Genomic DNA, 55,751 nt, shown 5'->3' on the forward strand with positions numbered 1-55,751 from the left:
GCCAACATCGCCGGCACCGCCACCGACACCGACGGCGGCGTCCACTCCTTCGAGGGCGGCCACTACATCAGCGTCGTCGGCTACCGCGACAACGGTGACACGGTGAAGATCGCCGACTCCGCCAACCCGGCCCAGGCCTCCTACTGGATCACCACCGAGGCCCTCGCCGACTGGATCGCCACCCGCGGCTACGCCGCCTGATCCACACACCACCAACGACAAGGGCCGGCCCCGAACGGGGCCGGCCCTTTCGTCATGCCGGGAGGCGCACGACGGGGACCGGTGGGCCGTCGCCGACGAGGCGGAACGACGACTCGCCCACCGGCTCCACGAGGCCGTCCCGCACCAGCCCGGTGAGCGCGCGGGCCCGCTGCACGTCGTCGGCCCACACCTGGTCGAGACGCTGGTGCGGCACCGGGCCGGTCGCCTCCCGGAGCACGCCGAGCAGCAGCCCGCGCACCTGGCGGTCCGTGCCGGCGTACCGCTGGGGGCGTCGGCTCGGGCCGGCGGGGGCCTCCTGGCCGGACGCCCGCCAGGCGCAGACCGCCTCGACGGGGCAGCTTCCGCAGCGGGGCGAGCGGGCGGTGCAGATCACCGCGCCCAGCTCCATGAAGGCCGCGCTGGCCAGCGCGGCGGCGGCGGGCTCGACGGGAAGCAGTTCCTCGGTGGCCACCAGATCGGCCGGGCGGGTGGCCGGGCCGGCGTCCGGCTCGCCGGCGATCGCCCGGCAGACCACCCGCCGTACGTTGGTGTCGACCACCGGGTGCCGCTGACCGTACGCGAACGCGGCCACCGCCCGGGCCGTGTACGTCCCGACGCCCGGCAGGGCCAGCAACTGGTCCAGCCGGTCCGGGACCTGACCGCCGTGCCGCTCGACGATCGCGACGGCGCACTCCCGCAGCCGTACCGCCCGGCGGGGGTAGCCGAGCCGTCCCCACATCCGGATCGCCTCCGCCGGGCTGTCCGCCGCGAGCGCGGCCGGGTCGGGCCAGCGGTCCAGCCACGCCGCCCAGGCGGGCAGCACCCGCACGACGGGCGTCTGCTGGAGCATGACCTCGCTGACCAGGATCGCCCACGGGGTGACGTCGGGCTTCCGCCACGGCAGGTCGCGGGCGTTCTCCTCGTACCACCGGCTGACCAGGGTGGCGAAAGTGGGCTCAGACATCGCGCCGCCGATGATGTCACGCGGCGCGCCCCCGACGCGGCGCGGGCGGCGGGGCTCGCGGCTCGGCCGTGCCGTCCCGCTGGCTGGGCGACCTGGGCGGGGCGCTGCGGCGGCGCCCGGCGGATCGGGCAGAATGCCCGGATGAACGAGCTCGCGATCACCGTCATCGGCCGGGACCGGCCGGGCATCGTGGCCGACGTCGCCGAGGTGCTTGCCCGGCTCGGCGCGAACCTCACCGACAGCACGATGACCCGGCTGCGGGGGCACTTCGCGATGACCCTGGTCTGCGTGGGCCCGGCCGCCGCCGACGTCGAGGCCGCGCTCGCGCCGCTCTCCGCCGACGGCCAGCTGCTGGCGACCGTACGCGAGGTCACCCCCGACGGCGAGACGGCTCCGGCCGGCGAGCCGTACGTGATGGCGGTGCACGGCGCGGACCGGATGGGCATCGTCGCGGCGATGACCCGTGTGCTCGCCGACGCCGGCGGCAACGTCACCGACCTGAGCACCCGGCTGACCGGGTCGCTCTACGTGGTGGTCGCCGAGGTGGACCTGCCGCCCGGCACGGCCGACGAGGTGGCCGGCCGGCTCGCGTCGACCGCCGCCGACCTGGGTGTCGGGGTGACCCTCCGCCCGGCCGACCCGGATCTGCTGTGACCGGCGACGAGCGCGCCCCGGAGAGCGAGGCGTACGCCGGCCTCGGCGACTGGACCCCGGAGTCCCTGGACGCGCCGGGGGAGGTGCGGCCGGTGGTGTCCGCCCCCGACCAGGTGCTCAGCCGGCATGGCGGCGAGGTCGACCCGACGGCCGAGGAGACCGTACGCCTGGCGGCCGACCTGGTGGCCACGATGCGGGTGTCGCCGGGCTGTGTCGGGCTGGCCGCCCCGCAGATCGGCGTGGGCGCGCAGGTCTTCGCGGTCGACGTGACCGGCCATCCGAAGGCGGTCACCGTGCACGGCACCTTCGTGCTGTGCAACGCCCGGGTCGTCGAGGCGAGCCGGTGGAAGGTGGCCCGGGAGGGGTGCATGTCGGTGCCCGACCTCACCGGCGACGTCAAGCGGGCCAGCCGGCTGGTGGTGGAGGGCGTGCTGCCCGGCAGCGGCAGGTCCGTACGGCTGGTGACCGACGGGTTCGAGGCGCGGGCCCTGCAGCACGAGATCGACCACTGCGCGGGGCTGCTCTTCCTGGACCGGGTCGCCGGCGCCCACGCCATCTACCAGCGCAAGGTGTATCTCTGACCCGCGACCCTGTGTCGCCGGCGGAACACCGTCGGCAGACATGATCGTCGCATGTGGAGGGTGGGAACGGTGAGCTGCGGACACCTCGGCGCGTCGCGCCGGACTGCCGAGCCCCGCGCCGCTACGGTGGGGGCATCATGCGTCTGACGGTCGGCCCCCTGCCACCCGCCGTTTACTGGCGGCGTCGCGCCGTCGTGCTCGGAGCGGGGCTTCTCTTCCTGATTGTCCTGCTCTATTCGTGCACCGGTTCGGACCGGAAGGCCGACGACAGCGGCGACGCGCGGCCCGCGTCGGGCACGACGTCGCCCGGTTCGACACCGGGACCCACCGGCCCGGTGCTGAGCCCGCAGACCGGCGGGCCCTCGCCGGGCGCGTCGGGCGACCCGGGCGCCGCCGACCCGTCGGGCGGCCCGACCACCACCGACACGCCGCCGGTGGCGCCGGTCGTGCCGGCCGCCGACGACGGTGTCTGCACGGACGCCGAGATCACCGTGACGCCGGTGGCCCTGCCCGCGTCGGTGGTCCGCGGGGCCGTGGTGGACCTCCAGCTGAAGGTGAAGAACCGGTCCGAGCGGACGTGCAGCCGCGACGTCGGCGCCGACGAGCAGGAGTTGTTCATCAAGTCGGGGGCCGAGAAGATCTGGTCGTCCGACACCTGCGGCACCGGCAAGGGCTCCGACCCGCAGTCCTTCACGCCGGGCTTCGAGCGCTCCTACCAGGTGGGCTGGAACGGCCGCGACAGCAGCAAGTGCGCCAACGGGGTGGCGGCGGGCCCGCACCCGCCGGCCGGGACGTACCAGGTCTTCGCCCGGGTGGGCACCAAGCTCAGCGAGCCGGTGAAGCTCACCGTCACCGACGGCTGAGCGGACCCGAGCCGGCCCGGATCAGACGTAGCGCTCCAGGATGGACGCCTCGGCGAGCCGGGACAGCCCCTCCCGGACGCCGCGGGCGCGGGCATCGCCGACCCCCTCCACGGCCTGGAGATCCTCCACCGTGGCGCCGAGCAGGCGCTGGAGGCTGCCGAAGTGCACGACGAGGCGGTCGACCACGGCCACCGGCAGCCGGGGCACCTTGGCGAGCAGCCGGAAGCCGCGCGGGCTGACCGCCGCGTCCAGCGCGTCGGAGGCGGCCGGGTAGCCGATCGCCTTGGCGACGGAGACCAGGTCGATCAGCTCGGTCGCGCCGAGCAGGTCCAGCTCGACCAGCGCCTCGTCGAGGGTGCGGGACTTCCGGCCGGCCGGGAGGTAGTCCCGGATGACCAGGGTGCGGTCGGCGTCGACGCCGGCCATCAGCTCGTCGAGTTGGAGGGCCAGCAGGCGGCCGTCGGTGCCCAGCTCCACCACGTAGCCCGCGATCTCGTCGGCGATCCGGCGGACCATCTCCAGCCGCTGCACCACCGCGACCGCGTCCCGTACGGTGACCAGGTCCTCGATCTCCAGCGCGGAGAGGGTGCCGGAGACCTCGTCCAGCCGGAGCTTGTAGCGCTCCAGCGTGGCGAGCGCCTGGTTGGCGCGGGACAGGATCGCCGCCGAGTCGTCCAGCACGTGCCGCTGGCCGTTCACGTAGAGGCTGATGATCCGCATGGACTGGCTCACCGAGATCACCGGGTAGCCGGTCTGCCGGGCGACCCGCTCGGCGGTGCGGTGCCGGGTGCCGGACTCCTCGGTGGGGATGCTCGGGTCGGGCATCAGATGCACGGCCGCCCGGACGATGCGGGTGCCGTCGCTGGAGAGCACGACCGCGCCGTCCATCTTGCACAGCTCGCGGACGCGGGTGGCGGAGAACTCGACGTCGAGCGGAAACCCGCCGGTGCAGAGCCCCTCGACGACCTTGTCGTAGCCGAGGACGATCAGCGCGCCCGTGCGGCCGCGCAGGATCCGCTCGAGGCCGTCGCGCAGCGCGGTGCCCGGGGCCATCAGTGCCAGGTTGGCCCGCAGCGGGTCGCCGGCACCCCCGGCGCCGCCGGTCACGCTCACGCTGATCGGGCGGGCGGGCGAGCCCACGGCGCCGGTGCGGGCGTGGGGCGTCGCGCCGGCAGGCTTGGTGGTATCGCGGTCGATCGGCACGGGCACAGTCTACGGACTGCCCTGCGGTGGGTGCTGTCGTGGTTACTGTGATGTGTCGCGATGCCCCACGTCGCGCGGGCCGGGAGCCGCCGGCCCGGCTGTCCGGTATCGCCCCGGCGGTCCCGTCGCCCGGCCATCGCCGCTCACTCCGCCGACGCGCGGGCGACGGCCTGGAGCGCCGAGCGCACGTCGGTGACCTCGATCACGCGCATGCCCCCGGGGGTCACGCCGGTGCTCTCGGGCCCGCACCCGGTCGGCACCAGCGCGAGCCGGAACCCGAGCCGCGCCGCCTCGGCCAGCCGGCGCGGCACCGCGCCGACCCGGCGCACCTCGCCGGTCAGCCCGACCTCGCCGATCGCCACCAGGTGGGGCGCGATGGCGAGGTTGAGCCCGCCCGAGGCGACGGCCAGGGCGACCGCCAGGTCGGCCGCCGGCTCCACCACCCGGATGCCGCCGACGGTGGCCGCGAAGACCTCCCGGTCGTGCAGGGTCAGCCGCTCGGTGCGGCGCTGGAGCACGGCCAGCACCATCGCGAGCCGGGCCGAGTCGAGCCCGGAGACGGTGCGCCGGGGCGACCCGGCCACCGTCGCGCCGATCAGGGCCTGCACCTCGGTGACCAGCGCCCGGCGGCCCTCCATCGCCACCGTGACGCAGGTGCCCGGGACCGGCTCCGCGTAGCGGGTCAGGAACAGCCCGGACGGGTCGGCCAGGCTGCTGATGCCGCCCTCGTGCATCTCGAAGCAGCCCACCTCGTCGGCGGCGCCGAAGCGGTTCTTCACGCCGCGCACCATGCGCAGGGAGGAGTGCTTGTCGCCCTCGAAGTGCAGCACCACGTCGACCAGGTGCTCCAGCACCCGGGGGCCGGCGACCTGGCCGTCCTTGGTGACGTGGCCGACCAGCACGGTGGCGATGCCGCGCTCCTTGGCGACCGCGACCAGCGCGGCGGTGACCGCCCGCACCTGGGTCACCCCGCCCGACACCCCCTCGGCGCCGGTGGTGGAGATGGTCTGCACCGAGTCGAGCACCAGCAGGCCCGGCTTGACCGCGTCGAGGTGGCCGAGCACCGCGGCGAGGTCGCTCTCGGCGGCGAGGTAGAGCTGGTCGTGCAGGGTGCCCATCCGCTCGGCGCGCAGCCGGACCTGGCTGACCGACTCCTCGCCGCTGACCACCAGCGACGGGCTGCCGGCCCCGGCGGCCCACTGCTGGGCCACGTCGAGCAGCAGGGTGGACTTGCCGACGCCCGGCTCGCCGGCGAGCAGCACCACCGCGCCGGGGACCAGGCCGCCGCCGAGCACCCGGTCGAGCTCGCTGACCCCGGTGGGCCGGGCCCGCGCCGGGGCGGCGCTGATGGTGGCGATCGGCCGGGCCGGCTCGGCCGGCATCCGCGAGCTGACCACCTTGCCGGAGACGGTCGGGCCGGTGACGGTGCACTCGACCACCGAGCCCCACTCGCCGCACTCGGGGCAGCGCCCGACCCACTTGGGCGGCTGGTGCCCGCAGGCGTCGCACTCGTAGGCCGGTCGGGGCTCGCGGCTGGACGCCCGGCCGCGCCCGCCGGCGGCGCGCGGGGACGTCGATCGGGAGGTGGTCACATGGGGACGTTAGTCCCCAGGTACGACGAAGACACCGCCGGCGTGGCGGTCACCACGCCGACGGTGTCGTCGGAAACAGCGGGCGGAGGGTCAGTGGCCGCCGCCCTCGTTCTCGTCGTAGCCGCCCAGGCGCTCGACGATCTGCGACGGGGGCGCGGCCGGGGTGAGCGGCACGGCGACCGGCGCCGGGCCGGTGACCGTGTCGCCGTTGCCGAAGTCGAAGGTCAGGATGACGTTCTGCCCGGAGCGCAGCGCCTCGTTCAGGCCGATGAGCTGGAGGACGCGGTCGGCCTCGGTGTTGAGCTGCACGTAGCTCAGCGGCGGGATCTCGATCCGGGCCGGCTCGCCGGCGGGCGCGGCCGGACTCGCCGGGGCCGACGGGCTCTCCGGGGCGCCGGGGCTGACCGACTCCGACGGGCTCTCCGAGGCGCCCGGGCTGGCCGACTCCGACTGCGACGGGGCGGGCGACGGGGACTCGGACGGCGACGCCGACGGGCTGGCTGCGGCCCCCTTGCCGGTGATCACGACTTCGCGGGCGCTGTCGGTGGTCACGGTCACGGTGACCGGTTTCTTCGTGTCGTTGTAGATCACGGCGTTGAGGACGGCGTTGGCGCCCGCCTTGTAGCCCTCGACGCCCGGGAACTCGACCAGCAGGCCACGGACCGCGTAGGAACCTTCGCCGGCCGGCAGGGTGACATTCAGGTTGACGCCCTGGACCGACGGCTCCTTGTTGGCGGTCTCGGCGATCTGGCCGGCGCCGCAGCCGGACAGCAGCAGCCCGGTCGCCGCGGCCAGCCCGGACAGCAGCAGGGCCGCCCGCCGGGAACCCCTGATCGAGCGCGTCACGTCGGTCCTCCTCGTCACGATCCCACCCGGTGCTCACGCCGGGCACGGTGGCCATGCCCGCGCAGACCGCGCTCCAGGGTAGTTGGGCCTGATCCGCCCCCGCACGCCGACCCGGGAATGCCACTGCCCGGGGCGGGCCTCAGACCAGCCGGCCGCTCGTGACCAGCAGGACGACGTCGATGAGGGCGATCAGCATGACGGCCCGGAACGCGGCCACGGGCCGGCCTCCGGCCCGGGCGGCGCCGCGCCCGCCGTACCAGCTCAGGGGCGGCACCACGACGGCGGCGGCGACCGCGGCGACGCCGACGCCCGACGGCCGTCCGGGCGGCCCGACGACCAGGGTGGCGGTCGCCGCGAGCAGCAGGCCGGCGGCGGCGGCGCGGCTGCCCGCCGGGCCGAGCCGGTGCGGCAGCCCGCGGACCCCCGTCCGGGCGTCGTCGGCCAGGTCGGGCAGGACGTTGGCGAAGTGCGCCCCGGCGCCCAGGCAGGCCGCGGCGGCGACCAGCCAGGCCGGCGGGGCCGGCGCCCCGGGCAGCGCCAGCACGACGAAGGCGGGCAGCGACCCGAACGACACCGCGTAGGGCAGCACCGACACCGGGGTCGACTTCAGCGGCCAGTCGTAGAGCAGCGCGGAGACCAGCCCGACGGTGGCACAGAGCGCGGCGGCCGGGCCCGTGGCCAGCGCCAGCGCCGGGGTGGCGAGCGCGGCCACCGCCGCGGCCACGGCCGTGGCGCGCCGGCCCACCGCGCCGGTGGCGACCGGTTTGTCGGTACGCGCCACCGTGGCGTCCCGGTCCGCGTCGAGCGCGTCGTTGGCCCAGCCGACGGCGAGCTGGCTGGCCGCCACGGTGAGCGCCACGGCCAGTACGCCGGCGGGCCGGTGCCCGGCGCCCCAGGCGAGCAGCCCGGCCACCGTGGTGACCGCGGCGGCCGGCTCCGGGTGGCTCGCCCTGACCAGCCCTAGCACCGTTGACGACATGAGGAAAGTCTGGTCGTTACCGGGCAGTCGTGCCACGCTCGGTCCATGCGAGACGCGGGCCGCACCCTGCCGCGCAACGATCCGCGCCAGTACGACGACCTGGCCGGGGAGTGGTGGCGTCCGGACGGCGCGTTCGCGATGCTGCACTGGTTGGCCGAGGCGCGCGCCGCGCTCGTGCCGCCGGCGTCCCGCCCCGGCGCCCTCCTGGTCGACCTCGGCTGCGGCGCCGGGCTGCTCGCCCCGCACCTGGCCGGCAAGGGCTACCGGCACATCGGCGTCGACCTCACCCGGTCGGCCCTGGCGCAGGCCGCCGCGCACGGGGTGACCGCCGTCAACGGCGACGTCACCGCCGTCCCGCTGGTCGACGGCTGCGCCGACGTGGTCGCCGCGGGCGAGATCCTGGAGCACGTGCCGGACTGGCGGCGCGCGGTGGCCGAGGCGTGCCGGCTGCTCCGCCCCGGTGGCCTGCTCGTGCTGGACACGCTGAACGACACGGCGCTGAGCCGGCTGCTGGCCGTCCGGATCGCCGAGCGGCTGCCGACCGTGCCGAGGGGCATCCACGACCCACGGTTGTTCGTGGACGCCCGGGCGCTCGTCGCCGAGTGCGCCCGGCACGGCGTCCGGCTACGGCTGCGGGGGATCCGGCCGGGCGTGCCCGGGCTGCTCGGCTGGCTGGCCCGCCGGGTCCGGGCCACCGGTCGTGCCCACCGCGCCGACGCCGACCGTCCGGGCACGACCGTCGCCGACCGGCCTGCCGCCCCCGCCGCCGTCCACCCGGGCGGGACTGTGGTCGGTCGTCCGGGCGCGCCGGTTCCCGGCCGTCCGCGGCCGACGGTGGCCGGTGCGGCGCCCCGGATCGTGCCGACCTGGTCGACCGCCGTGCTCTACCAGGGGCGGGGCACGCGGAGCGGATAGCGGAACGGGTCCCTGGGTAGGACAGGGCCGAGGAGGGGGCTGTATGACGCTGCACGCGCTGGAGGCGGCTCGCCGCCTGGCACCGAGGCTGGCCGCCCGGGCGGCCGAGCACGACCGCGACGGCTCGTTCCCGGTCGAGGACTTCCGGGATCTGCGCGAGGCCGGGCTGTTCGGCCTGATGGTCCCCACCGAGCTGGGCGGGGCGGGCGCCACCTTCGCCGAGTACGCGGCGGTCGCCACCGAGCTGGCCCGGGGCAACGGGGCGACCGCCCTGGTGTTCAACATGCACGCCTCGGTCACCGGCGCCCTCGGCGCGGTGACCGAGGAACTGGCCGAGGCGCTCGGCGTGCCGGCCGAGGCGCTGGCCGCCCGGGACCGGCTCCTCACCGCCGCCGCCCAGGGCTCCTGGTACGCGGTGGCGATGAGCGAGCGCGGCGCCGGCGCGCGGCTGTCCCAGCTCAGCACCGGCTACGAGCCGGTCGACGGCGGATACCACCTCAAGGGCAGCAAGACGTTCTGCTCGGGGGCGGGGCACGCCGACGGCTACCTGGTGGCCGCCCGCAGCGCCGCCGACCAGTCGGTGGTCTCCCAGTTCCTGGTGCCGGCCGGCGACGGGCTGACCGTCGAGCCCACCTGGGACTCGCTCGGCATGCGCGCGACCTCCTCGCACGACCTGCACCTGGACGTGACCGTGCCCGCCGACCGGCTGCTCGGCGGCGTGGAGGGGCTGGCCCTGGTGGTCGCCCAGCTCATGCCCCACTGGCTGGTGGCCAGCTACGCCGCCGTCTACGTCGGGGTGGCCCGGGCGGCGGTCGACGCGGCGGCCGAGCACCTGAACGCCCGCAACCTCGCCGGCCTGCCGGCCGTCCGGTCCCGCCTCGGCCGGGCCGACGCCGCCGTGGCGGCCGCCCACCTGGTGGTCGCGGAGGCCGCCCGGCGGGTGGACGAGGCGCCGGGGGACGCGGAGACCAACCGCTGGGTGTGGCGGGCCAAGCTGCTCGCCGGCACGACCGCCGCCGACGTGGCGGCGTCGATGCTGGAGGCGGCCGGAACCTCCGCCACCCGGCGGGGGCATCCGCTGGAGCGGCTCTACCGGGATGCCCGCTGCGGCTCGTTGCACCCGGCCACCTCGGACGTCTGCGCCGACTGGCTGGGCATCGCCGCACTCGGCGGCGACCCGGACCGCGACGTATCGGTCCCTCGTTGGTGAGCGTGGGAGGTCCGTCGGGGCGGCGGACGGCACGGGGGACGGCGGCGGGGCGGGCCGCCCGGCGCGTAGGGCCGGACGAGAGGTGGGCATCGTGGCCGTACCGGTGATCGCGGGGCTGGGGACGGCACACCCGCCGTCGGCGGCGCAGGACGAGTTGTGGGACGGCTTCTTCTCGAAGCACTTCTCCGGCAGCACGCGCGCGCTGGCGCAGCGGATCTTCGCCCACTCGGGGGTCACCCGCCGCCAGGCCGCGGTCAACCCGCTGCTGGAGGACGTCTCCGACTGGCCGACGGAGCGGCGGATGCGCCGCTACCAGGTCGAGGCGCTGCCGTTGGGCAAGGAGGCGGTGGGTCGGGCGCTGACGGCCGCCGGCCTCGCCGCGGGGGACGTCGGGCTCTTCGTGGTCTGCTCGTGCACCGGGTACGCCACCCCGGGGCTGGACATCCTGCTCGCCCGGGACCTGGGCATGGCCCCGGACACGCAGCGCATGTTCGTCGGCCACATGGGCTGCTACGCGGCCCTGCCCGGGCTGGGCGCGGCGAGCGACTTCGTGACCGCCCGCGGCCGGCCGGCCCTGCTGCTCTGCGCGGAGCTGACCAGCCTGCACATCCAGCCGTCCAGCGCCCGGGTGGACACCCAGCAGATCGTCTCCCACGCGCTCTTCTCGGACGCCGCGGTCGCCACCGTGGTCGTCCCCGGCGGCCGGGGGTACGCCCTGCGCGAGGTCACCTCCGTCACGGACACCTCCACCGCCGACCACATGACCTGGGACGTCACCGACACCGGCTTCCGGATGGGGCTGTCGCCGAAGGTGCCGCAGGTGCTCTCCCGGCACGTCCGGGGCCTGGTCGACGGCCTGCTGGCCCGGCACGGCGCGACGCTGTCCGGGGTGGACGGATGGGCCGTGCACCCGGGCGGCCCGCGCATCCTCAACGTCGTCGAGCGGGAGCTGGCCCTGCCGCCGGAGGGGCTGGCGGCATCCCGGGCGACGCTGGCCGAGCACGGCAACTGCTCGTCGCCGACGGTGCTGCTGATCCTCGACCGGCTGCGCCGGGCCGCGTCGCCGCCGCGGCGGGTGGTGATGCTGGCGTTCGGGCCGGGCCTGACCCTCTACGCCGCGCTTCTCGAACGGCAGGACTGACAGCGGTGCCGCGGGCGCGCCGAGGTTACCCTCTGGTAATGGACGCGGAGGCGGCAGACCGGCCGTGGACGGAGGCGGACGGCCCGCACGCCGGGGCGGTCCGGGGACCCGTGGCGGCCGGCGGCCGGCTGCGCGCGGCGGTGCTGGCCGGGTCGGCCCTGACGGCCCTGGTCGGCGGCGGCTGGTGGTGGCAGACCAGCGCGCCGGCCACCGGCCCGGCGGCCGGCGCGCCGGCCCCGTCCGCGCAGAGCCGGTCCGGGTACGCGCCCGGCAACGGTGACGCCGTCGTCTCCTCGAGGGTGACCGTCGGCGGTGAGGGGCTCGGCTCCGTCTGGGCCCTGCCCGGCGACCGCGACGGCGGAGCCACCTTCCAGGTCGACCCGCGCACCGGTGCCGCGTTCCAGGTCGACCCGCGCACCGGTGCCGCGTTCCGGCTCGACTCCGGGAGGCGGGCCGGCGTCCGGGTCGATCCCGAGGCGCGTCGGCTCGGCCGTCTTCCGAACACGATCTGGCGGGAGCGGGCGACGCTCGGCCGGGAGAACGGCCGGATGGTCAAACAGGCGAGCGGTGAGGTCACCACCCGCTTCCTGCTCCAGTACCGCTGCACGGGGCCGGGTGAGCTGCTGGTCGTGCTCGAGCGGATCAGGGCCACCGTCCCCGTCCCGACGGTCGGGTGCGACGGGTCGGTGGTGTCGATCGAGCTGACCGCCGTGGGCGGGCCGTTCCGGGTCTCGCTGTCGACCGCCGACGCCGAACCGCTCCGCGTGGACGCGCAGCTGGTCGGCCTGCCCTGACACGCCGGTGCCCCGCGCGGGGCCGCCGGATCGCCGGGCTGCCGGGCGACGCCCGGCGCCGGGTCAGGCGGCGAGGCCGGCCAGGTCGGCGCGGTAGTCCTCGCCGGAGCGCACCTCGGGAACCACCTTGACCAGCATCCCGGCCCGGTCGACCAGCAGCGCGGCGGCGACCCCGGGGCGGGGCGGCAGGTGCAGGAACGCGCGCAGCCCGCCCGCCGGGTCGGCCAGCGGTCGTACGGTCGCCCCGGCGGGCGGCGGCGAGACGCGTACGGGCCGGTCCTCGGCGACGGTGACGACCGTGACCCCGGCGGGCGCCAGGGCGGCGGCGGTGGCCACGTCGTCCGGGCAGGCGCACCCGTCGACCAGGATGATCATCGCGGGCAGCAGCCCGCGCAACGGCACCGGTGACTGCCCCGCGTCGACCAGGTCCAGCGCCGGCAGCGGCCGTCCGGTCATCCCGGTCGGCGGGGCGTACGGCGCGGGGGTGGGCCCCGGGGCGGTCCGGCCGGAGCGGGGCCAGGTGACCGTCATCAGGCCGGCGACCGTGGCCAGCACCGCCACCAGCAGGACCAGCAGGGGCAGGGCGAGCGGGGACCGGGCGACCCGGCGGGGGCCGCCCTGACCGGCCCGCGCGCGCAGCTCGCGGCGGACCTGTTCGGCCTCGGCCGCCAGGGCGGAGGCGTCGTCCGGCACGACCACCCGGCCCCACTCCGGCGGCAGGTCGGGCAGTTCGGGGCCGTCTGCGTCGGGCTTGCCCATCGGACCCCCCAGGACGTCTCGGTGAGCGGACAGCGGCTCGACCTCCAGCGTCCCGCACGGGCCCTCGTACCGCTACACCTGGGCGCATACGCGGCCGGCGGGATACCATGGGAGGAGCGCATAGCCCTTGATCTCGACGTTCGCGTCACTCGTACCGGCCCGTCATCCACAGGTTACGGAGCGTGTTTGAATCATCGGTTTGATGGTCTGTCAAGCCGAAGAAATACCTCTCACAGGGCCCCTGAGCTGCGCCAACGGTCAGGACAGCGGTGAGACATCGGTGCCTGAGCGTGTTACCCTAGACACAGCGAAAGGGGTTTCGAACCTATGGTTTTCAGTGTCGGCGAGACCGTTGTTTACCCCCACCACGGGGCCGCACTCATCGAGGCAATCGAGACTCGGGTCATCAAGGGCGAGCCTAAGCAATACCTCGTCCTGAGGGTCGCGCAGGGTGACCTGACGGTCCGGGTGCCCGCCGAGAACGCCGAGATCGTGGGTGTGCGCGAGGTGGTCGGCGAAGAGGGCCTCGGCAAGGTCTTCGACGTGCTCCGTGCACCGCACACCGAGGAGCCGACCAACTGGTCGCGGCGTTACAAGGCGAATCTGGAGAAGCTGGCCTCGGGCAACCCGCTGAAGGTCGCCGAGGTCGTCCGCGACCTGTGGCGCCGGGAGCGGGAGCGGGGCCTTTCCGCGGGTGAGAAGCGCATGCTCGCCAAGGCCCGCGACATTCTCGTCGGCGAGGTCGCGCTGGCCGAGAAGAGCACCAAGGACGAGGCGGAGACGCTGCTCGACAAGGTGCTCACCGAGGCCTAGTCCCCACAGCATCGTCGTACCCGATTCGTAGCGAAGAAACCACCGAGGACCGCGACGTGACCGCGCAGCTCAATCCGTGCGGTGACGTCGCGGTCCTCGTGCCTGCGGCCGGTGCCGGCGTACGCCTCGGGCCCGGCCGGCCCAAAGCCCTGCGCCCGCTGGCGGGGGAGCCGCTGCTGGTGCACGCCGTCCGCCGGCTCGCCGCCGCGCCCTCGGTGCACACCATCGTCGTGGCCGCTCCGGCCGCCGAGGTGACGGCCGTCCGCGACCTGCTCGGCCCGGTCGCCCCGGTGACCGTGGTGCCCGGCGGGGCCGAGCGGCAGGCCTCCGTGGCCGCCGCCCTCGCGGCCGTGCCGGCCGGCCCGGAGATCGTCCTCGTGCACGACGCCGCCCGGGCGCTGACCCCGCCCGACCTGGTGGAGTCCGTCGCGGCGGCCGTCCGCGCCGGGCACGACGCGGTGATCCCCGTGCTCCCCGTGGTCGACACGATCAAGGAGGTCGGCGCCGGCGAGGTCGTCCTCGGCACCGTCGACCGTTCCGCCCTGCGGGCCGTGCAGACCCCGCAGGGCTTCCGCCGGGCGGTGCTGGCCGCCGCGCACGCCGCCGCCGGCGACCCGCTCACCGACGACGCCGGCCTGGTCGAGAAGCAGGGCGTCCCGGTGCTCTGCGTCCCCGGCTCGGAGTACGCGCTGAAGGTCACCCGCCCGTTCGACCTGGTGCTGGCCGAGCACCTGCTGGCCGCCGGCGCCTGACGCGTACCCTCGTCGCATGATCGTTCCCCGGGTGGCCATCGGCACCGACGTGCACGCCTTCGAGGCGGGGCGACCGTGCTGGGTGGCCGGTCTGCTCTGGCCCGACCAGGACGGCCTGGCCGGGCACTCGGACGCGGACGTGGCCGCGCACGCCGCCTGCAACGCGCTGCTCTCCGCGGCCGGCCTCGGCGACCTGGGCGCCAACTTCGGGGTGGGCCAGCCCGAGTGGGCCGGCGCGTCGGGCGTCGCGCTGCTGGCCGAGAGCGCCCGCCGGGTGCGGGCCGCCGGCTTCGCGATCGGCAACGTGTCGGTGCAGGTGATCGGCAACCGGCCCAAGATCGGTCCGCGCCGCGAGGAGGCCCAGCGGGTGCTCTCCGAGGCGGTGGGAGCGCCGGTCACCGTCTCCGCGGCCACCACCGACGGCCTCGGCTTCCCCGGGCGCGGCGAGGGCCTCACCGGCATCGCGGTGGCCCTGGTGTACGATGCCCCGGCCGCCTAGGCTCGCCGCGATGTCCAGCGACGCCACCTCCGACCGGTCCGCCGCCGACGGCTACCTCCAGCGCGCCCAACTCCTCGCCGAGCTGGGCCGCTACGACGAGGCCGCCGCCGAGGTCTCCTACGCGGTCGCCCTGGACCCGGCGAACGCCGAGGCCCTGACCATGCTGTCCCGGGTCCACCTCGCGGCCGACCGGCCCAAGGAGGCGCTGACCGCCGCCGACGCCGCAGTCGCCGCCGCCCCGGACAGCGTCCCGGCGCTGGTCGCCCGGGGACTGGCCCTCGGCGACCTGGAGGAGTACGCGGAGTCGGCCCGTACCGCCGACCGGATCCTGGCGCTGGGTCCCGACGACGCGTACGCCCAGCGCAGCGCCGCGGCGATCCTGGCCGGCTCGCGCAACGGGCAGCCGGCGCTGAACGCGGCCTGGCGCGGGGTGGAGCTGGCCCCCGAGGACCCGCAGGCGCATCTGGTGCTCGGGCTGGTGGCGGCCAACATGCAGCTGTTCGACCTGGCCGAGCGGGCCTACCGCGAGGCGCTGCGGCTGGACCCGCAGCTCGCGGAGGCCCGGCACGACATCGGGGTGCTCCGGCTGGAGCAGCGGCGCTGGAGCGAGGCGCTCGAACACCTCGCCGAGGCCGCCGCGATGAGCCCCGGCCGGGTCGACTCCGGCCGCACCATCTCGGCCGGCCTGCGTCAGCTCGTGGTCTACGGCGCGGGCTGGACGATGATCACCGCCGTGCTGATCGCGTGCATGGCACCGGGCAGCGCCGGGCTGTCCCGGTTCGCGGCGGCGTTCGCGGCGCTCGGCGGGGCCCTCGTGGTCTGGCGCTTCGCCGCCAGGCTGCCCGGCCTGACCCGGACCATCCTGCCCAGCCTGCTCCGCTCCGACCGCACGCTGGCCCTGGCCGTCTACGCGGCGGCCGCCGCGCCCACGCTGATCCTGCTCTACGCCCTGGTCGGCACCCCGTGGCCGCTGGTCCTCGCCATCGCCACGGCCACCGCCGCCGAGCTCGCCGTCCTGTCGCGTACGACGGTCTAGGGGCGGCGCGCCCAGGTCCAGGCGTAGCTGCCGTCCTCGCAGGACCCGGCGGCGTCGCACAGGTCGAGCGGGCGGAAGGTGTCGACCATGACGGCCAGCTCGTCGAAGAAGTCTGCGCCGATCGAGCGCTCGGCGGCGCCCGGCTGGGGGCCGTGGGTGAAGCCGGACGGGTGCAGCGAGATCGAGCCCTGCTCGATGCCGGAGCCGCGCCGGGCCTCGTAGTTGCCGCCGGTGTAGAAGAGCATCTCGTCGGAGTCGACGTTGTGGTGGTTGTACGGCACCGGGATGGCGTCCGGGTGGTAGTCCACCTTGCGCGGCACGAACGAGCAGATCACGAAGTTCGGGCCCTGGAACGTCTGGTGTACGGGCGGCGGCTGGTGGATCCGGCCGGTGATCGGCTCGAAGTCGTGGATGGAGAAGGCCCACGGGTACATGTGGCCGTCCCAGCCGACCACGTCGAATGGGTGGTGGGCGTAGACGTAGCGGGTCCAGCCGCGGCGGTGCCGGACCAGCACCTCCACGTCGGTCTCGTCCACCAGCAGCGGCGCGTTCGGCCCGCGTACGTCCCGCTCGCAGTACGGCGAGTGCTCCAGGAACTGGCCCCGGACGGAGAGGTAGCGCTTGGGCGGGCCGATGTGGCCGGCCGCCTCGACGGCGAGCAGCCGGACCGGCTCGTCGCCGGTGGGCACCAGCCGGTGGATGGTCGAGGTGGGGATGACCACGTAGTCGCCGGCCACCGCGTCGAGCACGCCGAACGTCGACTCGACCCGCAGGGTGCCCGACTCGACGTACAGGCAGTGGTCGCCGGTCGCGTCCCGGAACAGTGGCGACGGCCGGTCCGCCAGCACGTACGCGATCCGCACGTCGTCGTTGGCGAGCAGGTACTGCCGGCCGAGCACCGGGTCCGCGCCGGCCCCGTCGAGCTTGTGGGTGCGCAGGTGGCGGGGCTTGAGCGGCAGGTTGGGCACCCGGGTGAACGCCGGCGGGGCGAACTCCTCGGCCGCCACGATCGCGGTCGGCGCGTGCCGGTGGTAGAGCAGGGACGAGTCGGAGGAGAAGCCCTCCTGGCCCATCAGCTCCTCGGCGTAGAGGCTGCCGTCGGGCTGACGGAACTGGGTGTGGCGCTTGCGTGGCACCTCGCCGACGCTGCGGTAGTACGGCATCTCGCCTCCCGGTTCGTCCCGTTCACCGATCCAACAGCGTCCGATAATCGGACGCTGTTGTCCGTTCCTTGTAGCGTCCCGTACATTCTTGTCTCGTGTCAACGCAGGTGCCCGCGCTTCTCGACGGCCTCGTCGACGACGCCGCCGTCTTCCCGCCCGGCAGCGCGCCGCTGCCCGACGCCGTCGCCGCGCACCGGCGGCACCGCTCCTCCTGGTACGCCGACCTGGTCGGCCCGCTCCTGGTCCCCGCCTCGCGGCTGCCCGAGCTGGCCGCGCTGCTCGACGAGGGGGAGGAGATCGAGGTCGGCGTCATCGGCGACGTGCCGGTCGCCCGGCTCGACGAGGCGCGGGCCGGGGTCGACCCGCGCATCCGCGTCCGGCAGGCCGAGGCGGCGGTCGCGAAGCGCGGCGAGGACCCGCTGCCGGGCCTGACCGAGCTGGTCGGGCTGGCCCGGCGGGCGAACCGGGCCGACGGTCCCGCCGCCGGCGGGCTCGCCGTCTACGCCGAGCTGCCGCTGACGTTCGGGCTGATGGGGGCGCTGGACGCGCTCGCCGCGGCCCGCGCCGACGGGCTGCCGGTCGCGGCGAAGTTCCGCACCGGCGGGCTGGCCGCCGAACTCTTCCCGACCCCGGCCGAGCTGGCCGCGGTGATCTGCGCCTGCCGGGACCGGGGCCTGCCGTTCAAGCTGACCGCCGGGCTGCACGAGGCGGTCCGGCACCTCGACCCGGAGACCGGCTTCACCCACCACGGCTTCGCCAACGTGCTGGCCGCGACGCTGGCCGCCGCCGAGGGCGCCGGGGTGGAGCGGGTCGCCGAGCTGCTCACCGCGACCGACCCGCGCCCGCTGGTGCAACGCGTCGAGGGCGCGCTGGCCGCCGCGCGCCCGCTGTGGGTCGGCTTCGGCTCGTGCAGCATCCTGGAACCACTGACCGATCTGATCCGGCTGGGGCTGGTGAACGGGGGCTTCGAGGCATGACCTGGGTGACGGGTGCCGACGGATCGTCGTACGGGGTGGCCAACCTGCCGTACGGGGTGTTCCGTCAGGGGGAGCGCGAGCCACGCGTCGGCGTACGGATCGCCGACTTCGTGCTCGACCTGGCCGGCGCGGAGGCGGCCGGCCTGGTGCTGGCGGCCGGCACGCTGGGCCGGCCCACCCTCAACGACTTCATGGCCCTCGGTCGCCCACAGTGGACGGCCGTCCGGCAGCGGGTGACCGAGCTGCTCACCGACGCCGCCCACCGGCCGGCGGTGGAGCCGCTGCTGGTGCCGTTGGACGAGGTGCGGATGGTGTTGCCGTTCGACGTGGCCGACTATGTCGACTTCTACTCCTCCGAGCACCACGCGGGCAACGTGGGGCAGATCTTCCGCCCCGGTCAACCGCCCCTGCTGCCGAACTGGAAGCACCTGCCGATCGGCTACCACGGCCGGGCCGGCACGGTGGTCGTCTCCGGCACCCCGGTCGTGCGGCCCAGCGGGCAGCGGGCCACCGCGCAGGGCCCGGTCACCGGCCCGTCCGTACGCCTCGACATCGAGGCCGAGGTCGGCTTCGTGGTCGGCGTGCCCAGCCGGCTGGGCACGCGGGTCCCCGCCGACGACTTCGCCGACCACGTGTTCGGCGTGGTGCTGGTCAACGACTGGTCGGCCCGGGACATCCAGGCCTGGGAGTACCAGCCGCTCGGCCCGTTCCTGGGCAAGTCCTTCGCCACCTCGGTGTCCGCCTGGGTGACCCCGCTGGACGCGCTCGGCGACGCCTTCGTCCCCGCGCCCGACCAGGACCCGCCGGTCGCCGACTACCTGCGCGACGTGCCGCACCTCGGGCTGGACCTGCGCCTCTCGGTGGAGTGGAACGGTGAGCGCGTCAGCGAGCCGCCGTTCGCCACCATGTACTGGACGCCGGCGCAGCAGTTGGCCCACCTGACCGTCAACGGCGCCTCGCTGCGCACCGGCGACCTCTACGCCTCGGGCACCGTCTCCGGGCCGGAGCGGGGGCAGGTCGGCTCGTTCCTGGAGCTGACGTGGGGTGGGGCCGAGCCGGTGAAGTTCGCCGGGGGCGAGACCCGCACCTTCCTGGAGGACGGCGACACGGTGAGCATCACGGCCACCGCGCCCGGCCCGGACGGCACCACCATCGCCCTGGGCGAGGTGACCGGGACGGTCGTCGCCGCGCGCTGACCTTCCGCCGACGGGCCGGGCGGAGCCGCGCGAACGGCCGGCGTCACCTCCGCCAGCCCGTCCCCGACACCTCCGCGCACGACGGACCCCGGTCGCACAGATGGTGCGACCGGGGTCCGTCTTTCCGCCGTTGAGCGTCGCGGATTCCGTCGCCATGCCGCGCCGGGCCGGGCCGGACGCTCCCTTTCCGGCCCCGGTCCCGGTCGCCGGCGGGCGTCCCGACGACAGGAACAAGGTGACGACGATGAACGATCTCCCGGGCGCGGTCTGGCGTACCAGCAGCCGCTCGAACGACCAGGGCCTCTGCGTGGAGGTGGCGGACAACCTGGTCGACGTCCTCGGTGTGGTGGGCGTACGCGACTCCAAGGACCAGGCCGGCCCCACGCTGGCGGTCAGCCCGCCGGGGTGGACGGCCTTCGTGGGCGCGATCCGGACCGGTCAGTTCGGCCGCTGACAGGGCCCCGGCCCGGGATCGGGGCCTCCGACGGGGAAATTCCGTTCCCGGGGGCCCCGATCCGCGCTCACTCGGCGTACCGTCGACGCCACGGGAGGTGGCATGTCGACGGTGGCGGTCACGGAGTTCGTGGAGGCGCACGACGCCGACCTCTGGCGACTGCTGACCGACCTGACCACCCGCACCCGGCGCTTCACCGGCCCGGTGGAGGTGCTCACCCCCGGCGCGTTCGGCCCGGGCACCGCCTGGCGGGAGACCCGTTCCCAGCCCGACGGCACGGCGCTGGTCGAGGAGTTCGTCGTCATCGAGGCCGAGCCGCCCCGGCGGTTGGTGCTCGGCTCGCGGGGCGCCGGGGTGGACTACCGGATCACCTGGACGCTGCGCCCGGTCGAGCGGCGCCGCCGCGGCTGCACCGCCGTCACCGTCGAGCAGGAGGCGGTGCCGACCGCCCCGTACGGCCGGGTGGTCGCGCTGCTGCTCGGCGGGCTGGCCGCCCGGGCGGTCGAGCGCGCCCTGCGGCAGGATCTCGCCGACCTGGCCGCGGCGGCGGCCACCGGCACCGCCGAGGCGGCCTGACAGGGCGCGCAGCGACCTGACAGGGCCCTGACCGGCACCGCTGGGTAGGGTGCCGGGCGGAGGTGCGCATGGGGTTCCCGAAGGGCCGGCGACGGATCGTGGTGGCGGTCGCGGCGCTGCTCGCCACCGCCGCCGTCGCGGCGACGGTCCACCGGGTGCTCGCCCCCGCCGAGGTCAGCACGCCCGCCCGGGGCGCGTACCCGCCGGCCGCCGCCGCGGCCGCCGCCGCGGCCGTCGGCGTGGTCGGCCGGCTCCCGGTCGCCCCGCTGATCGTGGACGACCGGCTGAGGGTCTACGCCGCCCACCGCCAGATCTACGCCGACCGGCCGGTCGACGGCCGGCACCGGACCACCCCGTTCTGGTCGTACCGGCGTTGGCCGGCGGAGCTGGACGGGGTGGTGGCGAGCGGGACGACGGTGGTCAGCCGTTGGTCGGACGGGCGGCTCGTGGCGTTGGACGCGCGTACCGGCCGGGTGGCCTGGGAGGCGGCGGGGCCGGCGCCGGTCGGGGAGCGGACGGTTCGGCGCACCGGCGCGGCCACGGTCTGGGATCCCCGCGGTGTCTTCGTCGCCCGTGCCGCCGACGGCCGGCAGGTGGTGGTGGCGACGGGCGTGGGCGCCCGCGGCATCGACTTGGCCGACGGCCGTGAGCTCTGGCGGGCCGACGCGGACCCCGGCTGTCGGGAGGCGGTCGGCACGACGGCGTCGGGGCAGCTGATCACCGTGGACGCGTGCGCGGGTCCGGCCGTGGTGGAGTTCCGCGACGCCGCGACCGGCGTGGTCGGCGTCCGTTGGCGGCCGCCCGGGGCCGGCGACGAGCTGGTGGCGACGCCGGTGGGCTGCGGGACCGGTCGGGTCGGGTGCGCCGCCCTGCGGACCTCCGCGCCTGGGGAGGACGCGGGCCGGGGGTGGCTGGTCGGTGACGGGGAGCCGGTCCCCGCCCCCGCCCTGGACCGGCCGGACGCCGAACTCGTCGACGGGACGGCGGTGGCGGTGGTCGACGGGGTGCCGGTCGCCCGTTCGGCCCGTACCGGCGCGGAGCTGTGGCGCCGTCCCGACCTGCCGGCGGCGCGGCTGATCGCCGTCCAGCCCGGCCGGGTGCACCTGCTGACCGAGACGAACGACCTGGTGACGCTGGATCCGGTGACGGGGACACAGCGGTCCTGGTTCGCGTTGAACGCGGGCTCGGACGGGATCGGCTGGGCGCCCGGCGCGGCGTACGCGGCGGGCGGCTTCGTGGCCGTGGAGCGGCTCCGCGAGCCGGTCGACCCGACGGGGGACGACCAGCGCTACTACCTCACCTCGGAACCGGTGATCCTCGCCGCGACGTGAAGACGACACCCGCCCGGCTATTCGACAAAACGGACATAAGTTACCTATAGTCCCACCTGTGCGTCTCCTGGCCGCCCTGTTGGTCACCTCGGCGCTGGTGGTGGCGCTCTTCGCGGTCTACGCGTACCGCCGGCGGGCCCGGTTCCGGCCGCCGGTTCCGGCCGCCTGAGACGTCCGGGTCGGTCCGCGGGGGGATGGCGGACCGGCCCGGTCACCGCCGGGCGCCCGACCCGGCCGGCCGCGGGACGCCCGTCGGCCGGCCGGATCGGGGCGACCCGGCTCAGGCCAGCGCCGCCTCGGCGGCGGCGAGGAAGGCGTCGTTCTCGGCCGGGGTGCCGATGGTGACCCGGACCCCGTCGCCGGGGAACGGCCGGACGATCACGCCCCGGGCCTCGCACGCCTTGCCGAAGTCCACCGCCCGGTCGCCCAGCGGCAGCCATACGAAGTTCGCCTGGCTGCCCGGCACGTCCGGGACGAGCTTGCGCAGCGCCTCGGTCACCCGGTCGCGCTCCGCCACGACGAGGTCGCACCGCCGCTGGACCTCGTCGGCCTGGCCGAGCGCGGCGAGCGCGCCCGCCTGCGCGGCCATGCTGGTGGAGAACGGCGTGACGACCTTGCGCACGGCCGCCGCCACCGCCGGCTGGGCGACCAGGAAGCCGATCCGCAGGCCGGCCAGGCCCCAGGCCTTGGAGAGCGTCCGCAGCACGACCACGTTCGGCCGGTCGAGGTAGGTGAGACCGTCCGGCACCTCGGGGTCGGTGACGAACTCCCGGTACGCCTCGTCGATGACCACGAGCACGTCCTCGCCGACCGCGTCGAGGAACCGGTCCAGCTCGGCCCGGCGGACGGACGTCCCGGTCGGGTTGTTCGGGTTGCAGACCAGGATCATCCGGGTGCGGTCGGTCACCGCCGCCGCCATCGCGGCCAGGTCGTGCCCGTGCCCGGCGTCGTTGGGCACCCGCACGCTGGTCGCGCCGCTGGTCGCCGCGATGATCGGGTACGCCTCGAAGGAGCGCCACGAGTAGAGCAGCTCGTCCCCGGGCAGGCAGGTGGCCCGGACGAGGTGCTCGGCCAGCGCCACCGAGCCGCAGCCGGTGGCGATCCGGTCGGCGTCCACGCCGTACCGCTCGGCCAGCGCCCCGCGCAGCGCGACCACGCCCATGTCCGGGTAGCGGTGCACCCCGGCGACGGCCTCGGCGACGGCCTCCACCACGCCGGGCAGCGGCCCGTACGGGACCTCGTTGCTGGCCAGCTTGATCGCCTCGGGGAGCCCGAGCTCGCGGGCCAGGTCGGCCGGGCTGCGGCCGGGCACGTAGTTGGGCAGCGCGTCCAGGTCGGCGCGGGTCAGCCGCAGCGCCGGCTGGTGGCGTCCGGTGTCGGTCATGGGGTGTCTCCCGAGGGGTCGGTTCGGTCGTCCGGGGTGGTCCGGCGGGTGCGGGGGAGCTGGACCACCACGGTCTGCGCCCGCTTGTCGTGCAGGGCCTGGCGCAGCGGGTGGTCGAAGAGTGGGGAGATCGCGTCGACGAGCTGGAGCAGCAGGCCGAGGCCGCAGCAGTACCACAGCAGGGTGGGCAGGCCGAGGGTGTTCCACCGGCGCAGCGCCCGGCCGAAGCCGAGCGGCTCGTCGGCGGCCACCGGGAGCACCTTGATGCCCACCACCCGCTTGCCGAAGGTCTGCCCGCCGGCGGCCGTCGTCGGCACCTCGTACGCGAGCCAGAGCGCGGTGGCGATCAGCAGGATGACGACCTGGAGGCCGCCGGCCTGCTCGCTGGGCTGCGGCAGCCCCTCGGTGGAGGTGTCCCCGGCCAGCGCCCGCCGGAACACCTCCCGCCAGTACGGGGTGACCTCCTCGACCAGCCGCCACACGAACCAGCCGTTCACCACGGCGTTCAGGGCGAACACGATGGCGAAGTCGATCATCCGGGCGATCAGCCGGGCGCCGAACCCGGCCAGCGGGAGCCCGTGCGGGCGGGGCTCCGGCGGCCGTCCCGGCCAGGTCCCCGGCGACCAGCCGGGCGGCGGCCCCTGCGGGTGACCGTGGCCTCGCGGCGGCTGCCAGGGATAGGGCTGCCCGGGGTACGGCTGCCCGGGGTGGGGTCGCCGGCCCGCGGGCGCGCCCGGCGCGGAGACCGGTGCCGCGGGCGGCGTCGGGGCGGGCGCGGGCGGCGGCTCGGGCGGCGGTGGTCCCTCGGGCGGGGTGGCGTCGACGGGGATCGGCGCGCCGATCCAGCCCTCGCCGTCCCACCAGCGTCGGGTGTCCGGATCGGCCGGGTCGACGTACCAGCCCGGTTCGACGCTCACGGCCTGGCCTCGCTGCGCTCGCTCACGCAGACACCTTAACGACGACGGTGCCGGCGAACTTGTCGTGGAGGCACTGCTGCCAGGGCTTGTCCCACAGTTGCCAGAGCCCGTCGAGGTAGCTGAGGCCGGGGAGGAACATCGCGGCGACGTGCTGCACGGCGTACCGCTTGCCGGCCATCCGCCGGTCCAGCGTGGCGGCCGGGTCGAGCGGCACGACCCGCAGCTTCATCACCCGCTTGCCGAAGGTCTGCCCCGTGCGCTTCATGTACTCCACGTGGTAGAGCCAGTAGAGCCCGAGCATCAGCACCATCAGGCCCAGTTCGAGCAGGAGTATCGGCAGCATGAAGTCGGTCATGAAGGACCCGGGGTCCGGCTCGACGAGGGTGCCGTCCGGGTTCGTCCGGGTCAGCTCGGCCATCATGTTCCACCAGAGCAGCAGGAACGCCGGCAGGAAGAGGACCATCGCCACCAGCGTGCTCAGCCCGATGTCGATCAGCGCGGCCAGGAACCGGTCGCCGAAGCTGGCGAGCGGCTGGCCGCCGGGGCCGAGCGGCGGCGGCGCGGGGTGCGGGGACCAGCCGGGTGGCGGGGCCCAGCCCGGCGGGACGTGCCCGGGTGGGGCGTACTGCGGCGGCACCGCGTACGCCTGGCTGGTCGGGCCGGAGGGCGGCGCGAAGCCGCCGGCGGCGGGCGTGGGCCCACCGGCCGGCGGCGTCGGGTACGACGGAGGCTGCGTCACGCTCGACAGTGTTACAGGTTGCCGCGCTTCTCCTGCTCGCGCTCGATGGCCTCGAAGAGCGCCTTGAAGTTGCCCTTGCCGAAGCCGAGCGAGCCGTGCCGCTCGATCAGCTCGAAGAAGACGGTCGGGCGGTCCTGCACCGGCTTGGTGAAGATCTGCAGCAGGTAGCCGTCCTCGTCCCGGTCCACCAGGATCTTGCGGGCCTTCAGTTCCTCGATCGGCACCCGCACCTGGCCGATCCGGGCGCGCAGCTCCGGGTCGTCGTAGTAGGAGTCCGGGGTGTCCAGGAACTCGACGCCGGCGGCGCGCATCGCGTCGACGCTGGCCAGGATGTCGTTGGTGGCCACGGCGATGTGCTGGGCACCCGGGCCCTGGTAGAACTCCAGGTACTCGTCGATCTGCGACTTCTTGCGGGCGATCGCCGGCTCGTTGAGCGGGAACTTCACCTTGCGGGTGCCGCTGGCGACGACCTTGCTCATCAGCGCCGAGTAGTCGGTGGCGATGTCGTCGCCGACGAACTCGGCCATGTTCGAGAAGCCCATGACGCGCTTGTAGAACTCGACCCACTCGTCCATCCGGCCGAGCTCGACGTTGCCGACCACGTGGTCGACGGCCTGGAAGAAGCGCTTCGGCTGGACGCCGGCGTCGATCATCGGCTGCCGGTCCACGATCGGCTTGCGGGCCACGAAACCGGGCAGGAACGGGCCGGTGTAGCGGGACCGGTCGACCAGCGTGTGCCGGGTGTCGCCGTACGCGGCGATGGCGGCCAGCCGGACGGTGCCGTGCTCGTCGCTGACGTCGTGCGGCTCGACGAGGCCGGTCGCGCCCTGCGCGGTGGCGTGCGCGTACGCGGCGTCGACGTCCGGGACCTCCAGCGCGATGTCGGAGACGCCGTCGCTGTGCTTCGCGACGTGCTCGGCGCCCTCGGCGTCCGGGCGGACCGCGCCGGTCAGCACGAACCGGGCCGAGCCGCTGGTCAGCACGTACTGGGCGTGGTCGCGGTAGCCCTGCTCCGGCCCCCGGTACGCCACACACGTCATCCCGAACGCGGTGGAGTAGTAGTGCGCCGCCTGCTTGGCGTTGCCCACCAGGAAGTGCACGTGGTCGAGGCCCTTGACGGGGAACGGGTCGCGGCTGATGTCGTGGTCGACGGCGCCGACGAGCACGTCGATGTCGACGTCGTCGGTCCCGTGGGGTCGGTCGATCGCCTGGGTCATCGCGGTCTCCCTCAAGTACCGGTCGGCCTCGTGGCCGTCGCCGTGGTCGGTGCGGGTCGTTCTGCTGGTTCTGTGGCGAGGATCGCGGTGACCCGGCGCACTGGGCAACTGTCGGCGTGGGAGCTGGTCAGGTTGCGCATTCAGTAGGGTATTCAGCCATGAACGCTGGTCAGGCTGTACAGCTCGACGCCCTCGACGCGCGGTTGATCGAACTGCTCGCCGAGGAGCCGCGGATCGGGGTCCTGGAGTGCTCCCGGCGCCTCGGGGTCGCCCGCGGCACCGTGCAGGCCCGGCTCGACAAGCTGGTCGAGCGGGGGGTCGTCGGCGGGTTCGGTCCGGAGATCTCCCCGGCGGCGATCGGGTTCGGGGTGACCAGCTTCGTCACGCTGGAGATCAGCCAGCGGCACGGGCACGACCGGGTGGCCGCGCACCTGGCCGCGATCCCGGAGGTGCTGGAGGCGCACACCATCACCGGCTCCAGCGACCTGCTCTGCCGGATCGTGGCCCGCTCGAACACCGACCTCCAGCGGGTGATCGACCAGATCGTCTCGTACGAGGGCATCCGCCGCGCCTCGACGATCATCGCGCTGGCCGAGCAGATCCCGTACCGCACCCTCCCCCTGGTCCGCTCCGCCGCCCGGGGGTGAGGAAGGCGCCCCTCCTGTGCCCAGGAGCGACGGCAGCCGGTCCTTCCCTACCGCACCCGCGCCGAGAAAGGGCGGCGACACGGCGGCACGGGACGGCAAGAGCACGGCGGTCGTCGCTACGGTGTGCGTGTGGCGAAGGCGGGCGGCCTCGGATGGCGTGGCGGGCTGCTGCTCGCGCTGATCGTGGTCGTCGTGCTCGCCGCGACCGGAGTGTGGAACCCGTTCCCCGGCGTGTGGGACTGGGTCGACCGCAGCGAGCCGATCTCCGAGCCGGACGTGGTCTGGCAGCAGCGGGTCGGCGGCACCCCGCGCAGCGTGACCATCGCGGGCGACACCGTGGTGGTCGAGCAGCGCACCCGGGTGGAAGCGCGCAGCCTCGCCACCGGCGACCAGTTGTGGGAGCGCAAGGCCGACTGGTCCGCGGTGGCCGGCGGCGACCGGGACGCGGTCGTCGTCGTGGGCAAGCTCCTGGTCAAGGGGTACGAGGTGCTCGACCCGACCACCGGCGCCACGCGGCGGCGCGACGGCGACGCGGTGGCCGTCTGGACGTACCGCAACCTGCTGCTCGACGCCCGCTGCGTCGACGCCACCGACTGCACGATCAGCGCCTGGGAGCCGCGCGGCACCGCCCCGGTGTGGACGGCCTTCGTGCCCGGCGTGCGCAGCGGGCTGCTCGGCGACAACCCGGGGCTGCTCGGCACCCGCCGGCTCGACGCCGTCCGGATCGACGAGGAGGTGGCGGGGCCGGAGGCGGTGCCGCCGCTGCTCGGTTTCCCCATCGACGGCCGGGTGCACGTGCTCGACACCGCCACCGGGCGGGTGCTCCAGAACGTCGAGCCCGGCCGGGACGAGCGGCTGTCGGTGGTCGGCGGCCGGCTCCTGCGGATCACCGCCCGATCCCAGGACGGCACCTGCTACTTCGCCATCTCCGGCCGGGACCCGACGACGGGCCGGGAGACCTGGCAGCGGGCCGGGGTCAACCTGCGCACCGCCGACAACGCCGGCTGCGTGCAGCGGGAGGACCCACAGGGGGCGCGGAACGTGCTGATCGGCGTCGCCCCGGACGCCCGCGAGGCGGTCCTCGACGGGTACGACGGGCGGCTGCTGCTGGTGGCCGCCGCCGGGGAGCGGCTGCTCGCCGTCGACGACCGCCACGCCCTGGTCCGCCCCGCCGACAAGCGGGCGGTGGTCAGCCACGAGCTGGGCACCGGACGGGTCCGGTGGACCCGTCCCGCCGGGGCGAAGGCGGGCGCCGCGCTCACTCCGTACGCGGCGGTGCTCGCCGACGAGAAGCCGTCCCGGCTGGTGGCGCTCGACCCGCGTACCGGGCGGGAGCTGGCGAGCCTGCGGACCGCGGCGAACGCCCTCGCGGTCGGCCCGAACGGCATGGTCATCGGCGAGGGACGGGAGATCGGGTACGTCCGCTTCGGCGGCGCGGCCGGCGCCCCGGCGGGTCCCGGCGACGGCGGCGTCCCCGGTCCCGGCGGCGTCCCGGGCAGCACGGCGGGGGTTCCCGGGCCGGCGGACAGCTGCGGCCCGAAGCGGGAACTCTGCCCCGGGTGAGAGCGGCGTCCCAGGACCGACCCGGCGGGTGCAACTGATCGACCCTTCTGCCCTAGGCTTTCCGCTCATGAGCAGTGCCGCCGCGTTCTCGTACGCTCCCTTGCTGCCGACCGGTCCGGACCAGACGGAATACCGCCTGGTCACCGACGAGGGCGTCGACGTCGTCAACGGCCCGGGAGGCCGCCGGTTCCTCACCGTGGAGCCGACGGCGCTCACCGCCCTCACCGCGGAGGCGATGCACGACATCGCGCACTTCCTGCGCCCCGCGCACCTGGCCCAGCTGCGGTCGATCATCGACGACCCGGCGGCCTCGCCGAACGACCGGTTCGTCGCGCTCGACCTGCTGCGCAACGCCAACATCGCGGCCGGCGGCGTCCTGCCCATGTGCCAGGACACCGGCACCGCGATCGTGATGGGCAAGCGCGGCCGGCACGTGCTCACCGACGGCAGCGACGCCGAGGCCGTCTCGCGCGGCGTCTACCAGGCCTACACCCGGCTCAACCTGCGCTACTCGCAGCTCGCCCCGCTCACCATGTGGGAGGAGCGCAACACCGGCAGCAACCTGCCGGCGCAGGTGGAGATCTACGCCGAGGACCCGGACGGCCACCCCGACGCGTACAAGTTCCTCTTCATGGCCAAGGGCGGCGGCTCGGCCAACAAGTCGTACCTCTACCAGGAGACCAAGGCGCTGCTGAACCCGACGCGGATGATGCAGTTCCTGGAGGAGAAGCTGCGGCTGATCGGCACCTCGGCCTGCCCGCCCTACCACCTGGCCATCGTCATCGGCGGCACCTCCGCCGAGTACGCGCTGAAGACCGCCAAGTACGCCAGCGCCAAGTACCTCGACGCGCTGCCCACCTCCGGCTCGATGACCGCGCACGGCTTCCGCGACCTGGAGCTGGAGGCCGAGGTGCTGGAGCTGACCCGCAACTTCGGCATCGGGGCGCAGTTCGGCGGGCGCTACTTCTGCCACGACGTGCGGGTGGTCCGGCTGCCCCGGCACGGCGCCTCCTGCCCGGTGGCGATCGCCGTCTCCTGCTCCGCGGACCGGCAGGCGGTCGCCAAGATCACCCCGTCGGGCGTGTGGCTGGAGCGCCTCGAAACCGACCCGGCGCGCTACCTGCCCGACGTCACCGAGGCGCAGCTCGACTCCGCCGAGGTGATCCGGGTCGACCTGAACCGGCCGATGGACGAGATCCGCGCCGAGCTGTCCAAGTACCCGGTGAAGACCCGGCTGTCTCTGACCGGCCCGCTGGTCGTGGCCCGCGACATCGCGCACGCCAAGATCGCCGAACGGCTGGACGCCGGCGAGCCCATGCCGCAGTACCTGCGCGACCACGCGGTCTACTACGCCGGCCCGGCCAAGACCCCGGAGGGCTACGCGTCCGGCTCGTTCGGCCCGACCACGGCCGGCCGGATGGACGCGTACGTGGAGAAGTTCCAGGCCGCCGGCGGCTCGCAGGTGATGCTCGCCAAGGGCAACCGGTCCGCCCAGGTCACCCGCTCCTGCCAGCAGCACGGCGGCTTCTACCTCGGCTCGATCGGCGGTCCCGCCGCCCGGCTCGCCCAGGACTGCATCAAGCACGTCGAGGTCCTGGAATACCCGGAGCTGGGCATGGAAGCGGTCTGGAAGATCGAGGTGGAGGACTTCCCGGCCTTCATCGTGGTCGACGACAAGGGCAACGACTTCTTCGCCGAGGTCACCAAGCCGGTGCTGACGGTCGGCCGTCGCTGACCCCGACGTACGCGCGAGGGGCGCGGGCAGTTGCCCGGCGCCCCTCGTCGTTTCCGTACGTCAGCTCGCCCGGCTGGCGTAGAAGGTGCCGCTGAAGGTCTCCGACACGATCCCGTCGCCGGTCCGGGTGTACACGGTGATTCGGTGCAGCCCGGCGGTCGTCGGGGTGTAGCTCACCGAAGCCGACCCGTCGGCGCCCGCCGCGACCGTCTGGGCGGGGAGCCCGTCGAACGAGTAGACGAACTCCGTCACCCCGGGCATGCCGGGCTGGAAGACGAACGTCCCCGGCGTGCCGGCGACCGCACCCTGGATCTTGTTGATCGGGTACTCGACGGAGCTGACCGTCGGCTTGGTCGCGAGGTGGAAGCGGTAGGTGCCCTCGCCCGACGGCAGGTCGCCGGTCGTCCGGCTGCGGACGTACACGTCGTTGTAGCCGGGCTTGGTCGGCGTGATCGTGACCGTGGCCGTGCCGTCGGCCGTCGCGGCGATGGCCTGCTCGGGACCGTCGTTGAGCCGGTAGGTGTACTCGACCACGTCCTCCATCCCGGGGGCGAAGGTCAGGGTGCGCGGCTGGCCGTATCCGGCGGCGGGGTTGGCGTCGCTGATCGTCGGGCGGGTGTCACGGACCCGGAACTCGTAGCCCGTCACCACCGACCGGTTGCCTGCCCGGTCGACCGACTCGACGCTGAGCGTCGTCGGCCCGGCCCGGTCCGGCGTGATGGTCACCGTGGCCGTGCCACCTGCCTGGTCGACGGCCAGGTAGGTGGTCGCGCCGGTCAGGCCGTACCGGAAGCCGACGGTGTCGGTGTCACCGTTGGCGGTGAAGGTGAACTGGCCCGGGATGCCCGGGCCGCCGTACCAGCCGAGATCGTCGGGATAGTCGGTGGAGCTGACCGCCGGGGCTGCGGGCTGCCGCGTGTCGACGGTGAACCGGCACTCCGGTGACCAGGCGGAGGTGTCGCCGACCCCGTCCGTGGCGCGGACGGCGAAGGCGTACGCCCCGTCGACCATCTGGCCGGCCGTGACGTCGTACCGGAAGAGCGACCCGGCGGCCTTGGCCGGGGACGTCCACTCGGTCCGCCTGGTCGGGTCGTTCACCGGCCACCAGGCGAAGGTGGCGGTCACCGGCTCGGCGTTCGGCGGTACCGCGTCCGGGTCGGTGACCTTCGCCGCCAGGTACGGCGTGGTCGTGCCGATGTGCAGCTCGTCGGCGCAGGGGAGCCCGTTGACTCCCAGGTCGGCTGGTACGTCCGGCGGCGTGTTCGCCTCGATGGAGATGCCGAGCTCCCTGATCCAGCGACCGTAGGGCAGCTTCTCCTCGTGGTCTCCGGCGATCCGCGCCATGAAGGTGATCGAGGTCTGTCCGGCCTCGACCGCCTGCCGTACCGCCTCGGTGAGCGGCACTTCCAGTTGTCCCTGGCAAGGAGCGGTCGGCGCGATGTCGGCGATCTTCTCCCGAACCGCGGGTGACGTCTCCCAGGTTGGTGCGCTGGTCGGTACGTCGGTCCGCCACAGCTCGATTTCGCGTGGCTTCGCGCAGTCGTTGACCGCCGTCTCCTCGGTGACCCCGAGTGCGCGGATGATGTGCTTGCCCTGGAACGGAGAGAGGTTGTAGGTGAAGTAGGCCCGCGAGGTGTGTTTGTCGTCGTCGGACTCCCAGGTGCCGACCGGCACGGTGCCGTCGGCCTCGGGAACAGCGGTCGACGGCTGACGGGCGTCGGTCCAACTGCCGCTGGTCGGCAGGATGAACCGGCTCGGCCCGGCGGTTGCCGGCTCGGCGGTCATGACCAGGGCGCTGGTCGTGAGGAGGAGGGCGGCGAACCCTGCGGTCGGGAGGATTCGGCGCGTACGCCGGCCGGCCAAGCTGATGGAATTCTGTGGGGCGTGCAAAATCGAACCTCCGGGATATCAGAAGTTCGACGATTTTAAGTTCTTTGAATTCTTCGGGCGCGCTGTTTTCGGTCGGCCGCCTTCGCCGTCACTGCCGGCCGGCTGGTGCACTCAGCGGATCGCCCGCGGGTCCTGGCGGTGCGCGCGCCCGACCTGCGCGGCCTCCGGCCTGCCGTGAGCGCGGCGGCGGGCAGTCCGGCGAGATGTGACGGAACGGTCAGCGCGATCATCTGCGGGTCGACGGCGAGCGCGGCAGGATGGTACGCGTGACGACTCCAGAGGCGACGGGCTACCGGATCGAACGCGACTCGATGGGCGAGGTGGAGGTGCCCGCCGAGGCGCTGTGGCGGGCGCAGACGCAGCGCGCGGTGCAGAATTTCCCGATCTCGGGCCGGGGCATCGAGCCGGCCCAGATCCGGGCGCTGGCCCAGATCAAGGGGGCGGCGGCCCAGGTCAACGGCGAGCTGGGCGTGATCGACGCGGACGTGGCCGCGGCGATCGCCGCCGCGGCGGCGCACGTGGCCGACGGCGGCTACGACGACCAGTTCCCGATCGACGTGTTCCAGACCGGCTCCGGCACGTCGTCGAACATGAACACCAACGAGGTCATCGCCACCCTGGCCAGCCGGGAACTGGGCCGGGACGTGCACCCGAACGACGACGTGAACGCCTCGCAGTCCAGCAACGACGTGTTCCCGTCGTCGATCCACCTGGCCGCCACCGAGGCCGTCGCGCGGGACCTGCTGCCCGCGCTGGCCCACCTCGCGGAGGCGCTGGAGGGCAAGGCGGCGGAGTTCGAGACCGTGGTCAAGGCCGGGCGTACCCACCTGATGGACGCCACCCCGGTGACCCTGGGCCAGGAGTTCGGCGGGTACGCCGCCCAGGTGCGCTACGGCATCGAGCGGCTGGAGGGGGCGCTGCCCCGGCTGGCCGAGCTGCCGCTCGGCGGTACGGCGGTGGGCACCGGCATCAACACCCCGCTCGGCTTCGCCGCGAAGGTCATCGAGCGGCTGCGGGGCGCGACCGGCCTGCCGCTGACCGAGGCGCGTAACCACTTCGAGGCGCAGGGCGCCCGGGACGCTCTGGTGGAGACCTCGGGGCAGTTGCGCACGCTCGCCGTCGGCCTCTACAAGATCGCCAACGACATCCGCTGGATGGGCTCGGGGCCCCGGGCCGGCCTGCGCGAGCTGCGCATCCCCGACCTCCAGCCCGGCTCGTCGATCATGCCGGGCAAGGTCAACCCGGTGGTTGCCGAGGCGATGCGGCAGGTCTGCGCCCAGGTGATCGGCAACGACGCCGCCGTCGGCTTCGCCGGTTCGCAGGGCGACTTCGAGCTGAACGTCATGCTCCCGGTCATGGGTCGCAACCTGCTGGAGTCGGTCCGGCTGCTCGCCGCGTCGAGCCGCCTCTTCGCCGACCGCCTGGTGGTCGGCCTGGTCGCGGACGCCGAGGTCTGTCTGGCGTACGCGGCGGGCTCGCCCTCGATCGTCACCCCGCTCAACCGCCACCTCGGGTACGACGAGGCCGCCTCGATCGCCAAGGAGGCGCTGGCCAGGCAGGTCTCGATCCGGGAGGTGGTCATCTCCCGGGGGCACGTCGACTCGGGCAAGCTGAGCGAGACCCAGCTCGACGAGGCGCTCGACCTGCTCCGGATGACCCACCCCTGAGCCTCGCCGCCACCGGTCGGTTCCGCCCCGGTCGGTTCCGGGGCCGCGTCAGTAGGCCGGGCACTGTCGAGCTGCCCCGTCCACAGGGCCGGTCGTTCCGTCCCGCCTGCGGTCGCACAGACGGGGCAGCTCGACAGCGTGCGCCGAGGCGCGCCGGGTGTCGCTTCGCCGGCGAACCGCGATGCTCGACCCGGCCGCTGCAGGGCCCGCTCACGTCCGCTTCAGGGCCGCGTCATGTCCGCCTCCGGGCCGCTTCAGGACCGCTTCAGGTCCGCTTCAGGGCCGGGGCGGCCCTGGCGGGCCCGGTAGGCGGCGACGGCGGCGCGGTTGCCGCAGCCCGCGTCGCAGAACCGGCGGGAACGGTTCTTCGACAGGTCGACCAGCACGTTCGCGCAGTCGGGGTGGTCGCAGATCCGCAGCCGGCTCAGCTCGCCGTAGCGCACCAGGTCCGCCATCGCCATCGCCGCCTCCACGGCGATCCGGGTCGCCAGCGGCGCGTCGCGCGGCACGGCGTGGAAGTGGTACGGCTCGTCGTCGTGCGTGATGAGCTGCGGCAACGCGTGGTTCTCGCGGAGCAGCCCGTTGAGGATGGCGACGACCTCGTCGGTGTCGGCGTACCAGATGCGGCGCAGCCGGGGGCGCAGGTCGCGTACCGACCGCAGTTCGGCCTCGGTGTGCTCGTGCCGCCCGGTGTAGCCGTGGGCGACGTAGAAGGCGTCCAGGGCGGCGATGTCGGGCAGCCCCTCGCCGTCGGGGCGGTCGGTGTTGACGAGTGCGGCGGCGGCGGTCAGGGAGCAGACCGTGTCATGGGCGAAAGGCAACTTGACTCCTCTCGGGGCGCCGGCCTAGCGTCATGAGCATAGTGGCAGTTTACTCATGACAGCTGGGAGCGGACCGATGCGCCAACCACCCGCCGCCGGGCTCGGTCTCGGCCTCGCCCTGCTCTCCGCCGTCACGTTCGCCACGTCGGGCACGTTCGCCCGCTCCCTGATCGACGCGGGGTGGTCCGCCGAGGCCGCCGTGGCGGCCCGGGTCGGCATCGCCGCGCTGGTCGTGGCGGTCCCCGCGGCGCTGTCCCTGCGCGGGAAGTGGGACGTGCTGCGGCGCAACCTCGCCGCGATCGGCGTGTTCGGGCTGCTCGGGGTCGCCACCGCGCAGGTCTGCTTCTTCAACGCGGTCCGCTACCTGCCGGTCGGCGTCGCGCTGCTGCTGGAGTACCTCGGCATCATCCTGGTCGTGGGCTGGATGTGGCTGGTCCACGGGCACCGCCCCCGCCGGCTGACCGTGGCCGGCTCGGTGGCGGCGATCGCCGGCCTGTTCTTCGTCCTCGACCTGACCGGCGCCACCGGGCTCGACCCGGTGGGTGTGCTGTGGGGGCTGGGGGCGGCCGTCGGCCTCGCCGGCTACTTCGTGCTCGCGGGCCGGGTCGACGCGGGCCTGCCCTCGGTGGCCATGGCCAGCGGCGGCATGGCCGTCGGCGCGGCCGTCCTGTTGCTGCTCGGGGCGGTCGGGGCACTGCCGCTGCGGGCCACCTTCGGCGAGGTCACCTTCGCGGGGCAGCGCACCAGCTGGCTGCTCCCGATCGTCGGCCTGTCGCTGGTCGCCGCCGTGGTCGCGTACCTCGCCGGGATCGCCGGGACCCGCATCCTGGGGGCCCGCCTGTCGTCGTTCGTCGGGCTGACCGAGGTGATGTTCGCCGTCCTCATCGCCTGGCTTGTGCTGGGCGAACTGCCGACCGTCGTGCAGCTCTTCGGCGGCGCCCTGATCGTCGCCGGCGTCGCGCTGGTGCGTGTCGACGAGCTACGCGCGCCCCGGCCGGAGGGGCGCCCGGAGCCACGCCCCACGGAGCCCTCCCTCTCCTGAGTGCGGGCTCGCGGGCGAGCCCGCCTTCGAGCTGTACGCGCACGAGAACGGCCTGCCGGGGAAGCCGGACGCCGAAGCGTCCACGGTGGCGGAACTGCCCGCCCGGTCGGCCGATCTCCGGGGATGACACGTCCGGTCAGGGCCGCCAGCCCCGGGCGGCGAGCGCGGCGCGCACCTCGCGCAGGACGCCCGGGAAGTCGTGGCGCAGCCGCCGACCCGTCAGGTGCACCACGAGCCAGCCCGCGCCGACGAGCCGGGCGAGCCGGTCCAGGTGCCCACGATCGGCCCCGGCCTGCCGCGACTCGTCGAACTCGACGGCGACGCGGAGCGCCGGCCACGCCAGGTCGAGATGCCAGCCGAGCCCGGACGCGAGCCGGACCGGGTGCCGGGCGACGGGGCGCGGCAGCCCGGCGAGCACCAGCCGCACCCGCAGCTCAGACTCGGCCGGCGACCGGGCGCCCGGATCCGCCAGGCCGAACACCCAGCGCGCCCGCCGACCGCCGGGCCGGGCGGCGTGGCGGCGGGCGAGGTCGGCGAGCGCGGCGCGGCTGGTGAGCCCCTCGGCGAGCAGCGCGTCGACGATGCCGACCGCGCGGAACGGCTCCAACCAGACCGCCGTCTCCCACGCCGCCGCGGTGGGATCCGTCCTCGGGGGTGGGCCGGCGGTCCTGAGGGCCGCCTCCGGTGCGGGCGGCGGCGACGCGACCGGGCCCACGGAGTGCACGCGCAGGCCGCGCTGCGGGCCGAGTCGCGTCGTCCTCGGGACGAGCACGTGCACGTCGTCGGTGAAGGCCGCGGCGTGCCCGACGCCGTGCAGGCAGGCCGCCGAGGGGCCGGCGACGACCGCGTCCGGCGGGAGCCGCAGCATGGCGGCCCGGCAGGCCAGGGCGTGGTCCCGGGGCAGGCGGGCGTCGGCGTAGACGTCGTGCCGCAGGCGCAGCCAGGCCGAACTGCGCAACTGGTGCTCGGTGAGCAGCCCCTGGCGGACCGCGTCCGAGCCGCGGAAGACCTGCCAGGCCAGGGCCCTGGGTCGATGGGGTGCGGGTGGCATACGCGCCAGCCTGCGCGCCGCCCGCCCCGCTCCGGCACCCCTGTGGACGACCGCCGCCGCGCCACGGAACGTCCCCTGTGGACAACCGCCCGCGTGGCCGTCGGATGTGGTAAGGGCCTGTCGGAACGGGGAACGTCGCCCGCCGCTGGTCCGGCGCGTACCCGCCGGCCCCGGCTCGCCCGGTAACGACCCGGCCGCCGCGATGCGTACGCCGAACCGTCGTCGCCGGCACGGACGCGCCGGGCCGGGCCGGGAGGGTGCTGCCGGTCAGGACAGGGCGGTGGCGATGGCGGTGGCGGCGGCGAGGACCTGGGCGCCGACCGCCTCGGTGTCCAGCGGCGCCAGCGCCACCACCCCGACGCTCGCCTCCAGCCCCGGCACGCCGAGCACCGGGGCGGCCACCCCGTACGCCCCGGACTGGAGCTCCCCGGCGGTGCTCACCGGGCCGGCGGCGCCCGTGCGGCCGGCGAGGATGGCCCGCCCGGCCGCCCCGCGCTCCAGCGGGTGCCGCGCCCCCGTCCGGTACGCGACGTGGAACGCCGTCCAGGTCGGCTCCACCACGGCGAGCGCGACCCCCTCCCCGCCCTCGACCACGGTCAGGTGGGCGGTCGCGCCGGCCTGCTCCGCGAGGCGGCGCAGCGCGGGCAGCGCCCCCTCGGCCAGCAGCGGCTGGGCCCGCCGGGCCAGGTGCAGCACCCCGACGCCGAGGCGCAGCCGGCCCTCGCCGTCGCGGCGCAGCATCCCGTGCGCGGTCAGCGCGCCCACCAGCCGGTAGACCGCCGCCCGGCCGATGCCCAGCCGGTTCGCCGCCTCGGTGACGGTCAGCCCGCCCGGCGCGTCGGCGACCAGGTGCAGCAGCCGCAGCCCCCGGTCCAGCGTCTGCGCCGTCTCCCCGCCCCGCGCCGTCGTGTCCACGCCCAGCAGCGTACGACCCGGCTCCGGACAACCCGGGAAAGCGTGGACGGCTACCCTTGTACGGTGACGCTACGCCTGTATGACACCGCCACCCGATCGGTGCGGGACTTCGTCCCGCGGGAAGCCGGCAAGGTGGGGGTCTACCTGTGTGGTCTCACCCTCCAGGCCCCGCCGCACATCGGCCACCTTCGCTCCGGTGTCAACTACGACGTGCTGCGCCGCTGGCTGCTCGCCGCCGGCTACGAGGTCACCTTCATCCGCAACCTGACCGACATCGACGACAAGATCCTGGTCAAGGCGGTGGAGCGGGGGCGGCCGTTCTGGTCGATCGCGTACGCCAACGAGCTGATCCTCACCGAGTCCTACCGGGCGCTCAACGTGCTGCCCCCGACCTACGAGCCGCGGGCCACCGGGCACATCCCGGAGATGCACGAGCTGATCGCCAAGCTGATCGCCGACGGGCACGCCTACCCGGCCACCGACGGCTCCGGCGACGTCTACTTCGACGTCTGCTCCTGGCCGGCGTACGGGTCGCTGTCCAACCAGTCACCCGCCGACATGCAGTCGGCTGGGGACGCCCCCGAACGGGGCAAGCGGGACCCGCGCGACTTCGCGCTCTGGAAGGGCGCCAAGCCCGACGAGCCGGCGGACGCCTACTGGCCGTCGCCGTGGGGGCGGGGCCGGCCGGGCTGGCACATCGAGTGCTCGGCGATGTGCTGGCGCTACCTCGGCGCCGAGTTCGACATCCACGGCGGCGGGCTGGACCTCACCTTCCCGCACCACGAGAACGAGATCGCCCAGTCGCAGGCGGCCGGGCTGCCGTTCGCCCGCTACTGGGTGCACCACGGGCTGCTCAGCATCGCCGGCGCCAAGATGGGCAAGTCGCTCGGCAACGCCCTCGACCTGGCGTACGTCGACTCGCTCGGGGTGCGCCCGGTGGAGCTGCGCTACTACTACGCCGCCGCGCACTACCGCTCCCGCATCGACTACTCGGAGGACGCGCTGCGCGAGGCGGCCGTCGCGTACCGCCGGATCGAGGGCTTCGTGCAGCGGGCCGCCGAGCGCGTCGGCGCCGGCCAGCTCGGCGAGCTGCCGGGTGCCTTCGCCGCGGCGATGGACGACGACCTGAACACCTCCGCCGCGCTCGCCGTCCTGCACGAGGTGGTCCGCGACGGCAACACCGCGCTGACCGGCGGCGACGATGTGACCGTCCGCACGACGCTGGCCGCCGCCCGCGCCATGCTGGATATCCTCGGGGTCGACCCCCTCGACCCGGCGTGGACCGGTGGCGGCCGCGCGGACGACCTGCGTGGCGTGGTGGACTCCCTGATCGCGCTGGCCCTGGAGCAGCGCGCGCAGGCCCGCGGTCGCAAGGACTGGGCCGCCGCCGACGCGGTACGCGACCAGCTCAAGCAGGCCGGCGTGGTGGTCGAGGACACCCCCCAGGGCCCCCGTTGGACTATTGGAGAGCAGGACTGATGGCCGGCAACTCGCAGCGCCGTGGCCGGCGACTGACGCCGAAGGCGGGAGCCCCGAAGGGCTCCGGCGGCAAGAACAAGGACGCCCTCGCCGGGCGGGGCAAAACCCTGCCCGCCGACGAGCGGCCCTGGCACAAGGCCTACTCGGGCACCGAGAAGCTGCCCCAGCGCACCGCCTGGAAGCAGGACAAGGAGCGCCGGGCGGCGGCCGAGGAGGGGCGCGCCCCCAAGGTCGGCCAGCCGGGCACCAAGGACACCACCTGGGGCAAGGGTGGCGGTCGTGGCACGCCGGGTGGCGGCGGGCGCGGCCCCGTCGGCCGGGGCGCTCGTCCCGCCGGCCGTGGCGGCCCCCGGGTGGCCCCGGGCCGCAAGTCCAACCCGGCCAAGGACGCCCCGGAGCTGCTGGTCGGGCGGAACCCGGTGCTGGAGTCGCTGCGTGCCCAGGTGCCGGCGACCGCGCTCTACACCGCGCAGGGCATCGACATGGACGACCGGGTCAACGAGATCGTCCGGACGGCCGCCGACCGGGGCATCGCCATCCTGGAGATCAGCCGCGCCGAGCTGGACCGGATGACCGGCGGGGTGCTGCACCAGGGCGTCGGGCTTCAGGTGCCGCCGTTCGCGTACGAGCCCTTCGAGGACCTCGTCGCGGCGGCGCTGGAGCAGACCGCCCCGCTGCTGGTGGCGCTGGACGGCGTGACCGACCCGCGCAACCTCGGCGCGGTGATCCGGTCCGCCGCCGCCTTCGGCGCGCAGGGTGTCTTCGTACCGGAGCGGCGGGCGGCCGGGATCACCGCGACCGCCTGGCGGACCAGCGCCGGCGCGGCAGCGCGGGTGCCCGTCGCCCAGGTCACCAACCTGACCCGGTCGCTGAAGGCCTGCCAGGACGCCGGCTTCGTGGTGGTCGGCCTGGACGCCGACGGCGAGACCGACCTCTACGACCTGGAGGCCGCGGTCGGCCCACTGGTGGTCGTGGTCGGCTCCGAGGGCCGGGGGCTGTCCCGGCTGGTCGGCGAGACCTGCGACCTCACGGTGAGCATCCCGATGGTCTCCGACGTCGAGTCGCTCAACGCCAGCGTCGCCGCCGCGGTCACCCTCGCCGAGGTGGCCCGCCGCCGGGCTGCCGAGGGCTGAGCCCGCAGACACGAAACGGGTGGCCCGCCGATGGCGGGCCGCCCGTTTTCGCTCACGTCAGCTCGACGCCGTACGTCAGATGCGGTTGCCGGTGGCCGCGTTGAACACGTGGCTGCGGCCCTCGCGCGGCTTGACGAACACGGTGTCGCCCATGTTCGGCATGGTGCGCCGGTCGGTACGGACCACGAAGCGCTCGTTGTTGCCCTCCAGCGCGGCGTGGCCGTAGACGTTGGCGTCCGAGCCGAGGTCCTCGACCAGCTCGACGACGACCGGCATGCCGCCCTCGGTCGGGCTGACCAGGTCGCAGTCCTCCGGCCGGAAGCCGACGGTCACCTTGCTCTCGCCGCCGTCGGCGCGGGCCGCCTCGACCTGCTCACGGGTGAGCGGGATGGTCAGGTCGGCGAACGAGGCGCCCCGCTCGCTCAGCGGCACGGTCTTGATGTTCATGGCGGGGGAGCCCATGAAGCCGGCGACGAAGACGTTGGCCGGGGTGTCGTAGAGCGCCCGCGGGGTGTCCACCTGCTGCAGGACGCCGTCGAGCATGACCGCCACCCGGTGGCCCATGGTCATGGCCTCGACCTGGTCGTGGGTGACGTAGACGGTGGTGACACCCAGCTTGGCCTGCAGCGACGCGATCTGGGTACGGGTCTGCACACGCAGCTTCGCGTCGAGGTTCGACAGCGGCTCGTCCATGAGGAAGACCTGCGGCTCGCGGACGATCGCCCGACCCATGGCCACCCGCTGGCGCTGACCGCCGGAGAGGGCCTTCGGCTTGCGGCCCAGGAACTCCTCGAGCTGGAGCAGTGCCGCCGCCTCCTTGACCCGCCGGTCGATCTCGGCCTTGGAGGTCTTGCGCAGCTTCAGCGCGAACGCCATGTTCTCGTACACCGTCATGTGCGGGTAGAGGGCGTAGTTCTGGAAGACCATCGCGATGTCGCGGGCCTTCGGCGGCAGGTGGGTGACGTCCCGGTCGTCGATGTGGATCGAACCCTGGTCGACGTCCTCCAAGCCGGCGAGCATGCGCAGGCTGGTGGACTTGCCGCAACCGGAGGGGCCGACCAGGACGAGGAACTCGCCGTCGCCGATCTCCAGGTCGAGCTGGTTGACGGCGGGACGCTCGGTGCCCGGGTAGATCCGGGACGCCTTGGCGTAGGTGACCGTAGCCATGGTCAGGTGCTTCCTTTCACCGGCAGGAACGTGCCGGACGATCCGAGTGGAAGGAGCGGCCGGCACGTGCGTGCACCGGCCCACGGGCGACGCGTCGATGATCGAGGTGTCATCCGTGTCACTGCACGGTAAACGGCTTTCCCCGACCTGCCAAGGCGGCGAGCATCGGATGGGACGGATGGCATACACATACCGGGCACTCGGGCACGGGCGGACATCAATCGCCCCCGGTCTTTCGGGTGTCGGGCCGACGCGTGGACGTTTCCGGTGCTCGCAGGGCCTGCCGAGCGGGAAATCCGGACGTCAGTCGCTATGCTGACGTCGACACCACGCGCCCCTGTAGCTCAGCTGGCCAGAGCACTCGCCTTGTAAGCGAGATGTCGCCGGTTCGATCCCGGCCGGGGGCTCCAATTTCCATCGGCCGTCCCGCGCCCGGCGCGCGGGCGCGAGTCGTGCCCGCCGCGGAGGTGCGACCCCGACCGGTCGCCCACCCCGCGTCGCCGGGCGCCTTGCGGCGACGGTCGTCAGCTCCACCTCAGCCTGGCGAGTTCCCGCTCGAACTCGGCGAGGGTGAAGGAGGCACCTTCGGCGGGGGCCAGTCGTAGGGAGTAGGTCGCGTCCCCGGCCTCCCACCACACCGTCCACGGGCGTCCCTGGGCGCCGGTGACGACGCCCCGATGCGGGCCGACGCGGACGGTCGCGACAGGCGCAGGGCGTGCCACGTCGGCGGTGCGGTGCGCGGCCACGAGCAGCGTCGCACCGCCGGGGCCGTTGTAGCCCTGACACCAGCCCTCGTCGCAGCGCGTCGAGAAGGGGCTCCACCGCTTGTCCGAGGGCAGGTCCGGCACATGGCGCTCGAAGTAGGTCGGCGGCGGCAGCGGGCCGGCCGCGTCGCGGAGCACCCGGTCGCCGAGCGGCTCCGCCAGGGACACGACGAGGGGAACCCGGGCGCCGCTGGTGGTGCAGTCGGCGGCGGGCACGATCCGGGCCTCGACCGCGACGACCACCTGGGCGTCGTCCCACGCGGTGATCGTCGCCCGCGGCTGCACGAGCTCCCTGCACCGGGCGTCGCCGGGGCCGACGTGGACGGTGACCGTGGTGTCGTCGCGGCCGACCACCGCCGCCGACCACGGCACCCGGGACGACCCGTCGGGCGACGCCGCCGCCTCGGCCGTGGGCCCGGCTGCTGCCTCGCCGGTGGCGCGGTGCCGGAGGAGGAGACCGCCGACGAGCGCCAGTGCGATGACGGCCGTCGCCGCCGTGAGGGTGATCCGTCGGGTGCGCTCGTCGCGCCCGTCCCTGGTCGTCATGGCCGCCCTCGTCGTCCGGTGGGAGAGCGGATCGTACGCCGACACCGTCGCTCCCGCCGTCCCGTCGTGCGGGCGCGTTCGGGCGGCGGGCTTGTCTCCGTGCCGTGGCTCCCTCCGCGACGGCCCCCGAACCAGCTCCACGTCCGTCGATTCCGCGCCCGCCGCGGGCGCCGTCCGCCGGGCCGGCACGGTCGGGCCACCCGGTGACCAGCGCCTATGCTGGGCCGGTGAGCAGGGCGGCGGAGGAGTCGAACCGGGCCATGCTGCGCGCCCGGGACGCCATGGACCGCGCGTACGACCAGCCGCTGGACATCCCGGCGCTGGCCCGCATCGCGTACGTCTCCGAGGCGCACTTCATCCGCACCTTCCGGGCCACCTTCGGCGAGACCCCGCACCGGTACCTCCAGCGGCGGCGGGTGGAGCGGGCGATGTACCTGCTCCTGCACTCCGACCGGGACGTCACCGACATCTGCTACGCGGTCGGCTTCTCCAGCCTGGGCACGTTCAGCCGCACGTTCCGCCAGATCGTCGGGGAACCGCCGTCGGAGTACCGCAGGCGCAGGGCCCCGGTCGCCGCGGTCGTGCCGAGCTGCTTCACCAAGGCGTGGACCCGACCCAGCAGTTTTGGATAAGCAGCAGGTCAGGGCCACCCCGTAGCGTTCCCGGCATGACGATGAACGCGATCAGCCGCTCCCAGATCTACGTCCTCGACCAGGACGAGGCCCTCGACTTCTATGTCGGCAAGCTCGGCATGGAGGTCAACACCGACGCCGACCTCGGCTTCATGCGTTGGCTGACGGTCAACATCCCCGGCGACCCGGAGCGCGAGATCCTGCTGGAGAAGCCCGGCCCGCCGGCCCTCGACCCGGCCACCGCCGAGCAGGTCCGCGAGCTGCTCACCAAGGGTGCGCTGGGCGGGACCCTCTTCATGACCACCGACGACGCCCACAAGACGTACGAGGACCTGGTCGCCAAGGGGGTCGACATCACCGACGAGCCGATGGAACGCTCGTACGGGATCGACTTCGGCATCCGCGACCCGTTCGGCAACAAGATCCGCATCGGCCAGATGTTCCCCCGGGGCTGACTGGCGACAGGCGACGTTGCTCGGTGAGCAGCTGCGCGGCGTGCCGCTCGACGCGATCCACCACGCCCGCTGCGGCGCGCCGCCGAGACCGCCGGACTGGTCGCGGCGGCGCTGCCCGGGATCCCGGTGCACGCCGCCGAGGAGGTCGGCGACCACCTGCCGCACGACACCGACCCGGCCGGTCTGCCGCCGGCGTACGCCCGACTGCTGGCCGGCTTCTCCCCGGCCGAGCGGGCCGACGGGCCACGGCTGACGGCGGCGGCCGTGCGGCGGTTCGCCACCGCGCCGGCGGACCTGCCACCCCGCGCGGACGGTCGCCGGGCTCCCGCCGTTATGGTCGCCGCACCGGCGCCGCCGACCAGGGCGGCCGGCGTCGCGGCGAGCCGGCGGCACGGCCGGGGCGAAGGGGTGGTGACGGTGGCGGACGCGGAACTCCTCGTCGAGGTGACCGGGGCGGTGGCGACGGTGGTGATCCACAACCCGGCGCGGCGCAACGCGATGACGGCCGGGATGTGGCGGCGGCTGCCGGGGCTGCTCGACGAGTTGGAGGCCGACGCGGGCGTCCGGGTCCTGGTGCTCACCGGCGCCGAGGGCACCTTCTGCGCGGGCGCGGACCTGGCCGAGCTGGACGACCTGCTCGACGACGGCGACCTCGACACGGTGGTGGCCGCCGAGGAACGGCTGGCCGCCTTCGCCAAGCCGACCGTCGCCGCCGTCCGGGGCGCCTGCGTGGGCGGCGGCTGCCAGCTCGCGGTCGCCTGCGACCTGCGGATCGCCGCCACCGACGCGCGGTTCGGCGTGCCACCGGCGCGGCTGGGCCTGGTGTACCCGGCGCCCACCACCCGCCGGCTGGCCCGGCTGGTCGGCCCGGCCGCGGCCAAGCACCTGCTCTTCACCGCCGAGCTGATCGACGCCGAGCGCGCGCTGCGGATCGGGCTGGTCGACGAGGTGCTGCCGGTCGACCGGCTCGCCGCCCGGGTGGACGAGGTCACCGCCGCCGTGGTCGCCCGGTCGCAGCTCACCGTGGCGGCCGCCAAGGAGATCATCGACGGCCGGGCGGACGAGGACCGGGTCGCCTGGTGGCACGGGCAGGTGCGGGCCAGTGGCGAGGCCCGCGAGGGCGTCGCGGCCGTCCACGAGCGCCGCCCGCCCCGCTTCGGCTGGACGCCGCCGGCCCGGCACTGACCGCCGCCGACCCCGCCCGACCGGGCCGCGCGCCGGACACGGTCCGCACATGGGTGGTGCCGGGCGGTGCGGTGGGGCAGGCTGTCCGCTGTGCAGCGTGATCAGTTGCTCGCGGGCCGCTACCGGCTGGGCGGGCGTCTCGGCAGGGGCGGCATGTCCGAGGTCTACCGGGCGCACGACGAGGTGCTGGAACGCGACGTCGCGGTGAAGGTGCTCGTGGCGGCGGACCCGTCGGCCCGACGGCGGATCCAGGCCGAGGCGAAGGCGGCGGCCAGGCTCTCGCACCCGAACGTCACCGCCGTCCACGACTACGGCGAGTCCCTCCTCTTCGACCGGTACGCGCCCTTCGTGGTCATGGAACTGCTCTCCGGCCGTACGCTCGCGCAGCGGCTCGCCGCCGGGCCGCTGCCGCCCCGGGACGCCCTGCGGGTCTGCGCGGAGGTCGCCGCCGCTCTCGGCGCCGCCCACGCCGAGGGGCTGGTGCACCGCGACGTCAAGCCCGAGAACGTCGTGCTGACCCCGACGGGGGCGAAGGTGGTCGACTTCGGGATCGCCGCCGTCGCCGGCACGCCCGAGATCGACTTCGAGGGACGGCTGCTCGGCACCCCGGCCTACCTGGCCCCCGAGCGGCTCGCCGCCGGCGAGGTGCTGCCCGCCTCCGACGTCTACGCGCTCGGCCTGCTCGTGCACCAGGCGCTCGCCGGCCGGCTGCCGTGGCACAGCGAGACGCAGACCGGGATGCTGCGCGCCCACGCGTACGCCGAGCCGGGCCCGCTGCCGGAGGTCGACGGCGTGCCCCCGGAGGTCGGCCGGCTGTACCGGCGGTGCCTGGCCAAGGACCCGGGCGACCGGCCCTCGGCCGTCGAGGCGGCGCGCGTCCTCGCCGGGGCGCTCGCCCGGATGCCGCTTTCGGAGGCGGGGCACGCGGAGGTGCCGGCGGGCCGCCCCGACGTGCCGACGGGGCACGCGGACGTGCGGGTGGGACGCGCGGAGGTGCCGGCGGGGCACCGGGGCGTGCCGGCGGGGCCGGTAGCAGCGCCGGCGGCGGGGCTTGGCGGCGGGCGTGACCCCGCCGAGGCGGCGCCAGCCGGGACCGCGCCCGTCGCCGGGGGCGGCATCGGCCCGGGGCGCCGGGGCTGGCGGTCGAGGCGGGGCTCGTGGGTGCTGGTGGCGGTGGGCGCGGTGGTGGTCGGTGTGGTGGTGGCCGGGGCGCTCGGCGACCCCTCCGTTCAGTGGTCCGGCCCGCCCGACGAGCCCCGCACCGGCATCGGCACCGGCACGCGGGGCTCCACCGGGGTCGCCCTGCCGGTCACCGCCGACGCGCCGAAGCGGACGGGCGCCCCCGACGCGGGGCCGCCAGCCGGGTCGGCGACCGCCGGGCGGTCCAGTCCCGGACCGGTCGCACCCACCGGAGCCAGCCCGACCGCCCCGGCGCCGACCGGCGGCGTCGAGCCGTCCCCCACGCCTGGCCGGCCGTCCGGGGTGGACGTGAACTCGCGCGGCGGGGTGGTGAGGGTCCGCTGCGACGGAAAGCTGGTCGAGGTGGTCGACGTGATCCCGGCCGCCGGCCACCACCCCGAGGAGTACGCGCCGGGCCCGGCGCGGGAGGTGCGGGTCGAGCTGGTCGCCGCCGACCGCCGCAGTGTGATCACCGTGCGCTGCGCCAACGGCCGCCCGGTGCCCCGCGTCAAGGAGTCCCGGGTCAGGGAGTCCGGGGTCAGGGAGTCCGGGGTCAGGGAGCCCGGGGCCAGGGAGTCCCGGGCCAGGGGATCCGGGGTCAGGGGATTCGGGGCCAGGGAGTCCTGGGCCAGAGAGTCCCGGGTCAGGGAGTTCCGGTAGCCGGGGCGGCGGGGCCGCGCCCCCCCGGGAGGGGCCGGCGGGCGCCGCGCCAGGGGTCGTACCCCCGACGCGGCCCCCCGTTCCCGCCGGCCGGTCCGTCACCGCCCGGCCAGCGCCGCCCAGCTCGGGGTCGCCGGCTCGCGCCGCAGCGGCATGCCCGCCTCGGCCGGCGTCCGGTCGCCCTTGCGCTGGTTGCAGTCGTAGCAGGCGGCGGTCGTGTTCCGCCACGTGTTCCGGCCGCCGCGCGAGCGGGGCAGGATGTGGTCGATGGTGCCGGCCGACCCGCCGCAGTACGCGCAGCACCGCCCGTCCCGGCGCAGCACCCCGGCCCGCGACCACGCCGGCCCGGCGCTGAACCGCCAGCGGGTCACCACGTAGCGGACGAGGCGGACCACCCGGGGGACCGGGAAGACCCCGATCACCCGGTCCGGTTCGGCCTCGTGGATCTCGGCGACCCGACGACAGAGCATCCGGATCGCGTGCTGGACGGTGACCCGGTGCAGCGGGCCGAGGTCGGCGTTGACGACGAGGACGGCGTCCACCGGTGTCTCCCTTCGTGGCGGTGACGATCTGGACGGGCCGGACAGCGAAAGAGCCGCCCGGTCCGGGGTGCGGACGGGCGGCTCGACGGCGTGCGGGCACGCGTCAGTCGGGCCGGCCGCCCTCGGGGCCTTCGGCTCGGCAACCGCCGCCGCTCGCCGACGACGCCTGGCGCGCCGGGCCGGGCAGCCACGACGGCACACAGGTGACGTGCGACATCGACATGGACGGCTCCCGCGGCGGTGGTTGACCTTGCGGGATCACGGTAGGTCGGCGGGCGAGAGACGGGCAACGGATTTCGATCGAGCGGCCGTCTCGTCGGGGCGGCGCTGCCGGCGGGCCCGGCCGGCGGCCCGCGCGGCGGCCAGCGGCCGGTCGATCCGCAGCGCCATCCGTACCGTCAGCTCGCTCTCCAGCAGCGGCCGGTTGACCTCCCCGGCGACCGTGAGCGCCGGCCCGGAGACCGTGCGCCAGATCGCGGCCGTCCCCGCGCCCAGCCCGAGCAGGGCCACGGCGGCCCGGGTCGCCGGCGAGCCGGCCGCCGCGAGCGCGCTCACCCCCACCACGGCGAACAGCACCACGAGCAGCGGTACGAGCACCGGCCAGAAGATCCCCCGGGCGGCCTGCAGCACCAGCCGCCGGTCCCGGATGATCAGGTTCCGGGCGACGACCGCGTAGTCCTCCTCGTCCAGCAGGTCCCTCGGGTGCAGGCCGCCGGTGAGCACGCCCCGCCACAGGTCGCCCTGGTTGCGCAGCTCGCGGGCCAGGTCCGGCAGCCCCGCCTCGGTCGGGTCGCCGACGCCCGCCCGGGTGACCGCCGACGCCCACGCCGACAGTGACCGGCGGACCACCGCGGCCGAGTACGGCGGCAGCACGGTGGCCAGCTCGTCCAGCCAGCGGCTGAGCTGGATCTGCCGGCCGCCGAAGCGCCCTGCCACCTGGTCGGCGTCGCCGTGCCGCACCGTGTCGGCGAGTGAGCGTCCCAGCCGGTACGCCAGCCCGACCCGGTGGTTGGTGGCCATCGTCCAGCGCAGCACGTCCACGTTCAGGTCGTCGAGGGCGAGCAGCAGGTCCTCCCCGGCCCCGCCCGTCATCCGGTCCCTCGCCCCGGCCGTGGACGGGGCGGGGGCGTCGCGCCGGGTCAGCTCGGCGATCTGGCCGAGCGCCACCTCCACCCCGTCCAGGTACATCTGCATGCGTCGCCGCCCCGACATCTCGGTCAGGTTGGACAGCTTCGCCGGCGCGCCCGCCGGGCGGTCGTCTCCGGCGTCGAGCAGCTCGGCGGTCTGGGCGTGGTGGTACGCGTCCGCCATCCACCACCCGAGCCGCAGGGCGGTCACGATGCAGGCCCGCTCGTCCCGGATCAGCGGGTACGCGTCGTCCCGCGGTACGTCGGCGACGAGCGGGCCGTCGTCCCCGCGCGGCGGCATTCCCGCTGACCTCCCGGCTCACCCCAGACGATCAGCCTAGGCGAGGCGAGCGACCTGTTTGCCCGTTTTCGTCACCCTCGCCGCCCGCCGCCCGCCGCCCGCCGCCCGCCGCCCGCGTGCCCGCCACCCGGTACCCGCCACCCGTCACCCGTGGCCGTCGCCGTGGTCGTCACCGTCTCCGGGCGAGCAGGCCCCGGGGCCGGATCGAGCGGACCGGCTCGGCCGCGCCGCCCTCGGCCCGCAGGACGTGGTTGGCCGCCACGATCCCCGTCGCCGCCGCGCGTTCCATCAGCGCGCTCGGGAAGTCGGTCCGGATGCCGTCGCCGGCCAGGTAGAGCCCGTCGGCGTCGGTGCGCACCCCCGGCCGCCACGCGTGGCTGCCCGGGGTGAACGCCGGCGCCTGCGCCGCCACCCGGGCGCGCACCTCCCGGACCCGCAGCCCGGCCGCCTCCGGCCAGAGCGCGGTCAGCTCGGACCGCATCCGCTCGGCCAGCTCCGTCGCGGGCACGCCCGGCTCGCAGGCGTACGCGTGCAGCTCCAGCACCGAGCCGCCGGTGCGGGCCGCCCAGCGGCGGGGCTCGTCCTCGAGCCGGTGGTAGAGGGTCACCGAGTCCAGGGTCGGCTGCCGGGACACCCCGCTGAACACCGCCCGCCCGGCGGCCACGTCCCCGTCGCACCAGTAGCGCGCCACCGCGTACGGCGGACCGGGCCGGCCGAACGCGGGCATCCGCTCCACCAGCGTGGGCGCGTGGTCGACCAGGCCGGGCGAGGCGGCGACCAGCGCGGCCAGGGCGGGCGGGTCGACGGCGAGCACCACGTGCCGGGCGGCGTACGACGCGCCGTCGGCGGTGGCCACCCGCCACCCGGGGCCGTCGCGGGTCAGCGCGGTGGCGGGGGTCCCGGTGCGCACCCGGCCGCCGTGCCTCTCCACGTGCCGGGCCAGCGGCTCCCAGATCGCCGTCGCGTAGTCCTCGTCGGGGCAGTCGAACGCCAGCCCCTCGGGATTGCCCAGCAGGTAGAAGTGGAACTGCGCGATCATCTCCGCCGCCGACATCTCCGCCTCGTGGTTGAAGAACGAGTGGGAGAAGACCTCGAAGAGCATCGCGCGGGCCCGGTCCGGCAGCCGCAGCGAGGTGAGCAGCTCGTCGGCCGTGGTGTCGTCGAACTCGGCGTAGGTGCGCACCGGGTCGTAGGTGAGCAGCGGCAGCGCCGCGTCCCGGTCCATGCCGCGCAGGTCGCCCAGGCGCAGGCTCGGGCTGCGCAGCAGCAGGGCCAGCAGGTTCGCCGGAGGAGCGGGCGGCAACCGGCCGAACTCCTCGGCCGGCCAGCGGGCGCTCAGGACCGGGTAGCCGGGGACCGGCCGGAGGAAGCCGAGCCCCGGGTCGGCGCGGCGCAGGATCGACCGCCAGTTGTAGTACTGCCGGAAGAACGCGTGGAAGCCGTGCTCGTTGGTCTGTCGCGTGCCGTCGGCCAGCGTCTCCCGCCAGGCCCCGAGCCGGCCGCCGAGGGTCGGCGCGGCCTCCAGCACGGTCACCGCCACGCCGCGTTCGGCCAGCACCACCGCCGCCGACATGCCGGCGACCCCGCCGCCGACCACCACCACCTCGACCGGGCGCGGCACGCGGGGGGCGCCACCGCCGCCCGGGTCCACCTCGTGCCGGCGTACGCCGAGGAGCCGACCGACCACTTGCGACAGCGCCATGTGCACCCTCCCGCCCCGGGGGACCCTCCAGTCTGCCCCGTTCGGGCGGGGGGAACGGTCCCTTTCCTGCTCCGCGGGCGTCTGACGAGGTGCCCTTCCCTTCGCCCGTGGCGGGAGGCAGCGCCTCACTGCGGCGGGAGGCAGCGCCGTTCGCGGTCGGAGGCCGGCCAGACGTACTCCAGGTCGGGCGGGACGTCGTCGCCGAAGATCGGGCCGTAGTGCCCGGGGTCCTTGCGCAGCAGCGACGAGCGGTGGCTCAGGTGCAGGTCGTCGCGGCCCAGCCAGGGCGGCAGCTCGCCGGCCTCGGCCAGCTCCGCCTGGGTACGGACGCGGGTCAGCCCGCAGGCGGCGGCGAGGTCGGTGGTCATCGTGGTCGCGCAGGTGTCGGCCCGGCCGGGCTCGCACCAGACCGCGCACACGTCCAGCCCGTACCGGGTGAGGGCCTCCTCGTACCCGGCCCACATCTTCACCGCCGGGTGGTTGCGCCAGCCGTACGTGGGCCGGGTCAGCCCGCGCAGCACCTGGATGGTCTCCACCCGCTGCTTGCCCAGCCGCCTCTGGTCCAGCGTCCGGGCGCTGGCCAGGAAGTCCGGGTACGGCAGGAACGTCTGCATGCCGCTGGTCTACCCGCCGCGGGGCTGCGGAATCTGCCCGACGCGGCGGGACATGCCCGACGGCCAGCATTCATGATCGCGGGGCTGCGCGGGGCGCGACCGGCTGACTACGATGCGGCGCATGGCGGAGCCCCTGCTGGATCGTGCGCGGCGGGCGGGGCGTCGGCTCCGGGTCAACGGGGACGCGCGGGCGCACTACGTGGTCTGCGGGCGGGACGCCCTCGCCTACTGGGTGGTGCGCGCGCTGCTCGCGACCGAGTTGCAGGCGACGGGCCGCGTCCGGATCACCCTGGTGGTGCCGGAACGACCGCGCTCCGACGAGCCGGACGGGCGGGACCTCCAGGGCGTCGAGGTGGTGCGGGCCGACCGGCTGGACGAGGTCACCTTCCAGCGGGCCGGGCTGGCCGGCGCCGACGGGCTGGCCCTGCTGCACCAGGACGACGTCGGCAACATGCACGCCGCGCTCTGCGCCCAGGAGGTCGAGCCCCGGCTGCGGCTGGTGGTGCGAATGTTCAACACCGGGCTCGCCAACGGGGTGCGGCAGATCTTCCCCGACTCCGCGGTGCTCTCCGACGCGTCGATGGCCGCCCCCGCCTTCGTGGCCGCCGCGCTCGGCGAGGTCGCCCCGACCCACTTCCGGCACGGCGGGCGCACCCTCTACGTGGCCCGCCGCGACGACGTACGCCCGGGCGACGTGGTCTGCGGGGTGGCCGACACCCACGACCCGCAGCAGGTCCGGGTGCTGCCCGCCGAGGAGTCCGCCGCGGACGTGGTGCTCGCCGAGGCGACCGGGGCGCCGCCCGGCACCGAGCTGGCCGCGCGCCGGCTGGTGCGGGCCCGGCGGCGTCGCCGCCCGCTGACCGTGCTGCTCCGCGCGGTACGCAGCTTCGCCACCCGCAAGATCGGCATCGCGGTGATCACGCTGCTGGCGGTGATCGGGGTGCTCGGCTGGCTCAACGGCAGCGCCACGCACGCCAACTGGGGCGACTCGCTCTACCTCACGCTCGTGACGGCCCTGAGCGGGCAGGACCCGGATCCGAACAAGCCGGTCGCCCAGCAGGTCATGCAGGTGGTGCTCAACCTCGCTGGGCTGGCGCTGATCCCGCTGATCACCGCCGTGGTGGTGGACGGGATCGTCAACGCCCGGCTGGCGTTGCACTCCGGCCGGATCCAGCCGGAGCGGTCCCGGCACGTGGTCGTGGTCGGGCTGGGCAACGTCGGCACCCGGGTGATGGCCCAGCTCTGCGACTTCGGCGTCGAGGTGGTGGCGATCGACAAGGTGCCCCTTCCGCGCGGTGCGGCGCTGGCCCGCCGGCTCGGCGTGCCGCTGATCGTGGGCGACGCCGCGCTGGAGGAGACCCTCCAGGCGGCGTCCGTGGGCACCTGCCAGGCGCTGGTGGTGGTCTCCACCGACGACGAGACGAACCTCCAGGCGGCGCTGAACGGCCGGGCGGTCAACCCCGAACTCCAGGTGGTGCTGCGCCTCTTCGACGGCCACTTCGCCGAGCGCGTCCAGCAGGCGTTCGGCATCGGCGTCTCGCGCAGCGTGTCGTACCTCGCCGCGCCGTCGTTCGCCGCCGCGCTGCTGGACCGCGCGGTGATCGCCACCATCCCCGTCGGCCGGCACGCGCTGCTGGTCACCGAGGTCTCCGTCGCCGCCGGATCGTCGCTGGACGGGCGGCCGCTCGCCGCGGTCGGGCGGGCCGAGAGCGTACGCCTGCTCGCGCACGCCCGGGCCGGTCAGCGCCTCGACTGGGCGCCCGACCCGCGCCTGGTGATCGTCGCGGGGGACCGGCTGACGGTGGTGGCCCGCCGGGCCGGCCTGAACGCCCTGCTCCGCGAGGCGGCGCCACCCCCGCCGGAGGATCCCGCCGCGCCGGCGCCCCGGCAGCCGGAGGAGTGACCGTCCGTTCCGACGGTCCGGCGTTCCGGGGCTCGGCGGGTCAGGCCCGGCGGGGGCGCAGGGCGTACCAGGCGGCGCCGACGGCGAGCACGGCGAAGCCGGCGAGGACGCTGGACAGCGGCAGGTTGACGGCGAGCAGCAGGCAGCCGGCCAGCCCCAGCACGGCGAGCGCCCGCACCGGGAGCCGCCGCCCCGGGTCGCGGCCCAGGGTCAGCGCGGCCGCGTTGGTGATCGCGTAGTAGACCAGCACGGTGCAACTGGAGAAGCCGATGGCGCCCCGGATGTCGCCGAGCGCCACGACCAGCACCACCACGGCGGCGACGGCCAGTTCGGCGCGGTGCGGCACCCGGTGCACCGGGTGGACGGCGGCGAGGGCCCCGGGCAGGTCGCGGCGGCGGGCCATCGCCAGCGCGGTGCGCCCGACCCCGGCGAGGAGGGAGAGCAGCACCCCGGTCACCGCCACGGTCGCCCCGGCCCGGACCAGCCAGGCGAGGCCGGGCAGCCCGGCGGCCGTCACCACGTCGGCCAGGGGCGCGGCGGACGCGGCCAGCCGATCGGCCCCGAGCACGCCGACGGCGACCACCGCCAGCACCAGGTAGATCGCCAGCACCACGCCCAGCGCCAGCGGCACCGCCCGGGGGATGGTCCGCTCCGGGTCGCGTACCTCCTCGCCGAGGGTGGCGACCCGCGCGTACCCGGCGAAGGCGAAGAAGAGCAGCCCGGCGGCGGTGAGCACGCCCCGCCCGGAAGTGTCGAGGTCGCCGAGCCGGGCCAGCGAGACGTCGCCGCCGACCGCCCCGGCCACCGCGACCAGGGCCAACACCGCCAGCACCACGCCGACCAGCACCTTCGTCGCGGTCGCGGTCTTGCCGATGCCGCGCAGGTTCACGGCGGTCACCGCCAGCACCGCGCCGACGGCGACGAGCCGGGCCTGCCCCGGCCAGAGGTACGCCCCGATGGTCAGCGCCATCGCCGCGCAGCTCGCCGTCTTGCCGACCACGAAGCCCCAGCCGGCCAGGAAGCCCGCGAACGGGCCGAGCCGTTCCCGGCCGTACACGTAGGTGCCGCCGGACTCGGGGTGGCGGGCCGCGAGCCGGGCCGAGCTGGTCGCGTTGCAGAAGGCGACGAAGCCGGCCAGCACCAGCGCCGCCAGCAGGCCCGTCCCGCCGGCCGCCGCCGCGGCGGGCGCGAAGACCACGAAGACGCCCGCGCCGAGCATCGACCCCAGCCCGATGACCACCGCATCGGGTACGCCCAGCCGGCGCGCCAGTTGATCCACAGCGGGCACCCTAGGGGGTCGAGATGAACGGCCGGTCCCAGTCGCGCGGCGCTCCGGGCAACGGCAGGTCGTCCCAGGGCACCCGGTGCAGCACCCGGTCGAGGACGAGCCCGAGCAGCAGCCCGGCCACCGAGTCGGTCAGCCAGTGCCAGCCCAGGTAGGTGGTGGTGCACAGCACCACGACCGGCGGCACCACCCGGACCACGGTGACCAGCCGGGGCGGCACCGCCCGGCCGTAGGTGCGCAGCAGCGGGGCGAGCAGCAGCGCGATGACGCCGTACCAGAGGATTGCGTTCGCGACGTGGCCGGAGGGGTAGGACTGGGCGAACCGCAGCGGCAGTTCGTCCTGGAACAGCGGGAGGGTCTGCTCGGGCGGAAGGAATGGATCCTTGACGCTCGCGCTGGGGGCGGGCCGGGCGGTCCACACCTTGAGCGGGCCGATCGTGAGATAGCTGAGGACGAAGGCGAGCACCGGCGGCAGCACCGGGCGCAACGATCTCAGCCGGACCGCGAGGAGCACCCCGAGACCGAGGGCGATCAGCGTCAACGGGGTGCCCTGACCGAGGTAGTTGAGGACCACCGCCGTCACGCGGGCGGCGGTGGGCCGGTGCGCCTCCGACCAGTCGGCGACCGCGCGGTCGATCCCGAAGAACCGTTCGGCGGTGAGCGCCACGGTCAGCCCGACCAGGGCGGCGAGCAGGAGCGCGTCGAACCACCAGCCGGCCGGCCGGACCGGCCTCAGCCGTGCTCTGGGCCGTACCGTCGTGGTCTCCCGCACCCGGACCACGCTACCGGCCCGGCGCGACGGCCGGCCGGCGCGGCCGGGGGCGGCTGTGTGCCGAACCACGAAGGGAGGCGCTCGGCCCGGACGACCGTCAGACTTGGGGCCGTGCGGATCACCTCGGCCCTCGTCGACCCGGCGCTGCTCGACCTTCCCTGGTCGACCCCGCTGGAGCAGTGGCCTGCGCAGCACCTGGTGGCGCTGCCCCAGGGCATCTCCCGGCACATCGTCCGGTTCGTCCGGCTCGGCGGCTACGTCTACGCCGTCAAGGAGACCGGCGAGCGCGTCGCGGAGCGCGAGTACGACCTGCTGCGCGCCCTGGAGCGGATCGACTTCCCGTCGGTGGAGGCGGTGGCGATCGTCGCCGACCGGCAGACCGACGACGGCGAGCCGCTCGACCCGGTGCTGATCACCCGGCACCTGCAGTTCTCGCTGCCCTACCGGGCGCTCTTCTCGCACACGCTGCGCCCGGAGACGATGGGGCGGCTGCTCGACGCGCTGGCGGCCCTGATCGTGCGGATGCACCTCACCGGCTTCTTCTGGGGCGACTGCTCGCTGTCGAACACCCTGTTCCGCCGGGACGCCGGCGCGTTCGCCGCCTACCTGGTGGACGCGGAGACCGGGGCGCTGCACCACTCGCTCTCCAACGGCCAGCGCGGCGAGGACCTGGAGATCGCCCGGGTCAACATCTTCGGCGAGGCGCTCGACCTCCAGGCCGCCGGGCTGCTGCACGAATCGATCGACCCCGAGGTGGTCTGCGAGGAGGTCGTGCAGCGCTACGAGCGGCTGTGGCACGAGATCACCTACGAGCAGCAGGTCGAGCGGGAGGCCCGGCACGACATCGAGGGGCGGATCCGCCGCCTCAACGAGCTGGGCTTCGACGTCGCCGAGGTGGCCATGTCGACCATCGACAACGGGCGCTACCTGGTCCGGCCGAAGGTGGTCGACGCCGGGTACCACACCCGGCGGCTGCTCCGCCTGACCGGCCTGGACGCCGAGGAGAACCAGGCCCGGCGGCTGCTCAACGACCTGGACGCCTACCGGGCCGAGAGCGACCTCACCGACGAGCAGCAGGCCGCGCACCGCTGGCTGACCGAGGTCTTCGAGCCGGTGGTCCGGGCGGTCCCGGCGCACCTGCGCCGCAAGCTGGAGCCGCAGGAGCTCTTCGCCCAGATCATCGAGCACAAGTGGCTGCTCTCGGAGCAGGCCGGCCGG

52 protein-coding genes, 1 tRNA gene and 1 pseudogene (1 of these 54 running past the window's edge) are annotated in these 55,751 nt (G+C 75.0%); 31 read left to right on the plus strand and 23 right to left on the minus strand.

Annotated elements, in window-relative coordinates; translation table 11 throughout:
• Positions 1-201: pseudogene (locus ACZ6O2_RS07970) on the plus strand (C39 family peptidase); the annotation flags it as partial.
• A 52-nt stretch (positions 202-253) separates the two neighbouring features.
• Here the strand turns inward: ACZ6O2_RS07970 and ACZ6O2_RS07975 are convergent.
• Entirely contained in the window at positions 254-1,165 is a 912-nt protein-coding gene (locus ACZ6O2_RS07975; protein ID WP_350706717.1) for an HhH-GPD family protein, read from the minus strand.
• A gap of 141 nt (positions 1,166-1,306) precedes the next feature.
• On the opposite strand from ACZ6O2_RS07975, the gene ACZ6O2_RS07980 reads away from it, so the two are divergent.
• From ACZ6O2_RS07980 to ACZ6O2_RS07990, 3 genes are all read left to right on the plus strand, one after another.
• Positions 1,307-1,819 carry a glycine cleavage system transcriptional repressor gene (locus tag ACZ6O2_RS07980; protein WP_350686636.1) on the plus strand — a complete coding sequence of 171 codons (513 nt, stop codon included), beginning with the start codon at positions 1,307-1,309 and terminating at the stop codon, positions 1,817-1,819.
• Positions 1,816-2,400, plus strand: coding sequence for a peptide deformylase (locus tag ACZ6O2_RS07985; protein ID WP_350706719.1), 585 nt, complete (start codon positions 1,816-1,818; stop codon positions 2,398-2,400). Before ACZ6O2_RS07980 ends, ACZ6O2_RS07985 begins: the two co-directional genes overlap by 4 nt.
• Positions 2,401-2,537: 137 nt before the next feature.
• A complete protein-coding gene (locus ACZ6O2_RS07990; RefSeq protein ID WP_466022388.1) occupies positions 2,538-3,263 on the plus strand; it encodes a hypothetical protein in 726 nt (241 codons plus the stop codon).
• A 21-nt stretch (positions 3,264-3,284) separates the two neighbouring features.
• On the opposite strand, the gene disA is transcribed toward ACZ6O2_RS07990, so the two are convergent.
• The 4 genes from disA to ACZ6O2_RS08010 all read right to left on the minus strand — a co-directional run bounded on the left by disA (position 3,285) and on the right by ACZ6O2_RS08010 (position 7,883).
• On the minus strand, positions 3,285-4,466 hold the full coding sequence (gene disA, locus ACZ6O2_RS07995) for a DNA integrity scanning diadenylate cyclase DisA (RefSeq protein WP_350706723.1): 1,182 nt from the start codon (positions 4,464-4,466) through the stop codon (positions 3,285-3,287).
• A gap of 143 nt (positions 4,467-4,609) precedes the next feature.
• Complete coding sequence (radA, locus tag ACZ6O2_RS08000; protein WP_350706725.1) at positions 4,610-6,058, minus strand: DNA repair protein RadA; 1,449 nt, start codon at positions 6,056-6,058, stop codon at positions 4,610-4,612.
• 90 nt (positions 6,059-6,148) lie between these two features.
• The gene (locus tag ACZ6O2_RS08005) at positions 6,149-6,904 is read right to left on the minus strand and encodes a hypothetical protein (RefSeq protein WP_350706727.1); all 756 of its coding nucleotides are present in this window, start codon (positions 6,902-6,904) and stop codon (positions 6,149-6,151) included.
• Positions 6,905-7,043: 139 nt separating this feature from the next.
• Positions 7,044-7,883: a UbiA family prenyltransferase gene (locus ACZ6O2_RS08010; protein WP_466022389.1), complete on the minus strand. Its 840-nt coding sequence runs from the start codon at positions 7,881-7,883 to the stop codon at positions 7,044-7,046.
• A 45-nt stretch (positions 7,884-7,928) separates the two neighbouring features.
• Here ACZ6O2_RS08010 and ACZ6O2_RS08015 point away from each other — a divergent pair, with 45 nt between their 5' ends.
• The 4 genes from ACZ6O2_RS08015 to ACZ6O2_RS08030 all read left to right on the plus strand — a co-directional run bounded on the left by ACZ6O2_RS08015 (position 7,929) and on the right by ACZ6O2_RS08030 (position 11,943).
• The gene (locus ACZ6O2_RS08015; RefSeq protein ID WP_350706731.1) at positions 7,929-8,798 is read left to right on the plus strand and encodes a methyltransferase domain-containing protein; all 870 of its coding nucleotides are present in this window, start codon (positions 7,929-7,931) and stop codon (positions 8,796-8,798) included.
• Between the two features lie 43 nt (positions 8,799-8,841).
• The gene (locus tag ACZ6O2_RS08020) at positions 8,842-10,008 is read left to right on the plus strand and encodes an acyl-CoA dehydrogenase family protein (RefSeq protein WP_466022390.1); all 1,167 of its coding nucleotides are present in this window, start codon (positions 8,842-8,844) and stop codon (positions 10,006-10,008) included.
• Positions 10,009-10,090: 82 nt separating this feature from the next.
• Positions 10,091-11,149, plus strand: a complete 1,059-nt coding sequence (locus tag ACZ6O2_RS08025) for a type III polyketide synthase (protein ID WP_350706735.1) — start codon at positions 10,091-10,093, stop codon at positions 11,147-11,149.
• A 38-nt stretch (positions 11,150-11,187) separates the two neighbouring features.
• A complete protein-coding gene (locus ACZ6O2_RS08030; protein WP_466022391.1) occupies positions 11,188-11,943 on the plus strand; it encodes a hypothetical protein in 756 nt (251 codons plus the stop codon).
• A gap of 63 nt (positions 11,944-12,006) precedes the next feature.
• Here ACZ6O2_RS08030 and ACZ6O2_RS08035 read toward each other — a convergent pair whose 3' ends face one another.
• Entirely contained in the window at positions 12,007-12,702 is a 696-nt protein-coding gene (locus tag ACZ6O2_RS08035) for a hypothetical protein (protein ID WP_350706738.1), read from the minus strand.
• Positions 12,703-13,029: 327 nt separating this feature from the next.
• Here ACZ6O2_RS08035 and ACZ6O2_RS08040 point away from each other — a divergent pair, with 327 nt between their 5' ends.
• Genes ACZ6O2_RS08040 through ACZ6O2_RS08055 form a run of 4 tightly spaced genes read left to right on the plus strand, consistent with a single transcriptional unit; the run spans position 13,030 to position 15,802 of the window.
• Entirely contained in the window at positions 13,030-13,515 is a 486-nt protein-coding gene (locus ACZ6O2_RS08040) for a CarD family transcriptional regulator (RefSeq protein WP_007073334.1), read from the plus strand.
• Between the two features lie 56 nt (positions 13,516-13,571).
• A complete protein-coding gene (ispD, locus tag ACZ6O2_RS08045; protein WP_466022392.1) occupies positions 13,572-14,267 on the plus strand; it encodes a 2-C-methyl-D-erythritol 4-phosphate cytidylyltransferase in 696 nt (231 codons plus the stop codon).
• Between the two features lie 16 nt (positions 14,268-14,283).
• A complete protein-coding gene (ispF, locus tag ACZ6O2_RS08050) occupies positions 14,284-14,766 on the plus strand; it encodes a 2-C-methyl-D-erythritol 2,4-cyclodiphosphate synthase (RefSeq protein WP_350706742.1) in 483 nt (160 codons plus the stop codon).
• A gap of 10 nt (positions 14,767-14,776) precedes the next feature.
• The gene (locus tag ACZ6O2_RS08055) at positions 14,777-15,802 is read left to right on the plus strand and encodes a tetratricopeptide repeat protein (protein WP_466022393.1); all 1,026 of its coding nucleotides are present in this window, start codon (positions 14,777-14,779) and stop codon (positions 15,800-15,802) included.
• Here the strand turns inward: ACZ6O2_RS08055 and ACZ6O2_RS08060 are convergent.
• Positions 15,799-16,965 carry a cupin domain-containing protein gene (locus tag ACZ6O2_RS08060; RefSeq protein ID WP_466022394.1) on the minus strand — a complete coding sequence of 389 codons (1,167 nt, stop codon included), beginning with the start codon at positions 16,963-16,965 and terminating at the stop codon, positions 15,799-15,801. The genes ACZ6O2_RS08055 and ACZ6O2_RS08060 overlap by 4 nt on opposite strands.
• Positions 16,966-17,060: 95 nt before the next feature.
• Here ACZ6O2_RS08060 and ACZ6O2_RS08065 point away from each other — a divergent pair, with 95 nt between their 5' ends.
• The 5 genes from ACZ6O2_RS08065 (at position 17,061) to ACZ6O2_RS08085 (ending at position 21,499) form a co-directional block, all read left to right on the plus strand.
• Positions 17,061-17,942 (plus strand): hypothetical protein, encoded by an 882-nt coding sequence (locus tag ACZ6O2_RS08065; protein ID WP_466022395.1) that lies wholly within the window; start codon positions 17,061-17,063, stop codon positions 17,940-17,942.
• The gene (gene fahA / locus ACZ6O2_RS08070) at positions 17,939-19,138 is read left to right on the plus strand and encodes a fumarylacetoacetase (protein ID WP_350706749.1); all 1,200 of its coding nucleotides are present in this window, start codon (positions 17,939-17,941) and stop codon (positions 19,136-19,138) included. Before ACZ6O2_RS08065 ends, fahA begins: the two co-directional genes overlap by 4 nt.
• A gap of 244 nt (positions 19,139-19,382) precedes the next feature.
• The gene (locus tag ACZ6O2_RS08075; RefSeq protein WP_466022396.1) at positions 19,383-19,592 is read left to right on the plus strand and encodes a DUF397 domain-containing protein; all 210 of its coding nucleotides are present in this window, start codon (positions 19,383-19,385) and stop codon (positions 19,590-19,592) included.
• A gap of 102 nt (positions 19,593-19,694) precedes the next feature.
• A complete protein-coding gene (locus ACZ6O2_RS08080; protein ID WP_350706752.1) occupies positions 19,695-20,168 on the plus strand; it encodes an SRPBCC family protein in 474 nt (157 codons plus the stop codon).
• A 68-nt stretch (positions 20,169-20,236) separates the two neighbouring features.
• Positions 20,237-21,499 (plus strand): outer membrane protein assembly factor BamB family protein, encoded by a 1,263-nt coding sequence (locus ACZ6O2_RS08085; protein WP_466022397.1) that lies wholly within the window; start codon positions 20,237-20,239, stop codon positions 21,497-21,499.
• 280 nt (positions 21,500-21,779) lie between these two features.
• Here ACZ6O2_RS08085 and hisC read toward each other — a convergent pair whose 3' ends face one another.
• Genes hisC through hppD form a run of 4 tightly spaced genes read right to left on the minus strand, consistent with a single transcriptional unit; the run spans position 21,780 to position 25,756 of the window.
• Positions 21,780-22,883, minus strand: coding sequence for a histidinol-phosphate transaminase (hisC, locus tag ACZ6O2_RS08090; protein WP_466022398.1), 1,104 nt, complete (start codon positions 22,881-22,883; stop codon positions 21,780-21,782).
• Complete coding sequence (locus tag ACZ6O2_RS08095) at positions 22,880-23,800, minus strand: RDD family protein (protein ID WP_350706763.1); 921 nt, start codon at positions 23,798-23,800, stop codon at positions 22,880-22,882. Before ACZ6O2_RS08095 ends, hisC begins: the two co-directional genes overlap by 4 nt.
• Before the next feature lie 22 nt (positions 23,801-23,822).
• On the minus strand, positions 23,823-24,539 hold the full coding sequence (locus ACZ6O2_RS08100; protein ID WP_466022399.1) for an RDD family protein: 717 nt from the start codon (positions 24,537-24,539) through the stop codon (positions 23,823-23,825).
• 11 nt (positions 24,540-24,550) lie between these two features.
• Positions 24,551-25,756 (minus strand): 4-hydroxyphenylpyruvate dioxygenase, encoded by a 1,206-nt coding sequence (gene hppD, locus ACZ6O2_RS08105; RefSeq protein WP_357463385.1) that lies wholly within the window; start codon positions 25,754-25,756, stop codon positions 24,551-24,553.
• 158 nt (positions 25,757-25,914) lie between these two features.
• Between hppD and ACZ6O2_RS08110 the strand changes: the two genes are divergently transcribed.
• The 3 genes from ACZ6O2_RS08110 to ACZ6O2_RS08120 all read left to right on the plus strand — a co-directional run bounded on the left by ACZ6O2_RS08110 (position 25,915) and on the right by ACZ6O2_RS08120 (position 29,701).
• Complete coding sequence (locus tag ACZ6O2_RS08110; RefSeq protein WP_350706769.1) at positions 25,915-26,403, plus strand: Lrp/AsnC family transcriptional regulator; 489 nt, start codon at positions 25,915-25,917, stop codon at positions 26,401-26,403.
• Between the two features lie 129 nt (positions 26,404-26,532).
• Positions 26,533-27,966 (plus strand): outer membrane protein assembly factor BamB family protein, encoded by a 1,434-nt coding sequence (locus ACZ6O2_RS08115; RefSeq protein ID WP_466022400.1) that lies wholly within the window; start codon positions 26,533-26,535, stop codon positions 27,964-27,966.
• Positions 27,967-28,033: 67 nt separating this feature from the next.
• Entirely contained in the window at positions 28,034-29,701 is a 1,668-nt protein-coding gene (locus ACZ6O2_RS08120; protein WP_466022401.1) for a fumarate hydratase, read from the plus strand.
• 60 nt (positions 29,702-29,761) lie between these two features.
• Here ACZ6O2_RS08120 and ACZ6O2_RS08125 read toward each other — a convergent pair whose 3' ends face one another.
• The gene (locus tag ACZ6O2_RS08125) at positions 29,762-31,486 is read right to left on the minus strand and encodes a hypothetical protein (protein ID WP_466022402.1); all 1,725 of its coding nucleotides are present in this window, start codon (positions 31,484-31,486) and stop codon (positions 29,762-29,764) included.
• Positions 31,487-31,848: 362 nt separating this feature from the next.
• On the opposite strand from ACZ6O2_RS08125, the gene ACZ6O2_RS08130 reads away from it, so the two are divergent.
• Positions 31,849-33,258 carry a class II fumarate hydratase gene (locus ACZ6O2_RS08130; RefSeq protein ID WP_466022403.1) on the plus strand — a complete coding sequence of 470 codons (1,410 nt, stop codon included), beginning with the start codon at positions 31,849-31,851 and terminating at the stop codon, positions 33,256-33,258.
• Between the two features lie 254 nt (positions 33,259-33,512).
• Here ACZ6O2_RS08130 and ACZ6O2_RS08135 read toward each other — a convergent pair whose 3' ends face one another.
• Positions 33,513-34,079, minus strand: coding sequence for a CGNR zinc finger domain-containing protein (locus ACZ6O2_RS08135; RefSeq protein WP_466022404.1), 567 nt, complete (start codon positions 34,077-34,079; stop codon positions 33,513-33,515).
• 76 nt (positions 34,080-34,155) lie between these two features.
• On the opposite strand from ACZ6O2_RS08135, the gene ACZ6O2_RS08140 reads away from it, so the two are divergent.
• On the plus strand, positions 34,156-35,121 hold the full coding sequence (locus tag ACZ6O2_RS08140; RefSeq protein ID WP_350706780.1) for an EamA family transporter: 966 nt from the start codon (positions 34,156-34,158) through the stop codon (positions 35,119-35,121).
• 136 nt (positions 35,122-35,257) lie between these two features.
• Here ACZ6O2_RS08140 and ACZ6O2_RS08145 read toward each other — a convergent pair whose 3' ends face one another.
• Together ACZ6O2_RS08145 and ACZ6O2_RS08150 are read right to left on the minus strand one after the other, a co-directional pair.
• A complete protein-coding gene (locus ACZ6O2_RS08145; protein ID WP_466022405.1) occupies positions 35,258-36,172 on the minus strand; it encodes a hypothetical protein in 915 nt (304 codons plus the stop codon).
• A gap of 267 nt (positions 36,173-36,439) precedes the next feature.
• Positions 36,440-37,087, minus strand: a complete 648-nt coding sequence (locus tag ACZ6O2_RS08150; RefSeq protein WP_350706784.1) for an IclR family transcriptional regulator — start codon at positions 37,085-37,087, stop codon at positions 36,440-36,442.
• Between the two features lie 63 nt (positions 37,088-37,150).
• Here ACZ6O2_RS08150 and cysS point away from each other — a divergent pair, with 63 nt between their 5' ends.
• Together cysS and rlmB are read left to right on the plus strand one after the other, a co-directional pair.
• Positions 37,151-38,566 carry a cysteine--tRNA ligase gene (gene cysS, locus ACZ6O2_RS08155; RefSeq protein WP_466022406.1) on the plus strand — a complete coding sequence of 472 codons (1,416 nt, stop codon included), beginning with the start codon at positions 37,151-37,153 and terminating at the stop codon, positions 38,564-38,566.
• Entirely contained in the window at positions 38,566-39,699 is a 1,134-nt protein-coding gene (rlmB, locus tag ACZ6O2_RS08160) for a 23S rRNA (guanosine(2251)-2'-O)-methyltransferase RlmB (protein ID WP_350706788.1), read from the plus strand. The genes cysS and rlmB overlap by 1 nt, the downstream gene beginning before the upstream one ends.
• Before the next feature lie 75 nt (positions 39,700-39,774).
• Here rlmB and ACZ6O2_RS08165 read toward each other — a convergent pair whose 3' ends face one another.
• A complete protein-coding gene (locus tag ACZ6O2_RS08165; protein ID WP_350706790.1) occupies positions 39,775-40,866 on the minus strand; it encodes an ABC transporter ATP-binding protein in 1,092 nt (363 codons plus the stop codon).
• A 333-nt stretch (positions 40,867-41,199) separates the two neighbouring features.
• Between ACZ6O2_RS08165 and ACZ6O2_RS08170 the strand changes: the two genes are divergently transcribed.
• Positions 41,200-41,276 (plus strand) — tRNA-Thr (locus ACZ6O2_RS08170).
• 114 nt (positions 41,277-41,390) lie between these two features.
• Here ACZ6O2_RS08170 and ACZ6O2_RS08175 read toward each other — a convergent pair.
• Positions 41,391-42,176: a hypothetical protein gene (locus tag ACZ6O2_RS08175; RefSeq protein ID WP_466022407.1), complete on the minus strand. Its 786-nt coding sequence runs from the start codon at positions 42,174-42,176 to the stop codon at positions 41,391-41,393.
• 227 nt (positions 42,177-42,403) lie between these two features.
• Between ACZ6O2_RS08175 and ACZ6O2_RS08180 the strand changes: the two genes are divergently transcribed.
• The 4 genes from ACZ6O2_RS08180 (at position 42,404) to ACZ6O2_RS08195 (ending at position 46,287) form a co-directional block, all read left to right on the plus strand.
• Positions 42,404-42,808 (plus strand): AraC family transcriptional regulator, encoded by a 405-nt coding sequence (locus tag ACZ6O2_RS08180; RefSeq protein ID WP_350706794.1) that lies wholly within the window; start codon positions 42,404-42,406, stop codon positions 42,806-42,808.
• A gap of 35 nt (positions 42,809-42,843) precedes the next feature.
• A complete protein-coding gene (locus ACZ6O2_RS08185) occupies positions 42,844-43,263 on the plus strand; it encodes a VOC family protein (RefSeq protein WP_350706796.1) in 420 nt (139 codons plus the stop codon).
• 411 nt (positions 43,264-43,674) lie between these two features.
• Positions 43,675-44,448, plus strand: a complete 774-nt coding sequence (locus tag ACZ6O2_RS08190) for an enoyl-CoA hydratase/isomerase family protein (RefSeq protein ID WP_350707173.1) — start codon at positions 43,675-43,677, stop codon at positions 44,446-44,448.
• Between the two features lie 90 nt (positions 44,449-44,538).
• Entirely contained in the window at positions 44,539-46,287 is a 1,749-nt protein-coding gene (locus ACZ6O2_RS08195; RefSeq protein WP_466022408.1) for a serine/threonine-protein kinase, read from the plus strand.
• Positions 46,288-46,385: 98 nt separating this feature from the next.
• Here ACZ6O2_RS08195 and ACZ6O2_RS08200 read toward each other — a convergent pair whose 3' ends face one another.
• The 4 genes from ACZ6O2_RS08200 to ACZ6O2_RS08215 form a co-directional block, all read right to left on the minus strand.
• The gene (locus ACZ6O2_RS08200) at positions 46,386-46,829 is read right to left on the minus strand and encodes an HNH endonuclease (RefSeq protein WP_350706799.1); all 444 of its coding nucleotides are present in this window, start codon (positions 46,827-46,829) and stop codon (positions 46,386-46,388) included.
• Positions 46,830-47,087: 258 nt separating this feature from the next.
• On the minus strand, positions 47,088-48,257 hold the full coding sequence (locus ACZ6O2_RS08205) for a hypothetical protein (RefSeq protein WP_466022409.1): 1,170 nt from the start codon (positions 48,255-48,257) through the stop codon (positions 47,088-47,090).
• Between the two features lie 169 nt (positions 48,258-48,426).
• Positions 48,427-49,959: an FAD-dependent oxidoreductase gene (locus ACZ6O2_RS08210; protein ID WP_466022410.1), complete on the minus strand. Its 1,533-nt coding sequence runs from the start codon at positions 49,957-49,959 to the stop codon at positions 48,427-48,429.
• 125 nt (positions 49,960-50,084) lie between these two features.
• Positions 50,085-50,573, minus strand: coding sequence for an MSMEG_6728 family protein (locus ACZ6O2_RS08215; protein WP_393302860.1), 489 nt, complete (start codon positions 50,571-50,573; stop codon positions 50,085-50,087).
• 121 nt (positions 50,574-50,694) lie between these two features.
• On the opposite strand from ACZ6O2_RS08215, the gene ACZ6O2_RS08220 reads away from it, so the two are divergent.
• A complete protein-coding gene (locus tag ACZ6O2_RS08220; RefSeq protein ID WP_466022411.1) occupies positions 50,695-52,476 on the plus strand; it encodes a potassium channel family protein in 1,782 nt (593 codons plus the stop codon).
• A gap of 40 nt (positions 52,477-52,516) precedes the next feature.
• On the opposite strand, the gene ACZ6O2_RS08225 is transcribed toward ACZ6O2_RS08220, so the two are convergent.
• On the minus strand, positions 52,517-53,755 hold the full coding sequence (locus tag ACZ6O2_RS08225) for an APC family permease (protein ID WP_466022412.1): 1,239 nt from the start codon (positions 53,753-53,755) through the stop codon (positions 52,517-52,519).
• A 10-nt stretch (positions 53,756-53,765) separates the two neighbouring features.
• Positions 53,766-54,602, minus strand: coding sequence for a phosphatase PAP2 family protein (locus ACZ6O2_RS08230; RefSeq protein ID WP_466022413.1), 837 nt, complete (start codon positions 54,600-54,602; stop codon positions 53,766-53,768).
• Between the two features lie 42 nt (positions 54,603-54,644).
• Here ACZ6O2_RS08230 and ACZ6O2_RS08235 point away from each other — a divergent pair, with 42 nt between their 5' ends.
• Positions 54,645-55,751: the 5' portion of a DUF4032 domain-containing protein gene (locus ACZ6O2_RS08235; protein WP_350706813.1), read on the plus strand. Its footprint extends 105 nt past the window's final position; only the first 1,107 of its 1,212 coding nucleotides appear in the window; the start codon lies at positions 54,645-54,647; its stop codon lies beyond the right edge, outside the window.

The organism is Micromonospora sp. NPDC048040 (assembly GCF_055587185.1).

Coding starts and splice junctions, on each gene's coding strand:
- ACZ6O2_RS08165 (WP_350706790.1), bottom strand. CDS start 40,866: ATGGCTACGGTCACCTACGCCAAGGCGTCCCGGATCTACCCGGGCACC.
- ACZ6O2_RS08030 (WP_466022391.1), top strand. CDS start 11,188: ATGGACGCGGAGGCGGCAGACCGGCCGTGGACGGAGGCGGACGGCCCG.
- hisC (WP_466022398.1), bottom strand. CDS start 22,883: ATGACCGACACCGGACGCCACCAGCCGGCGCTGCGGCTGACCCGCGCC.
- ACZ6O2_RS08110 (WP_350706769.1), top strand. CDS start 25,915: ATGAACGCTGGTCAGGCTGTACAGCTCGACGCCCTCGACGCGCGGTTG.
- ACZ6O2_RS08035 (WP_350706738.1), bottom strand. CDS start 12,702: ATGGGCAAGCCCGACGCAGACGGCCCCGAACTGCCCGACCTGCCGCCG.
- ACZ6O2_RS08020 (WP_466022390.1), top strand. CDS start 8,842: ATGACGCTGCACGCGCTGGAGGCGGCTCGCCGCCTGGCACCGAGGCTG.
- ACZ6O2_RS08175 (WP_466022407.1), bottom strand. CDS start 42,176: ATGACGACCAGGGACGGGCGCGACGAGCGCACCCGACGGATCACCCTC.
- ACZ6O2_RS08210 (WP_466022410.1), bottom strand. CDS start 49,959: ATGGCGCTGTCGCAAGTGGTCGGTCGGCTCCTCGGCGTACGCCGGCAC.
- ACZ6O2_RS08060 (WP_466022394.1), bottom strand. CDS start 16,965: ATGCCGTACTACCGCAGCGTCGGCGAGGTGCCACGCAAGCGCCACACC.
- ACZ6O2_RS08185 (WP_350706796.1), top strand. CDS start 42,844: ATGACGATGAACGCGATCAGCCGCTCCCAGATCTACGTCCTCGACCAG.
- fahA (WP_350706749.1), top strand. CDS start 17,939: ATGACCTGGGTGACGGGTGCCGACGGATCGTCGTACGGGGTGGCCAAC.
- ACZ6O2_RS08145 (WP_466022405.1), bottom strand. CDS start 36,172: ATGCCACCCGCACCCCATCGACCCAGGGCCCTGGCCTGGCAGGTCTTC.
- ACZ6O2_RS08055 (WP_466022393.1), top strand. CDS start 14,777: ATGTCCAGCGACGCCACCTCCGACCGGTCCGCCGCCGACGGCTACCTC.
- ACZ6O2_RS08010 (WP_466022389.1), bottom strand. CDS start 7,883: ATGTCGTCAACGGTGCTAGGGCTGGTCAGGGCGAGCCACCCGGAGCCG.
- hppD (WP_357463385.1), bottom strand. CDS start 25,756: ATGACCCAGGCGATCGACCGACCCCACGGGACCGACGACGTCGACATC.
- ACZ6O2_RS08140 (WP_350706780.1), top strand. CDS start 34,156: ATGCGCCAACCACCCGCCGCCGGGCTCGGTCTCGGCCTCGCCCTGCTC.
- ACZ6O2_RS08080 (WP_350706752.1), top strand. CDS start 19,695: ATGTCGACGGTGGCGGTCACGGAGTTCGTGGAGGCGCACGACGCCGAC.
- ACZ6O2_RS08220 (WP_466022411.1), top strand. CDS start 50,695: ATGGCGGAGCCCCTGCTGGATCGTGCGCGGCGGGCGGGGCGTCGGCTC.
- ACZ6O2_RS08125 (WP_466022402.1), bottom strand. CDS start 31,486: ATGACCGCCGAGCCGGCAACCGCCGGGCCGAGCCGGTTCATCCTGCCG.
- ACZ6O2_RS08205 (WP_466022409.1), bottom strand. CDS start 48,257: ATGCCGCCGCGCGGGGACGACGGCCCGCTCGTCGCCGACGTACCGCGG.
- ACZ6O2_RS08040 (WP_007073334.1), top strand. CDS start 13,030: ATGGTTTTCAGTGTCGGCGAGACCGTTGTTTACCCCCACCACGGGGCC.
- ACZ6O2_RS08130 (WP_466022403.1), top strand. CDS start 31,849: ATGGTACGCGTGACGACTCCAGAGGCGACGGGCTACCGGATCGAACGC.
- ACZ6O2_RS08120 (WP_466022401.1), top strand. CDS start 28,034: ATGAGCAGTGCCGCCGCGTTCTCGTACGCTCCCTTGCTGCCGACCGGT.
- ACZ6O2_RS07980 (WP_350686636.1), top strand. CDS start 1,307: ATGAACGAGCTCGCGATCACCGTCATCGGCCGGGACCGGCCGGGCATC.
- ACZ6O2_RS07990 (WP_466022388.1), top strand. CDS start 2,538: ATGCGTCTGACGGTCGGCCCCCTGCCACCCGCCGTTTACTGGCGGCGT.
- ACZ6O2_RS08215 (WP_393302860.1), bottom strand. CDS start 50,573: ATGCAGACGTTCCTGCCGTACCCGGACTTCCTGGCCAGCGCCCGGACG.
- ACZ6O2_RS08015 (WP_350706731.1), top strand. CDS start 7,929: ATGCGAGACGCGGGCCGCACCCTGCCGCGCAACGATCCGCGCCAGTAC.
- ACZ6O2_RS07975 (WP_350706717.1), bottom strand. CDS start 1,165: ATGTCTGAGCCCACTTTCGCCACCCTGGTCAGCCGGTGGTACGAGGAG.
- ACZ6O2_RS08075 (WP_466022396.1), top strand. CDS start 19,383: ATGAACGATCTCCCGGGCGCGGTCTGGCGTACCAGCAGCCGCTCGAAC.
- rlmB (WP_350706788.1), top strand. CDS start 38,566: ATGGCCGGCAACTCGCAGCGCCGTGGCCGGCGACTGACGCCGAAGGCG.
- ACZ6O2_RS08085 (WP_466022397.1), top strand. CDS start 20,237: ATGGGGTTCCCGAAGGGCCGGCGACGGATCGTGGTGGCGGTCGCGGCG.
- ispF (WP_350706742.1), top strand. CDS start 14,284: ATGATCGTTCCCCGGGTGGCCATCGGCACCGACGTGCACGCCTTCGAG.